Source organism: Nannocystis pusilla, assembly GCF_020073745.1.
GTDB classification, from domain to species: Bacteria; Myxococcota_A; Polyangia; order Nannocystales; family Nannocystaceae; genus Nannocystis; species Nannocystis radixulma.
On the sequence record NZ_JAIRAU010000028.1, the window covers coordinates 401,912 to 459,340 of the forward strand.

Here is a 57,429-nt window from a genome sequence, read left to right on the forward strand (position 1 = left end):
GGAACACGAACGAGGTCACGCCCCCGGCGAGCGAACCCAGACCGAGCGTCAGCAGCGACGCGCCGACCCCGATCTGCCGCCGGTAGGTGCGGGCGATCCGCTCGCGCCTCCGGCCGAGCTCGTCGAGGCGCTGGTCGACGAGCAGCTGCTCGTCGGGCGAGCCGTGCGGGCGAAACGCCTGGTACTCGCTCACCGCCGTGCCGAGCTTGCCCTGCGCCTCCGCCAACACCGCCAGGTTGAAGTGCAGCGGCCGCCAGTTCGGCGCGAAGAAGGCCACCCGGCGGAACTCCTCCTCGGCGTCGACGTAGGCCCCCCTATTAAAATGGTCGACGGCCTTGCTCGCGTGCTTCTGCGCCTGCGAGTTGAGCTCCTCCGACGTCTCGGCGGTCGCCGGCTCCGACCCCTCGCTGGCGCGAACCGCGGCCGGCGTCGCCAGCGAGGCCGCGCACGCCGCTGCGACCGCCGCGCGGCCGAGCCTGAACCCTGTCCCTGAGAACATGTCTTTGGGCACCTGCACCATCACTCGCCGTCCTTCGCCGGGCCGCGCCCTACTGGCCATGCGGGCCATGCCCCATGAAACATGTCCTCTGCGCCATGCCAAATGGTCAGAACCGGAGCGTGGCCCCGGCCCCGCCGTTCCACTGCAGCTTGGTCTTGCCGAGGTTGATGCCGTCGAGCTGCCGCTTCGACTTGATGGCGTTGCGCAGCGGGATGATCGAGTACGCGGTCAGCAACAGGCCGAAGATCGCCAGGTAGACGCCGCCGTAGAGCATGCCGGTGCGGCGCTTCGTCAGCGACGTGGCATCTGCACGGAGCTCGTCTCTTTGCATCACGAGAAGGGGATCGGGGTTCGGCATCCCCTGCAGCATCATGTCGGCCTGATCAGCCAGTTCGGTGTACTCGTCGGCCCGCTTGCTGTTGCGGGCCATGATGGCGAACAGGGCGGCCGCCCCGCCGATGCTGCCGAGCCCGAGGATCATCGCTCCAGAGGTGAGCGCGATCTGCCGCTTGTACGCCCCCGAGATCTTCATCTTCCGCCGCCCGAGCTCGTCGAGTCGCTGATCGACGATCATCTGCTCGTCGGGCGACCCGTGCGGTCGGAACGCCTTGTACTCGCTGACGGCGGTCCCGAGCTTACCCTGCGCCTCCGCCAGCACCGCCAGATTGAAATGGAGCGGACGCCAGTTCGGCGCGAAGAAGGCCATCCGGCGGAACTCCTCCTCGGAGTCGACGTAGGCCCCATTATTAAAATGTTCGATGGCCTTGACCGCGTGCTTCTGCGCCTGCGCGTTGAGCTCCTCCGACGTCTCGGCGGTCGACGGCTCCGGCCCCTCCGGTTCGGTCGCGCCGGCCAGCGTCGGCGTCGCCAGCGACGCCGCGCACGCCACTGCGACCGCCGCGCGGCCGATCTTCAATCCTGTCCTTGCGAACATGTCTTTGGACACCTGCGTCATCACTCGCCATCCTTCGGCACGATCTCGTACGACTGCGTCACCCGGGCCCAGCGGGAGATCGGCACCTGGGACAGCGCCTTCTCGAGCTTCTCGGCGTAGGCCAGCCCCTCGCCGGCGTCCATCGCGGCCGGCTTGAAGCGGTCGAAGTCTTCGCGGTGGGTGAACGCGTAGACCACCAGCGTCTCGCGGGCCGCCGTCTTGGGGTCGCGGAGCTGGGCCTTAATTTTCGTCTCGTCGGGGCTGGGGAGCACGAGCTGGCTCTTGCCCTTGACCGTCGGCAGCGACACCTGGCCGCTCGGGTAAAGCACGCCACCGACGCCCGACTCCTCGAGCACGATCACGATGAGGTACGCCGTCTCGTTGGCCGCGAACTCGAAGCGGATCGGGTCACCGTCGGTGAACTTGTCGGGCAGGACGGCCGAGAAGTCGAACTGCTTCTGCTGGGCCGCGCGGTCGTAGCTGAACGCGTAGGCCTGGGGGTCGCTCCACTCCATGCTGTCGAGCGCCTCGGTGGCCGCCTCTCGGCCGCCCTCGATGCCGAGGCCGGCCTTGCCGGCGCGGCCCTTGGCGGCGCCCTCGGCCGAGCGGACCAGCTTGCGGAAGCCCGAGCCGACGCGGACGGACTTGACGATCACCTCGCCGCACGGGCCCTCGGTGTCGGCGGTCAGCGTCTTGACGTTGACGATCTCGTACTCCGCCTCGACCGAGCGGCCGTAGCGGGCCTCGAGCTTGAGCATGTCCTTGTAGCCGCCGGCGAACGCGGTGAGGTCGCCGAGGCCGACGCGGTACTTCTTCTTGTAGCTCGACGACGACTCCTTGACGCGGACCTCGCAGCCGGGCGCGCGCTCGTCGGCGATCGTCCACGCGCCGGCCGAGGTCACGCGGACCTGGCGGCCGAGCAGGCCCTCGGCGTCGCCGGTCGGCTCGAGCAGGAAGTGGGTGTCGGACGAGAACCCGCCGATCTTCTCGGCGACCTCGCCGTCGGCCTTGGGCGCGGCGAGGAAGCCTTGCTTCGTGCATGACCCGAGGGACATGCCCCAAAGTACAGCCACGGTGACTAGCGCGGCGCGGCTCATCGCGAGTACCCCCACGAGACGATGAACTCGTCGGCCGAGCTGAGCTTCTTGCCGATCGTCAGGTGCGGCGTCTGCTCGCGGTTGGCCTTCTTGGCCTCGCGCTTGACGCGGGGCCCGACCCACTCCGCCAGCTCCTGCAGCGAGATCTGGCCGTCACCGTTGATATCGCCCTGACCGCTCCCGAGCGCCTCGATGACGTACTTCGAGAACAGCCCGCCCGAGCCGTCGGCGGCCGGGCCGGAGATCTCGGCGCCCGACGAGGCCGACAGCATCGCCACGCGCGTCTGCGGCTTCACGTCCTCGACGCGCACCAGCGGGCGTGTCCCCGGGGCCAGGACCGAGCGGCCGCCCGCGCCGGAGAAGCACGAGTCGGCCATCGCCAGCACGTCCTTGGCCTTGGTCTTCTCGAGGTCGCCGAGCACCTCGGTCATCGGGATCGCCGTGTCCTTGAGGTACTGCGGGTCGCCGTCGAACGGCACGATGTAGCTGACCCCGCTGGTCGGCTCCGGCGCGCCGTGGCCGCTGAAGTAGAAGTACACGCGGCCGCCGTTCGGCACGTTGGCCTGCAGCCAGCGCAGCTGCTTGGCGATGTCGGTGCGGCTGGCGCGGTCGTCGAGCAGCACCTTGATGTTGTCCTCCGGCACGCCGAGGGTGACCCGGGCCAGCTCGGCGAACTTCTCCGCGTCCGAGCGGGCGCCGCCGGCCGGCGTCACGTCGCGGTACTTCTCGATGCCGACGATGAGCGCGTAGGCCGTCGGCTGCGGCGACGCCGACACCATCGCCCCGCCCTTGCCGCCGCCGCCGCCGCTGCTGCCGCTGCCGCTGTTTCGCTTGCCCGAGTCGTCGGCGGTCGAGCGCCAGTCGGAGCTCGACGAGCCGCCGTCGTCACGCACGTCGTTGCGGGCCAGCTGCGAGCCGCCGCCGCTCGAGTTCATCGAGCCGGCGTCGACGCGGAGCTCGGCGGGCACGATGAGCGGGGGGAGCTCGTCGACCGGCGTGGCGGTTGCGATCTGAGTCTGTTTGCAGGCCGGCGTCAGGACCAGCGCGGCGAGGGATAAAACGATGCGACGCGACACGGGCAGTATCCATATCCGCGCGCCGCTGCTACAGTCAACGACTCCCCCGATGATCGAAGTCGTCGATCTCACCAAGTCTTTCCCGATCTCGCGCCAGCAACGGCGCGAATTGGCGGCCCAGAGCGCGGCACCCTCCAAAACTGCCGGCCGACCTGGAGCTAGTGCCACCAACCTTCAGGCGGTCGCCGGGGCCACGTTTCGCTGCCGCCCCGGCCGCGTATTCGCGCTCCTGGGGCCCAACGGGGCCGGCAAGACCACCGTCTTGCGCATGATCGCCACCCTGCTGCGCCCCGACGGCGGGCGGATCTCGATCGCCGGCGTCGACGCGCTCGCCGATCCGGTCGCGGCGCGGCGGCGGCTCGGCTTCCTCACCGGCTCGACCAAATTGTACGAGCGCCTGACCGCCGAGGAGAACGTGCGTTACGCCGCCGATCTCCACGGCGTCGCCGCGCCCGATTACAAGCGCCGCCGCGACGCCCTGTTCGGCGCTCTCGGCATCGAGGCCTACGCCGGCCGCCGGGCGGGCCAGCTGTCGACCGGCATGAAGCAGAAGATCGCCATCGCCCGTACGGTCATCCACGACCCCGAGGTCGTGGTATTCGACGAGGCGACTTCGGGCCTCGACGTCATCGCCGCGCGCGCGATCATCCAGCTCATCAAGGACTGCCGCGCCCAGGGCAAGACCGTCCTGTTCTCGACCCACATCATGAGCGAGGTGACGATGCTCGCCGACGACCTGGCGGTGTTCCACCGCGGCCGCGTGCTCGCCGGCGGCGGCCTCGAGGAGGTGCTCGCCCGCGCGGTCGACGAGCACGGCCAGCGGCGCACCCTCGAGGACGAGTTCGTGCGCCTCATCGACGCCGCCGAGGCCGAGCTCGGGGAGGCGCGGCCATGAGTTCGCCGGCTCTCGTCGTATTCCGCAAGGAGCTGCGCGACACCCTCCGCGACCGCCGCACGCTGGTGGCGATGGTGGTGGTCCCGCTGCTGCTGTTCCCGCTGCTGATGGTCGGCATGGCCAAGTTCTCGCAGTCGCGCGCCGCCGAGGCGCGCGACAAGACGCTCGAGGTCGCGGTCGCCGACGCCGAGCTCGGCCCGGACGGCCGCGGCTCCGGTCTCGCCGAGTTCCTGCGGCACGAGCCCGGCTTCGCCGTCACCGAGGTCCAGGACGTCACCGGCCTGCCCGAGCAGGTGCGCAGCGAGGCGCTCGACGCCGCGCTCATCGTCCCGTCGGGCTACGCCGCCGCCCTCGCGGCGCATTACCCGGCGCCGGTGCAGCTGCTCCACAAGTCGAGCGACGACTTCGACATCCCGCGCACCCGCGTCGAGCAGGCGCTCGCGCGCTTCGAGCAGAAGCTGCTCGACGAGCGCCTGCGGTCGTTCGGCGTCGAGCCGCGGGTGCTCGACCCGATCGACGTCCAGCGCACCGACGTCGTCAGCTCGCGCGAGCTGTTCGGCAAGCTGCTCGGCGGCCTGCTGCCGTACATGTTCATCATCTTCTGCTTCACCGGCGGCATGTACCCGGCCATCGACCTCGCCGCCGGCGAGAAGGAGCGCGGCACGCTCGAGACCCTGCTGTCCTCGCCCGCCAGCCGCCTGCAGATCGCCCTCGGTAAATTCGCCGTCGTCACCCTCACCGGCTTCACCTCGGCGCTGCTCGCCACCGTCGGCATGTACGTCAGCGTGCAGCAGGGCATCGAGGGCATCCCCCCGGCCATCCTCAGCGCCATCCAGAGCGTCCTCGCCCCCGGCACGATCGCCCTCGTGCTCGCGCTCATCCTCCCGCTCAGCGTGTTCTTCGCCGCCGCGCTGCTGATGCTGTCGCTCTACGCCCGCTCCTACAAGGAAGCCATGAGCGTCATCAGCCCTTTGATGATCGTCGTCGTCGTGCCCGCCGCGATCGCCCTGGCGCCGGGCGTGCGCCTCGGCCTCGTCACCGCGCTCGTCCCGGTGCTCAACGTGTCGCTCGCGACCCGCGAGATCATCGCCGGCACCGCCGAGCCGCTGCACCTCGCGCTGGTGTTCGCCTCGCTGCTGCTGCTGGCCGCCGGCGGCATGCTGGCGTGCGCCCGGTGGTTCTCCCGCGAAGACATCGTGTTCCGCTCCTGACGCGGCCACCGGGGCGCTCCGACCCCCCTTCCCTCGTCCGCGGCGCCGGCGAGATCCCGGCGTCGCCGTCGACCCGCATACGCGGGCGAATCGTCGTTTTGCGGCCGCGCGAACCGTGGTTCACGACTCGCGGAAGCTCGGGCCTGTATGCACATAGCAGCCTGGGGGCTGCCGTTCCCGCTCACCGTCGAGGCGCGACGCGAAGACCGCGCGCCGCAATCATGGCACATGCGCGAAAATCGGCGGTCATGAAACGTATGTGTATAGACGGCCGAGTCAGAGCCGGACCTCGCTCTACCGACTCGTTGGCGGCCTCGTCGCCCGCTCGCGGCCGCTGCGAATGATGCCTGTGACCCCCTCGCCGATCATACGAGACGCATCATTGCGGTCAAGCGACTGCGGACATATGTCCGCAGATTGAACCCCACCATTGAGGCTGGAGCCATTGCACGTCACACCACGCGAAATGGGGCGTCTATGCATATGTACGATACGACATGGCATGTCGTTCGTGACGGGCCGTGAAGAAATCAGTTCCGCGGGCTCACGGCGGCGTGGTAGGGTCGAACGATGAATGGGAGGGGCGTTATGGCAGGCTCAAATCGTGTCGTTCTGATGGCGGCGATGACGTGCATCGGCGCGTGTTATGAGGGGAGCGACGGTGTCGCCGACGCCGTCGGCGTGCGCGAGACCGAGTACAACGCCCAGGTGCTGAACTCGCCGGTGCTGCAGGGACCGGTGCTCAACGGCTCGGTCCTCCAGGGCGTGATCCTCCACGGCCCCGTCCTCAACGGCCCGGTGCTCAACGGCCCCGTCCTCAACGGCCCCGTCATCCAGGGCCCCGTCCTCAACGGCATCGAGGTCAACGGGCCCGTACTCAACGGCCCGGTGCTCAACGGCCCCGTCCTCAACGGCACCCTGTTCAGCGCCGTGATCGACGACGACGGCGCGCCGGTCCCGGTCAGCGGCACCGACTTCATCGGGTCCGAGTGGGACATCCGCATCGGCCAGGTCATCGACGGTCAGGATCACTACGAGGATTACATCCTGCGCTTCGAGGACATCTACCAGTCGGAGGAGCAGGCCGACGTCTACCTGTACGATATCGTGCATCGCCCGAAAGCCGGCGGCGAATGGAAGTCGCTGTGTTACGACGAGAACAACCAGCCGGTGCCGGCGCTCCCGCTGCGCAACTATTGGAACCTCGAGACCGGCGATCGCGTCGACGACGACAACGTCATCACTTTCGCGTGTACCAACGCGGTGCTCGCCAAGTGCACCCTGTGGGGCTACCGCCCGTGGGCGACCGCGGTCCGCTGCAAGAACTACGAGAAGGGCAAGAACTGCGGGCCGATGCCGCTCACGGACTACCACCAGGCCTGCACCCGCATGGCCCGCGCCGACTACTGCGGCAACGGCGAGCCGTGGACCATCACCGGCAACGCGATCGACCTGTGGGACCACCTCACGCCGCAGATCGAGTCGCCTACCACCGATTGGTTCATCGAGGCCGAGTGGACGCCCGACGGCGCCTACTGCCTCAACGACATCCGCATGCAGTCGCTCAAGGATCAGGGCCTCTACCCGAAGTGCTTCCTCGACAAGAAGGGTAAGCCGAAGAAGCTCGGCGACTGCGGCTCGCTCAAGAACCACCGCGCCCTCATCACCAGCACCTTCAACAAGCACGACAGCGACGACGACGACGACGACGACGACGACGACGACGACGACGATTGCGGCAAGGGCCACGGCAAGGGCCACGGCCACGACCACGACGATTGATCGCCCGCTCCCCCTCCCGCACCCGGCGCGCCGCCCCGACGCGCCGGGTGTCGTCATTGTCGATAGTTGATGATTCACCGGCGGGCCGATCGCCGTGAAATGCACTGTCGGCGCCCGCACCGCAGGCGGGGTCGCCGCGTCGGCGGCGCACGCGTGCGCCCCGCGAACGTGCGCTCCCTCCGGCGCTCTTGCGCGCGAGACGGCCGGGGACGCGCCCGGTGCCGCGGCCGCGAGCCGCGTACGACAGGTCATGCGCCTCGCGGTCGTCGACGGCATTCGCCATCGTCGACGTGTGACCCGTGAGCGACGACCCGCCGGCCCTGGGGAGCAGACGCGAGAGACATGGGGTCCCAAGCGGCCGCAGCCCTACCCTCGCGCAGAAGAAGCGGACAGTGGTGTCCAGTTATGGATCGACGTACAGTCCGGCCGTGGCCGACGACGCCCATCACCCGCCCACGCGCCGCCGCGACGCGCAGGACAACCGCGACCGCCTGATCGCCGCCGCGCGCGAAGTGTTCGCCGAGTCCGGCTTCGACGTCCCGCTCGACGCCATCGCCCGCCGCGCCGGCGTCGGCCGGGCCACGCTCTACCGCAACTTCTCCGACCGCTACGCCCTCGGCTCGGCGATCTTCGCCAGCAACGTGGCCGCGCTCGAGGCGCTCGCGGCCGCCCACGCCGGCCGCGCCGACGCGTTCACCACCCTGCTGTCGGCCATCATCGAGCAGCAGATCGCCAGCCACGCGCTCGTGCCCGCGCTGCTGACCGGGCCGGGCGCCCCCGACCTGCACGCGCTCGCCCGCCGCATGACCCGTCTGCTCGCCGGGCCGCTGCGCCGGGCCCAGGCCGCCGGCGCGATCCGCCGCGACCTCTCCCCCTCCGACGTGCTGTCGGTCATCGCCATGGTCTCGGCCGCCGTCGTCGGCGCTCCCACCCTCGCCGCCCGCCGCCGTCGCGCCACCCGGGCCCTCCAGCTCGTGCTCGACGGCCTGGTCCCGCGCGCGTGACCCCGCAACGACCGCCCCGCGTCCGGGCGGCGGCTCGAGAGGACATGCTCCTCGCGCCATGGCGAAAGAGACATGTGCGATCGGGCGTGTCCTCTCGACCAGCAGCCGGCCGGGCTCTCAGCGCTTCTTCAGCCCGCGGTACTTGAAGCCGATCGTCAGCTCCTCGTCGAGCGCGAGCAGCTTCTCAAAATGCACCTCGCGGCCCTGCAGCGGCAGGCTGACCGGCACCGGCATCGCCCCGTCGCCGAGCGCCCCGCCCGGGGCCGCCTGCGTCTGCGCCCCCTCGACCACCGCGGGGTTGGCCGCCTGCACGTAGTTCATGTCCTCGGCCGGGATCGGGTTCGACAGGTAGCGGACCTTGCGGAGGTTGCCGTCGATCGACAGCCGCTTGACCTTGGCGTCGTCGGGCGCGTAGACCGTCCACGCCACGTAGGTGCACGGGGCGTCGGCGCGCGGCAGCGTCGCGCTGAACTGCCCGCGGCCCGAGTCCGACGGCGGCGCACCGTTCTCGACGTACACGATCTCGACCTCGAACGCCGCCAGCTCGCCGCCGGCCGCCTGCGAGCGGACCAGCGGGATCATCACCCGCTTGTCCGCCGCGAGCGCCGGCTGGACCGCGCGCCCGCCGACCGAGGCGCTCCACAGCTCGCCGCCCTTCGGCAGGGCCAGGCGCAGGAACTGGCGCCGGTTGTTGCGGATCCGGTACTTCACCGAGGTGAGGCGGCGACCCTCGCGGGTCCACATCGTCCGCGCCCGCGCCTCGTCGAGCAGGGTCACCAGCACGTCGGCGTCGACGTGCTGCCACGCGCTCAGCGGGATGCTGACGTCGGTGCCGAGGTACTTGTAGCCGAGCAGCACCGGCTGCCCGGTGATGCCGAGGATCGCCGCCGGCAGCGCGCGCACGTCGACCGGCGTCGCGCCCTTGACGTCGCCGGCGTCGACCTCGAGGTTGCCGCGCGACTCGACGCCGACGAACCCGCGCGCCCGCTCGACGCCGACCGGCACCGGCACCGGCGCGGCGACGTCCTTGATGTCGCCGCGCACCACCTTCTCCATCTCGATGCGCAGCCCGTACGAGCCCTTGGCCGCGTAGTTGAGCTGGACCGCGAGGTTGCCCTCGCCGTCGACCTTCCACTCGCGCACGCCGGCGCCGACCACGTCGAGCACCGTCATGTCCTTGGGCACCCGCAGCGCCAGCTTGTCGACGCCGGTGAACAGGATCGTGTACTGCGCGGTCGTGGTCGCGCGCATGAGGCCCTCGCCGAGGCTCACCAGCGTGTAGACCTCGCTGAGCACCCGGCTCGCCTGCTGCGCCGCCTTCGGCAGCTCGCGCTGCCACTTGACCTCGAGCGCCCCGGTCGACGGCAGCACCGCCTCGACCACCCGCTTGTCGCCGACCACCTTGTCCGACTGCAGCTTCGCGCCCGCGACCGTGAAGTCGAGGTCCTCGCGCGCCGGCACCGACAGCACCGCCGACGTCGCGCCGGCCGGCGACAGCTGGAACGACACCGCCGACGAGCCCTCCGCCGTCGTCACCGCCGCCGCGAACGTCACGTCGAGCGTCAGCGCCCCGCGCTGCTGCGTGACCAGCACGTAGTGCCCGTCCTCGATGACCACCGCCGCCTCGGCGTTGCCGATCTTCGCCGACTCGAGCGCCACCGTGGCCGGCAAGAACGGCACCTTGGCGAAGCCCTTGGCCCGCAGCACCTCGACGCGGAACCTGGCCTTGAAGACAGCCGCGTACGGCTCGCCGTCCTTGAGCTGGACCTCGCCCTCGTAGCGGGCCGACGACAGCGCGTAGTCGAGCGGCGCCGTCACCTCCTCGGCGCGGTTCTTCTCGTACAGCTTGAGGAATTCGTCGAGCTTCATCACCACCCGCTCGGGGTCGTCGGGCGCGGCGGCGGCGGTGACGGGCGACAGGGACAACAGGGTGACGAGGGCGAACGCAGCGCTGCGCATATGGGTCATTCCTTGGCGATGAGCGGCTCCTTGGCCGAGATCTCGACCGCGTACGCGGCCCCGGCGGGGAGCAGGAGTCTCTGGTAACGGACGGCCTCGCCGACCGCCGGCACGACCACCGACAGCGCGGAGGCGTGGACCTCCGGCGTCGGCATGCCGCCGAGGTTCGGGCTGTCCTTCGAGTCAGCCTCGTCGCGCTTCGGCGCCTCGGCCTTGAACTTGGTGTCGAGCGTCTGCTTCCGCTCGGCCCGGCGCGCCCGCCCCGAGGCCACGCGCTCCTTGGCCGACGCCCGGCGCTGGACCACCACGACCTCGGCGTAATCGCGGACGACCCCGGGCGCGGCCGTGAGCGTCCGCTGCGTATCGGCGACCGGATCGATCGGCATCGGTTCGCGCGGGACGCGGGTCTCGGCCACGTCGGGCGGCGGCGCGGGCTGCGGCGGCGTCACGCTCGGCTCCGCGGGCGTCTCGAGATCCTGCTCCGCGCCGACTCGCCCGACCGCGACGTCGCCCGCGCTCGCCTCGTCGCTCTCGCCGTACGCGGGCGCCTCGTCGACGAGCCCGTCGCGGCCGAAGTCCGCCGGCGACTCGAACCCACCCTCGCCGCCGACCGGCACCTTCGCCACCCGCGACGGCTGGCCGGCGGCCGCGGTGCCGCCCGTCGGCGTGGTGAACGAGCCCGCCACCGCGTCGTCGTCGAAGTCGTGGACCGACGAGCCCGCGCTCGTCTGCGCCTTGCCGCCGACCTTCCGCGCCCGCCGTCGCGGCTTGACCGCCGACGATTTGGTCTGCACCGCCCGGAACTCCTCGGCGAGCGCCGCGTTGGTCGTCTTCTGCTCGACCGACTCCGCCTGCTCGAGCTGCGCCAGCTTGTCACCGACCGCGAGCGCCTGCTGATAGCTCGAGGCCGACGCCGCATAATCACCGCGCGCCCGCTCCTCCTCGGCCTGCTTCTTCAACGCGGCCTGCGCCTGCACGTCGGCGTAGGCGCGCGCCTTGGCCTGCTCGCGCACCCTACGCTGAAGGGACATGTCCTGAGAGCCAGATGACTTGCCGGCCACGACGTCGAGGTTGCTCTGCAGGCGGGCGATGTTCTCGTTCTTGGCCCCCATCCCGCGCAGCGCGTCGAGCTTGTCCTGCGCCCCGCTGAAGTCGTTGCGCATCCACGCCTGCACCGCGTCCTGGAACACCGCGTCGGCCTGGGCCGCCCCGACCTCGCCGACCCCGAGCCCGTAGGTGATGCCCTCGCCGCGGGTGAACGCCGCCACCACGTCGCCGTCGCCGGGCTGCTTGCGCGAGCGGTACCCGGGCGGCAGGTGCAGCGTCAGTCGAGACACGGCGATCGGCGCGTCGATCGTCGGCAGCCGCAGCTCCCGGGTCTCGCGCCGGTGCCACTCGCTCGACTCCCCCAGCAGGATCACCTCGACCGGGAACGACAGCAACCCGGTGACCGTCTCGACCGAGCGCAGCAGCGGCACGATCCAGCTGCCGTCCTTGGCCCGGGCCGGCGCCGCCGTCTGGCCGCCGACGCGCACCCCGATCACCTTGTAACCCGGCGGCGGCGTCAGCCGCAGGTGCGCCGCGCGCTCGTTGCGGAGCTCGTAGTGGGCCCGCACCAGCGCCCGGCCCTCGCGGCTGGTGGCGATCGTGTACGCCGCGACGTCGACCACCATCGGCGGCCCCTCGAGCGGCACGAAGCGCAGCAGACTGAGCGAACCACCCGTCGCCTGCGAGCCGCCCTGCACCAGCGCCGCCGTGGCTGTCCCTTCGACCAGGCCCTGGGCCCACGCCGGCAACGTCGCCGCCGCCACGTAGCTCCACCCCGGCGCGTCGGGCACCGCCTCGACCTCGCCGTCGCGCGCCAGCTGCAGCGCGACCTCGCTGTGGAACACCCCCACGGGCGCGAGCGTCGGCAGGCCCGCGCGCGTCTCGGCCGCCCTGCCGATCGGCGCCGACCAGCGCAGCTCGAGCTCGACGCGGTCGCGCACCGGCGCCTGCAGGTCGACGCGCACGCGCTCGCCCTCGCGGACGAACCCGCGGACGTTGGCGCCGATCACCTCGAGGTCGCCGCCGAGCCCCGCGGTCTGCAGCTCGACCGTCGAGATCTCGCCTTGCCGCACCTCCCACACCGCGCGCGCCCGGCCGCGCAGATCGGCGTCGCCGACCGTCAACCCAATCCCGACCTTCGCCACCACCACCGGCGGGCGATCGGCGGCCGGCGCCGGAGGTGTCACAAAGGACAGCTCGAGCGCCTGCGCCCCGCTCCAGTGGCGGTCGCGGATCGCCAGCGAGTCCGCGCCGTCGACCCGCAAGGCCGCCGCCAGACCGGCCGGCGCGGCCGCGGTGATCGACCCGCGCACCGCCGGCAACAGCTGCAACGCCAGCGCCGCGCGGGCCGGGTCGCCGGGCACGAACGCCTCGACCGTCAGCTCCACGCTGCCCTGCACCCGCCCTGCCACCGTCCCGCCCTCGTCGTCGACCTTGAGCGCCGCCGGTGCCGCCCCCCAGCGCGCCGACACCACCCGCAAACCCGGCGTGGCGGCGAACAGCCGGCCGCTGAACCAACCTGTCCCGAAGGACCGGATCGTCCAGCGCCCGCGCAGCTGCACGCCGCCCTCGACTGGCGCGAAGGACAGCTCGCGACGCTCCACCCACGGCGCCGGCGCAGCGGCCTCGGCCGGCGGTCGGGTCAGCTCGCGATGGCGCTCGCCGGCGATCTCCGCCGTCCCCGACGGCGGGGCCAGCAGGGCGAGCACGAACGCGAGCGACACCACGCGGCGACGCTACCCGCCGGCCATCGACCGGGCAACCGCCTCTCCTTCGGACCTCGCGGCTCGCATCAAGGCAGCAACATGTCCCAAAAATCACACTGCTGCGTGCGTACGCCGTTGAATAGATCCGGCGGCTCGTCGAGCAGCGCGCCATTGTCGTCTGCACCAACGTACGCGGGCCAGGTCAGGTCCGCGCCTGCCGGGTCGCCCGTCGCCGCGAAGCGGGCCCACGCCGACTGGAGGCGCTGCGAGATCGCCAGGTCGTCCGCGTTCGGCTCGTACTCCAGCGGATCGGGGAGCACCGCGCCCCAGCCGGCGAAGATGTAGACCAGCTCGAGCCCGTGGAACGCCGCCGCCGTGGTGTTCGGCGCCGTCTCGTACCCGTCGTAGGCGAAGTGGTAGCGGAACACCGGCGCCTCCTGGCCGGCATCGGCCGCCCGTGCGGCCCGGCGCGCCCCGCAGATGAATTTCAGGTCCGACGTCAACGCCACGTACGCCGCCTGCCCGTCGTCGCCGTAGTCGGCCGCCGGGTACTGCGCCAGCACCATCGCCGCCTGCGGACCGAAGGTCACCTGCACCAGCGCCTCGTACTGCGGCACCGTCAACGGCGGCACCGCCTTCGCCGTCTCCTCGGCGTTGGCCCCGATCACCAGCGGCATCGCGTTGTGTGTCCCTTCGGACATGGCCATGAGCGCAGGCTTTGGAATGACCGCGCCGTCGACGTGCGGCCCCCAGCCCTGGCCGAGCGCCGCGACATCGGGGTAGCCGTCGGGCTGCAGCGTCAGGATCTCGCTCACCGACAGCGCGCGCAGACAGGCCGCGTCGGCGCAGCCCGAGGCCGCCACCCACGGCGCCGCGATGTCCGCCTCGTACTTCGCCAGCGCGCGCTCGCTGCAGGACCCGCTCTGCACGATGGCGCGCTGGAACAGCCCCGCCGCGCGCGGCGAGCCGACCAGGCTGCACGTGTTCACCGCCCCGGCCGACTCGCCGAACAGCAGCACGCGCTGCGGGTCGCCGCCGAACCCGGCGATGTTGTCCTGCACCCACTGCAGCGCCAGCACCTGATCGAGGATCCCGTAGTTGCCCGAGACCTGCTCCGGGGACTCGGCGGCCAGCGAGTCGTGCGTCAGGAACCCGAGCGCACCGAGCCGGTAGTTGAGCGTCACCACCACCACGTCCTGCGCGGCCGCCAGCGCCGCCCCGTCGTACAGCGCGTCGTCGCTGCCGCCGGTCGCGTTGCCGCCGCCGTGGATGAACACGAGGACCGGCCGTCCCGCGTCCCCCGTCGCCGGCGTCCACACGTTGAGCGTCAGGCAGTCCTCGTCGCCGAGCATCGTCGCCACCTGGCCCTGCGCGTTCTTCTCGACCTGCGGGCAGCGCGGCCCGAGCTCGAGCGCCGGCGCCAGCTCGGGCACGCACATGCGCGGCTGCGGCGGACGGAAGCGCAGATCGCCGACCGGCGGCTCGGCGTACCGCACCCCGCGGAACGCCACCACGTCGGCCAGCTGCTCGCCCTCGATCGCCCCGCCGGAGGTGTGCACGATCGTCGGCCCCGGCGCGATGTCCCCCCCGCACGCGCTCGGGCCGACGCCCGTCGACGCCTCACCCGTCGTCACCTCGCCCGTCGGCGCCGGCTCGCTGAGCCCGGTCGTCGGTCCGAGCGTCTCCGCCGTCGCGCCGATCGTGTCCTTCGGCGAGGCCTCCGTCGTCGTCGACCCGATCGACAACGAATCGTCCGTCCCCGTGCTCGACGCCGCAGTGCTGCACCCCAGCACCGCGACCGTCATCATCGCCGCCCATCCCTCGCGCTTCACCATGCCGGGCAGGATGTCCGCGCCTGCCCACGCGCACAAGCCTCCCGGTCTCACTTCCCCGCCGCGCCGACCTCGCCTCCAGCTCGCGCCGCGGACCACCTGCCCCCGCCGAAGTGCCGTCTCGCGCGCCGTCGTCTCGCTCCTCCGCGCACCGCCGTCGCACTTCAGCGTCCGCGCGCGTCTCACATCAGCGAGCCGGAGCGCGCCGTACACGACCACGTGCCGAAGAACGTGTACTCGCGCTTGCACTCCGCCAGCCAACTCGCCCCGCCCTTGGTCGTGAACTGGTAGGTCCGGCCGGTCACGCCCGTCGAGTGCCCGTTCGGCTCGGCGTTGCCCGGCAGGTCGCACGCCTCGGGCGTCTGGTTCAGCGCCTTGCACACCGCGTTGCGGGCGTCGCCCTGCGTCTCGCGGAAGTTCTGCGCATTCACGTACCCCTGGTAACCGACGAACAGGGAGACCGCGAAGATGAGGTACCAGAGGAACTGCCGCATGGCGGGCATGGTCGCACATCGCCCGTGCGCGCGACAGCCCCCAGAACCGCGTTCGAGTCGTCCGCTCGTCCTCGCTCGCGGCCGCGGCGCACACGTGCCAGCGCCGAGCGCGATGACACCCGGGCGAAGCCCACGCATCGACCGCCCCTCGCGTCGGCGGGCAGCTCGCGCCCGCATCGTCGCGACCCCCGCGCCTCATCACGAGAAGGCTCGCGCCGCCGGTGCCCCGGCTCGACGCACTCAGAAGCGCACGGTGAGCCGCACCGTCCCGAGCAGATAACCTGGCGCGATGTTCAGGTTGCGCAGCTGCGAGAACGGGATGTTGTAGCGGAACTGGGCGCCGAAGCTCAGGTGGCGCCGCACCAGCAGATCGACGGCGAGCCCGAGATACCCTTCGCCGAGCGTGGTCACCTCGCAGATCCGCGCGCCGTTGCACTTCAGCCCGACGTCGCACGCGCCATTGTCGAGACACGCCTCGCCGCGCTGCCCCTTGACTCCCCCTTGCGGCGTGACGACCCGCAGCCCCGCCACTCCGAGCTCGATCAACGGCAAGAACCGCCCGAGGTCGAGCGCGAAGGCCGGACCGAAGCCGGCTCCCGCCACGTGAATCGTACCGGGCGGCGCGGTGCGCACGACCTCCATGTCGACCTCGGCCCGCTCCTCGGCCACCGGGTGACCCGAATACACCCCGAGCGCGCGGACCCAGATCCAGCGCCACACCTGCACGTCGAACTCGAGGTTGACGCCCGCGCCGTGGATCCGCTGCGGCGTCCTGCCGTCGGCCTGGACCCGCCCCTGAAACGGCAGCCGCAGCGACGCGAACGCCGGCGCCACCGTGAACGCGAACCGCCGTCGCGCCGACCACCCCTGACGAATGTCGGGCCGCGTGCGCGGCGGCGTGGTCGCGATCTGATTGTTGGGCGGTCGCATGAACGGCGCGTCGTTCGGATCGATCGGCACCGCCGGCAATTCCTCCGAGGCCACCCGCGGCCTCCCCTGCCCCGACGATTGCGCCTGCGACTGCCCCGGCGATTGCGACTGCCCCCGCCCCGAAACTTGCTCTGGCGCGGTCGCCTGCGCCTGCCCAGGCGCGTCCCCCCCCGGCACCGACGGCGATCCCGGCGGCTGCACCGATCCCGGCGAGGCCACACTCTGTGCATTCGCCGACGACCCATCGCCCGCTTGCTCCCCTGCCTCCTGCTCCTGCTCTGTCGCCGTCGGCTCCCACGGCGGTAGCTCGGCGGCCTGCACCGGCCCCGTCACCAGCACAACGACCAGCGCGACGAGCCACCCGGAGCATCCCTGTGTTCGCACGCCGGGCAATCCTGCGCCAGGCTACCACGTCGTCACCCCGCGCGTGAGCCGCCCACTCGCACGGAGTGTAGGCCTTCATCCCACCCATGAGGCCAAGCTCGCCGCCTACGGCCGTTCGGCCGTCGACGTCCGCCGCCGTTCCGCTGGCCCCGCCGGCTCGCGCGTGGGCCGGCGCGGACGGACCTGTCCCGAGAGGCAGGTCGTGCGCTCGCCGCGGAAGCCCCCGCCGCGCGACGATCACGACCGCAAAGAACCGGGGCCAGCGATCGCGAGGACGATCGGCCCATTCAGCGCTCCGGCTGCCGGACCTCGAACATGACCTCATGAACATGCTCTTGAGGACATGGATGGTGAATCGCAATGCGACGGCGAGGATCATCGTCTGTCTGCCCGGACAGAGCATGCACCGTCGGCCGGGCCGCGCAACGCACAATCACAGTTGGTGCTCACGAACTCGAGTTGGCGCTGCGACTCACGCCGATGCTCGCGAGAAACCGTTGGACCGCGCGTCCCGGACAGCTACACCTCGGATGCACATGAGTGAATCCTCGCCAATCGCCCCACTGTGGGTACCCCCATTCCGTGCCGCGCCCGCCGAGGCCGTTGACGGTAGCGCGGCGTCAGACCGCCGGCACGCACACCGCCCCGCCGTGCCACGGAGTGCAGGCCCCGCGGGCGCAAGGGTTCTCGGCGTCGCAGGGGGTGAAACAGGCATTACTGGCGAATGCATGCACCTGTCCCTCGGGACACTCTGGCGCGAACAGCGGGTCGTGACGGACGCACGCCAGCACCGCGTCGCACACCTGATCCGGCTCGCCGGGGTAGGCCGCCTCGCAGACCATGTCCAGCGCCGGCTCCCCCCACATCTCGTCGCACGTATCGCAGCGGCACAGGATCCCGGGCGGCCGCGTGAACGTCAGCTCGCGCGCCGGCACCCCTGGCAGCGCCACCACCTCGGCGCGCAGCTGCGGGCCCCCCTCACGTGGCTCCCAGCGGATCCGCAGCTCCCCCGCGCCGTCGATTCGATAGAGGCGCGCTGTCAGCGGCTCGCCGGGCGCCAGCGGCGTCACCAGGGTCATGCCCGTCGCCGTGGTCATCCGCATCGCGGCCGGCGAGCCGCCCGCCGGCAGTTCGATCTCGCGGATCGGCTCGACATCGTCCGCCGCCGCGAATCGCAGCTTGAGCCACCCGCCCAGGTGCTGCGCTGTGCCCGTGGCCCAGGCCGTATCGCCCAGCGGCACCGGCAGGGCGGCGGCCCAGGCCGCGCTCGTCGGCGCATAACGTGTCCCTCGGGGCAGGCCGGGGGCGGGCGCTCGCGGCGGCAGCGGGTGCTCCAGCCGCTGCGCCAGCGCCTCGGCCAGGGCCGCGTGGCCGCGGGCCGTCATGTGGATGTCGTGGTCGAGGAACGCCCCCGGCTGGGCCGCGCGCAGCGCCGCGGTCGCATCGAGGCCGCGGATCCGCAACTCCTCCGCGCTCGCCACCAGGTCGCTCAGCAAGATCTGCGACGGTCGCATGTCCGGGCCGCGCTCGACCCCGTATTTGGCCCACTCGCCGGCGTCGACCTGCACGTCGATCGGCAGCGCCACCACCACCAGCTCGGCCCCGTGCGCGTCGCACAGCGCCTTGAATTCGGCGAGGTAAGCGTCGAACACCGACTGCGGCCGCGGCCGCGGGGCGCTCGCGGCCAGCTCGGCCAGGAGCGTCTCGCGCTCGTCGACCAGCGTCGCTGCAGCCGCCTGCAGCTCGCGGAGTTTGGCGGCGTGGTCCCTGGCGAACTTCCGCTGCTGCTTCTTGTAGGCCTCGCGCCGCTCGACCGCCGCGCGGATGAGCTCCGCCGTGAGGATCACCGACCGACTCTTCTCCGCGTTCGTGTCGTCGACGATGTCGCCCGGCTTGCCCGCCGCGATCCGCTGCGACAGCTCCGAGGGCTCTCCGTACTCCAGCTCGTCCTCGAGGTCCCGCAGCTGCGCGCGCTTGTCGGCGAGCGACTTCCCCAGCCGGTCGACCTGCGCCCGCGAGGTACCGCGGCTCCGCTCGTGCTGCGCCGCCTGCTCCGCCTGCTCCGCCTGGGCCCGCAAGCTCGCGTGCACGAGGTCCTCCCAGCCGCCCTCCGACGGCGTCCCCGGGTCGAGCGGCCGGGCGCCCGCGTCGTCGCTGTCGAGCGCGTACAACCATCGCCGCAGCGCGTACACCGCGTGCGACCGCGAGAACAGCCACGCCCGTCCCGGGAACTGCACCACCTCGGCCGGCGCCGTCTCCCGCCGCACCGCCCAGCCGTCCCACACCGCGTGTCGCTCGCTGTTGGGCCGCTCGAGCTCGAACGGGTCGTTCACGTAATTGAGGACCACCACCACCGTCTCCGGCCGGCGCGTCGCCAGCAACTCGCGCGCCGTCTCGAGGTACTCGCGCGGCCCGTACGTCGGCACGCCGGCGTTGATCACCGGGCGACCTGTCCGTTCAGCCAGGCGGGCCGAGAACGTCTCGTCGTCCTCCACCCCCAGCCCGAACACCTGCGAATCGCCGACCACCACGATCTCCCGCGGCTGCGGCCCCGGCCAGTCGGACCCGCGGTAACCGCTCGCATTGACGTGAATCGTGGTCCGCGGATTGGTGCCCAGGCGAAACCCCATCGTCGCCCCCGGCTGGAGGCGCACCCCGAGCTGCGGATCGGCCACGTAGAAATTTACGTGCGGAAACGCCCCCTCGTCGCGCACGCGAAATGCGTACTCCGTGGCGACGAGCCCGAGCCCGAGCCCGGCCGCGATCTGCCCGGCGATCCAGGCCCGCCGCGACCACGACCTGCGCCGCTTCGGTCTGGGCGGAGCAGGGGCGCCGGGTCTCGCGTCGCGCGTGTCGCTCGGCATGGGGTGCGCTCGCCACAAACGCCGCGGTCCGGCGCGTGGCCTGCAATATATCACCGGTTCGGCGGCGCCACGACCGCTGTCTGCGCGGATCCGTCCGCTCTGTCCTGCCATGATTCCCGTGCGCGACGATTCCCGGTCGTGGACACGATTGGCGTGACCCCGTCGTCGACGCATTGGTCCTCGCAGGTGCAATGCGGAGCCCTGCCTGCGCCGGGGCGCGTGAAATCGCGCGGCACAGCCGAGTTCGCCGTCGCCGTCCCGAAACTCGCCCTCCGCGTCGCCGTCGAGCCCCGTGTTAGGCTCCGCGGCCAACGCGATGCTCGCACCACAGCGATTCTTCATCACCGGATGTGCCAGCGGCATCGGTCGTCACGCCGCCGACGTCCTGATCGCGGCCGGCCACACCGTGTTCGCCACCGACGTCCGCCTGGAGCCGCTGCAGGACTTCGCCGCCGCGCGTCCGTGGCCGACCGACCGGGTCCACTGTCGCGGCCTCGACGTGCGCGACCCGATCGCGTGGGAGGCGGTGTTCGGCGAGGCGACGCGGGTCATGGGCGGCGTCGACGTGCTGCTGAACGTCGCCGGCTACTTGCGGCCCGGGTACACCCTCGAGTGCGATCCGCTCGAGGTCGATCGCCACTTCGACATCAACACCAAGGGTGTCGTGCACGGCACCCGGGTCGCCGCGCGCCACATGGTCGCGCGTGGTCGCGGGCACATCATCAACGTCGCCTCGCTGGCCAGCCTCGCCCCGGTGCCGGGGATCGCCCTCTACAGCGCCTCCAAGTACGCCGTGCGGGCCTTCTCGCTGGCGGCCGCGCAGGAGCTGCGGCCGCGCGGCGTCGCCCTCACCGTCGTCTGTCCCGACGCCGTGCGGACGCCCATGCTCGACCTGCAGCTCAACTACGGCGAGGCCGAGCTGACCTTCTCGGGCTCGCGGCTGTTGACCCCCGACGACGTCGTGCGCGCGATCGTCGACGAGGTCTTGCCGCGCCGGCCGCTCCTGCTCGCGCTGCCGCGCTCCCGCGCTCTGCTGGCGCGGATCGCCGACCTGTTCCCGAGGACATCTCACTGGATCGAGCCGATGCTGCGCAAGATCGGCCGCGCACGTCAGCGACGCATGCGCGGCGAGGCGGCCTGACATCTGTTAGCGTGGCGGGGCGATGCAGCCGCCCTGCCTCCCGCGGCCCGATCACGACCCCGAGGTCCGGGCGCACGCGCTCGCCGACACCCGCGCGCGTCACGTCCACGACCGGGCCGTCTTCCCGCCGCTGCCGCTGGGTCGCCGCCTGCCCGCCGACGCGCGTCTCGACCTCGACGTCCCGACCGACCGCCTCGTCGTCGCTCTGCGCCCTTTCGTCGATCGCTTCGATCACCTGCGCGTGTCCCCGGCCTCGCCGGCGACACCTCCGCGCCGTCGAGCCTGTCCCCTGTCCCGTGAGCCCGCCATGAGCACCGACAATCCCCCGCGCAAGACCCCGATCGTCGCCGCCGAAGCCCCTGCCCGCGCGCGTCCCAGCGTCTACCCGTCCGAGTTCGCCCGACGGGTCGAGGGCCGCCTCAAGCGCCCGCTCGGCGATCTGTTCGGCCTGTCCAACTTCGGCGTGAACCACACCCGCCTGGCTCCGGGGTCCTGCAGCGCCCTGCGTCACGCCCACACCCGCCAGGACGAGTTCGTCTACGTCCTCGAGGGCCGCCCCACCCTCGTGACCGACGCTGGCGAGTTCGAGCTCGAGCCCGGCATGTGCATCGGCTTCCCGGCCGGCGCCGGCGAGGCCCACCACATCCTCAACCTCACCGACAGCGACGTCGCCCTCCTCGAGGTCGGCGACCGCTCCCCCGGCGACGCCGTCAGCTACCCGGCCGACGACCTCGTCGGCATCTTCGAGAACGGCCGCTGGCACTTCACGCGCAAGGACGGCTCGGCCTACTGACCGCGCCGAACCCGGTGGTCCCTTCGGACATGTCCATGAAAACATGGACACGAGGACATGTCGCATGCGACAGCCCTCACGCGCGGCGCTCCCGCCGGCGAGCCCAGGGGGCGGCGCCCGAAAGCTCGAAGACCGTCCGACCCCGGAGCGGGGAGGACGGCCTCGAACGTGGCGGAATGGGAGGGATTCGAACCCTCGGTAGAGTTTCCCCTACACAGGTTTAGCAAACCTGCGCCTTCAGCCTCTCGGCCACCATTCCGTGCGCAGTCGGGTTGTCGGACGCCTTGGCCAGGGGGGCCGCGGGGTCTCGGAACCTAGCCGCATCGCTCGCCGGTTGCAAGCCTCCAGGAGACAGGCAAGGTCACACCCGGACCGACAGCACAGCGCCTGCTTGTACGATCTGGCCCCCGCCGCCACACTGAGCGAGAGTGTCCGCCGCCGTCAGGGACCGCGTCGCCGTCGTCGCCAGCGAGATCGTCACCGCGGTCGGCTGCTTCGCCGCCGGGCTGGTCGTGATCCTGGGGATCCCCGGGGTCGCCGACGGTCTGCGGGCGGCGATCGCCGCGCTGTTCGGCCAGCCGGTGTTGCCGCCGGACAAGGCCAAGGTCGCCCTCTCGCTCGCCCTGACGCCGATCGCCACCCTGTTCGGCGCCCTCCTTTACGACCGCCTCGGCCGGGTGTTCGAGCCCGGCCCGCTGCCGCCCCTGGTCGCCGCCGCCCAGCGTCCCGGCCCGGCCCGCGCCGGGGTGATCTCCCTCGTCTACCTCGGCGCCGCCGTGGTCGGCAGCTACGCGCTCGGCTTCCTCATGCAGCTGCTCGGCGCGCCGATCGCCGAGCAGCCGCTGGTCCTCGAGCTCGTCGCCGCCGGCGGCCCCGCCCTCGCCAGCCTGGTGTTCTCGGCCCTCGCGCTGGCCCCGCTGGGCGAGGAGCTGTTCTTCCGCGGCCTCCTGTTCCGCCGCGTCGCCAGCCGCGCCGGCATGTGGGCGGGGCTCGTCACCTCGGCCCTGCTGTTCGCCGTCTTCCACGGCAACATCCGCGGTTTGGTCGTCTACTTCTGGCTCGGGCTGGTGTTCGCCGGGGTCTACGCGGCCACCGGGCGGCTCTCCTGCGCGATCGCCGTGCACTTCGGCAACAACGCCATCACCCTGCTGATCTTGCTGACTCAGCGGGCGCCCGCCGGCACTCCGTGATGTAGCGCTCGTTTTTATCGCGCCGAACCTCTTGCTCCGGGGTCGCGACCCTGATAGGTTTCGCCGCCCCTGCACTTCCCCTGCAGGGTTTTGCATCCGTAGCTCAGCTGGATAGAGCGTCGGTCTACGGAACCGAAAGTCGGAGGTTCGAATCCTTCCGGATGCGCTGCAAGAGAGGCCCCGCCCACGCGGGGCCTCTCTCGCTTTCTGGGCCCGGCCTCGCCGCGTGACCTGCCTGTGAGGACATGTCCCGCAGGCTGGGCTGCGGCGCCCGCGCTGACGTCGCGGCTCGCGCCGTTTTCCACGTTCCCATATGCCTCTTCGGACATGTCTTTCACGACATGCCCCAAGCGCCACTCGAGTTCGCTCCAGCTCGCCGTCTGCTCGCGCGCTGTCCCGTGCGAGCGGCTCCCCGGGGCGCGCGTGGGGCCATTTGCCCACTGGCGCGCGCCGCCGCCCCGGTGGTAGATTTTCGCGCACAACGCCTATGCTTCGTCCTCGCGCGCTCATCCCCAGTGTCACCGTCGGCCTCGTCCTCGGCGCCGTCGCCTGCAACCTCACCCCCGACGCGACGACCGACTCGAACGGCGACGACACCGCGGCGAGCACCGACACCACGGACACCACCGGCGACGAGCCGACGACCAGCGGCCCGACCACCGACAGCCCGCCGACGACCACGAGCCCGGCGACCACGGACGAGCCCGAGACGAGCACCTCGACGACCAGCCCCGACACCACCGAGGGGCCGACCAGCGAGACCGACACCACCGGCCCCGACGTCGGCGAGGTGTCGATCTACGACATCCAGGGCGGCGAGGTCCCCGAGAACAGCGTCGTCACCGTCAAGGGCGTCGTCATCACCTCGCCGGCCCGCGTCAACAACAAGGGCGAGGGCACGATGTTCGTCCAGGACCCGATGGGCGGCGAGCTGTCGGGCATCGCCGTGTTCCTGACCCCCGAGGTGGCGATGGGCTTCGGCGCCAAGCCGGGCCTGGTCGTCGACATCACCGCCCAGTACACCGAGTTCTTCGGCGAGAGCCAGCTCAAGGTCACCGCCGTCGACGACCTCGTGCAGGTCGGCGAGGGCGAGCCGCCCGCGCCCGTCGTCGTCCCCGCCGCCGACGTCGCCACGGGCGGCGCCAAGGCCGAGGCCTACGAGGGCGTGCTGGTCCAGGTCGAGAACGTCACCGTCACCAACCCCGCCGTCGACATGAGCGACTTCGAGGTCGACGGCGCGCTGCGGATCAACGACTTCTTCCTGTTCCCGCAGATGGAGAAGCCGGTGGTCGTCAACGGCCAGGTGTTCACGAGCATCGCCGGCCCGCTGCGCTTCAGCTTCGAGGACCACAAGATCGCCCCGCGCGCCGCCGCCGACCTCGTCGTCGACGCCGTCCCGCCGGCCGAGGAGTACACGATCTACGAGATCCAGGAGGGCATGGTGGCGGCCCAGACGCCGGTGCTCGTCAAGGGCGCGATCGTCACCTCGCCGCTGACCTTCAAGAAGGACGGCTTCTTCATTCAGGACGCCATGGGCGGCGAGTACTCGGGCATCTACGTGTACGTCGGCGCCAACGCCGTCGCCGTCGAGCCGGGCGACATCGTCGACGTCGAGGGCGTCTACGACGAGTACTACGACAACTCGCAGATCGAGGTCAGCGACGCGATGAAGGTCACCGTCACCGGCATGGGCGCCGCGCCGGCCCCGGAGATCGTCGACGCCGCCGACGTGACCGCCGGCGGTCCGCTGCAGGAGCAGTACGAGGGCGTGCTCGTCACCGTCGAGAACGTCACCGTCGCCGCGGTCAACGCGATGTTCGGCGAGTACGAGCTGACCGACGGCCTGTTCGTCGACGACCTGTTCTTCGCCAAGGCCGACTGGGTCCTGCCGATGCTCGCCGACACGTTCACCTCGCTCACCGGCCCGCTCGCGTTCAGCTTCGAGGAAGCCAAGCTGTCGCCGCGCTCGCCCGCCGACATCGTCGAGTGAACGCCGGCGGGAGATCGCCCTTGGACGCCGCGCAGGACGCGCTCGACCTCCGGTACATGCGCGCCGCGCTGGCGATCGCCGAGGCCGCGGCCGCTGCCGGCGATGTCCCGGTCGGCGCGCTCGTCGTGCTCGACGGCGTCGTCCTCGGCACCGGCGGCAACACCCGCGAGCAAGGCGCCGACCCCACCGGCCACGCCGAGATCGTCGCCCTGCGCGAGGCCTGCGCCGCGCGTCGGCGCTGGCGGGTCGACGGCGCCACGCTCTACGTCACCCTCGAGCCGTGCCCGATGTGCGCCGGGGCGATCGTCAACAGCCGCGTCGCCCGCCTCGTCTACGGCGCCGCCGATCCCAAGGCCGGCGCCGTCCGCTCGCTCTACAACCTCTGCGACGACCCCCGCCTCAACCACCGCCTGGCGATCGTCCCGGGCCTGCTCGCGGGCGAGTCCGCCGCGCTCCTGCAAGCTTTCTTTCGCCGCGCCCGCGCCCGCGATAAAACCGGGCGGGGACCGAAGACGCGTGACTGACCTCGCCGCCGTCCAGCAGCTCCTCGCGCACGGGCGCCTCAGCATCGACCGCTGCGAGCGCGGCCGCACCGCCTTCCTCTCGCACCTCGGCGCCGCCCCCAAGCTCGTCCCCGGCGCCTGGCTCGGCCACCGCGACCTGCTCTACGCCCTCGCGCTCGCCAACCTCAGCCCGAGCCAGCGCAACAGCCTCGCCCGCGCCGTGCTCGTCGATCACGGCCGCGAGTTCGGCGTCGGTCGCCTGTCCCTCATGACATGTCCCTCGGGACTCCCGCTCGGCGGCAGCTCGCTCCAGCTGCGCCCGCGCGGCGGCGGCCCGACCTGCCTCTACACCTGGGCGCTCGGCCCGGGCGCCGGCGCGCTCGCCTGCGACTGGCTGCTGCTGCGAGCCCTGCCGGCCTGGGCCCTCGACGCTCCGCCCGCCCCGCTGGCCCACGCCGGCCTCGCCACCCTCGCGGCGCTCGGCATGCACGTCGAGATCCTCGTCGCCACCGCCACCTGCGCCCGCCAGATCCGCGACCACGCGCTCGGCGACCTGGCCTTCACCGCCCACCCGCGCTTCGCGCCGCACCTCGACGGCGCCGCCCGCCCGGTCGGCGAGGGTCGCCCCGAGCCCGCGGCGATCCGCCTGAGCCCGCACGACGCCTTCGATCCGCGCACGTTCGGACAGGTCGCAAAGAACAGGTCCCAAGAGCCAGCCGGCCCGATGGCCCTGGTCCTCGTCGACGCCCCGCCGGCCGTGCACGCCGCTGTCGACACCTGGCTCGCGGGACAGCCGGCGCGCCGCAAGGTCGAGGTCGTCGCCGCCTCCTGCCCCGGCCGCCTCGGCCGCGACGCCCTCGCCGAGCTGTGGCGCAGCGCCGGCCGCCCCCAGGTGCTCCTGCGCGGCGATCCGGCCTGGACCGCCCGCGCCCTGCCGTGGCTGCAAGGGCTGGGCGCCACCGTCGCCGCCCAGCACGACGACGGCACCCAGCTCGGCCTGTTCGCCTGATCGACCGGCGCCCCCGAGCCGCCGCACCGGCACGCGCCCGAGCGCCGCGCGACCCGGACGGCCACGCGAGCCGCCGGCACCCCCATCTGCGGCGACGGCACCGGCCGCTCCGGAGATCGGTCCGCGCGCGCCGACTCCTAGGGGCCCCTGGACGCGCCTTTGCGCGCTTTCGCGCATACGCCCGTGCTGCCCCGGCCTGGAGGCCTGCCCGGGCTTTCCGTACAATCGCCGCCATCGCGCGAATGGACAACCGACTTCCGCTGCCGTCGTGGGTGCCGCTGGCGCTCGGCCTTATCGCCGTCATCGCCGTCGTGATGGGGGTCGAGCCCGTGATTCCCGGCGTCGTCGCCGTGGTCGCGGGCGCGGCCGGATGGTTGCTCGGCTCGCGGGCCGAGGCGCTGCTGGCCCACGCCGGCGACGAACGGCAGGCGCTGCGCGAGGTCGAGGCCCGCAGCCACCAGAGCGAGCGGGCGCTGCACGACGCCAACGCCCACGCGCAGGGCCTGCAGGCCCAGGTGCAGGAGCTGACGGGGCGGCTGCAGAACTGCCAGGCGCACGGGCAGGAGCTGGCCGCGCGGCTGCAGGCCGAGGCGGGCCAGCTGCGCAACGCGGAGATCGAGCAACGCAGCCTCAACGCGCGCCTGCAGGAGGTCACCGCCCGCGCGCAGGAGCAGGCCGGGCGGGCGCAGGCCGCCGAGACGCGGATCGCCGACCTCGAGGCGCGGCTGCACGACGCCCAGGCCGAGAACCGCGCGCTGCAGCAGAGCGTCCGCGGCGGCGTGCCCGAGCTCGACGTCCTGCGCAACGAGCTCGAGACCGTGCGCCGCGGCGCCAACGAGACCCGCCATCGCCTCACCAGCGAGCTCGAGGCGAGCCGACGCGAGCAAGAGGCCGGCGCCGCCGAGCTCGCGCGGATCCAGGCCCGCCTCGCCGAGGCGCTCAACCAGCGCGACGGCGCCGTGCGCGACGCCGAGGAGCTGCGCCGCATGCTCGACGAGGGCGGCGTCAGCACCCGGGGCATCGACGCCGAGGGCGCCGCGCTGATGCAGGAGCTCGCCGAGGGCCTCGGCACCACCGCCGGCGCGCTCGAAGAGACCTCGCAGGCGCTCAACAACGTCAACGGCGGCCTCAAGGGCATCGCCGACAACGTCGAGCTGCTGGCCAGCAACGCCGAGGAGAGCGCCAGCTCGATCCTCGAGATGGCGGCCGCCAACGACGAGGTCGCCGAGAGCATGTTGAACCTCGCCGCCAGCGTGCAGGAGACCGCCACCTCGATCGAGGAGATGACCTACTCGGTCAAGGAGGTGGCCAAGAACATCGAGGCGCTGAGCTCCACCGCCGAGGAGACCTCGCTGGCGATGACGGCGATGGACACCTCGATCCAGCAGGTCGAGAACAACGCCAACGAGACCGCCGGCCTCTCGGAGGAGGTGGTGTGGGCCGCCGAGGGCGGCGTGGACGCCATCAACCAGACCATCGAGGTCATCAACCTGATCAAGACCTACTCGGCCGACGGCGTGGCCGTCATCAGCCGCCTGGGCGAGCGGATCAGCGAGATCGGCAAGATCCTCAGCGTCATCGACGACGTGTCCGAGCAGACCAACCTGCTCGCGCTCAACGCCGCCATCATCGCCGCCCAGGCCGGCGAGCACGGCAAGGGCTTCGCCGTCGTCGCCGACGAGATCAAGGACCTCGCCGAGCGCTCCGCCAGCAGCACCAAGGAGATCGCCGACATCATCAAGGCCGTCCAGCGCGAGAGCCGGAACGCCGTCGAGGCAGTGCAGCGCTCGAGCAAGTCGGTCGACGACGGCGTGCGCGTCAGCCATCAGGCCGAGGACGCGCTCAAGCGGATCTCCGACGCCGCCCGCCGCTCGACCGGCATGGTCCGCGAGATCGCCCGCGTCGCCGTCCAGCAGACCCAGAACTCCAAGCAGGTCACCGACGCGATCAACGTCGTCGCCACCACCGTGCAGCAGGTCGCCACCGCCACCGGCGAGCAGGCCCGCGGCGCCGAGCAGATCCTGCGCTCGGCCGAGAAGATGAAGACGATCACCCGCCACGTCGAGCGCTCGACCCAGGAGCAGACCCGCGGCTCGCGCCAGATCACCCGCGCGATCGAGACGATCAGCGAGATGGTCAGCCAGCTCAGCAAGGCCCACCGGGCCCAGACGCAGGGCGCCGACCAGATCGTCGAGGGCCTCAAGTCGGTCAAGGAAGGCATGAACTACCAGCGCAGCCTCTACGAGCAGCTCAGCACCAGCGTCGGCCTCGCCCCGCCCCGCCGCCAGTCGCGCGGCAAGCCCGGGCCCGCGCGCGCGTAGCCGGTCGCCTCGTGCCCTGTCTCCGGGGACATGCCCTCATGGGCATGTCCCTTTTCGCATGTCTCGCCGAACATGTTCCTTTAAAAAGGGGGTCCGCTCGCCCGCGTCGGGCGGGCGAGCGGAGAACGCGCGGGTGCCGGAGGACCTTCGCCCGCGGCCGCCCCACGACCTGTCCCGACGGACACGCGGCTCCTCGAGCCGCCGCCGCGCGCGCCTGCGTACCTGTCCCTTCGGACACCCTGCCCGCTCGCCCCGGCCGTGGGGGCCCTCGGTCCGGCGATCGCTCGTCCGTCCGGGCGTCGCCGCGCCGGCGCGTGCGGGACGTCCTGCCTCGTCCCGGTGCGGCCGCCGGGGCCCTCGCTGCGGCCCGCGGACGCTCGCGCGCACAACGCGCCTCCGGCCCGCTCGCCCGCGCGACGGGACACTGCTATGGTCTGCCGGTGTTCGGCATCGGCCTCACCGAGATGATCCTGGTCGGGATCGTCGCCTTGATGCTCTTCTCGCCCAAGGAGCTGCCCAGCCTGATCAAGACGCTGGCCGGCATCTACGGCAGCATCCGCCGCACCGCCGAGCAGTTCCGGGCCCAGGTCATGGAGGCCGACGAGCTGCGCGAGCCAATCGAGGAGATCCGGGCCGCCTACCACGGCACCAAGGCCGAGCTCGACGGGGCCCGCGACGTCGCCCGCCGCGAGCTCCAGCGCGCCCGCATGGAGGTCGTCAAGGCCCAGCAGAAGATCAACGAGATCGCCCGCGAGGAGGCCAAGCGCGCCCCTGCCCTCGGGGACAGGCCCGCCGGGACAGGTCCTTCGGAGCAGGTCCCTTCGGCCAGCTCCGCCCCCGCGGCGGCCCCGGCTCCGGCCGCCGCAGCGGCGACCGTCTCCACCGTCGCCGCCGAGGCGGCCCCGCGGGCCGTGCCGGCCGTCGGGGCCGTGGCGGCGGGCTCGGCCGCCGCCGAGTCTGGCCCGCGCCCCGTCCCCGGCGCCGTGGCGAGCGCTCCGCGGGCTAGCGAGCGTGACGTCGCATGAGCACCGGCAAGACCCCGCCTGCGACCGCGCCCGCGGTCCTGCCCGCCGTCCCGCCGGGACAGCCCGGCAACGGCCTCGACGGCCTCGCCGAGGGCCCCGAGGGCGACACGCCGATGTCGTTCTGGGACCACCTGAGCGAGCTGCGGAGCCGCCTGGTCAAGGCCTTCCTCGGCCTCGTGGTCGCCTGCATCCTCTGCTTCGTCTACGCCACCGAGCTGCGCGAGTTCTTGGCCGCGCCGCTGCACGCCGCCTGGGCCGCCGCCGGCATGGAGGGCAAGCCCGAGCTGCAGGTGTTGGCGATGATGGACGCCTTCATGACCGACATGCGGGTGGCGGTCGCGGCCGGCATCTTCCTCGCCGCGCCGATCGGCTTCTACCAGTTCTGGATGTTCATCGCCCCCGGCCTCTACGCCCGCGAGAAGCGCTACGTCGTGCCGTTCGTGGCCACCTCCGTGCTCATGTTCCTGGCCGGCGCCGCCTTCTGCTACAAGTTCGTGCTGCCGTGGACGATCCAGTGGCTGCTCTCGTACACCCAGAGCACCAGCGGCGCCGCGACCACGGTCGCGTACCACCTCACGCTCAACGACTACATCCGCGACGCCACCAAGATCCTGGTCGCCTTCGGCGCCGTGTTCGAGTTCCCGCTGCTGATCGCCTTCCTCAGCTTCGCCGGCGTGGTCGACCACCGCGCCCTGCTGCGCTTCTGGAAGATCTCGGTGATCGCCATCTTCGTCATCGCCGCCGTGCTCACCCCGCCCGAGCCGGTCTCGCAGCTGATGATGGCGTGCCCGATGGTCGGCCTGTTCTTCCTCAGCGTCGCCGTCTCGTACCTGATCACGCGCAGCCGTGAGAGGGCCGCCGGCCTCGCCGGAGCCGAGCCGGTGCCGCCGGCGCCCGACCTGCCCGAGGAGTAGCGCTTCGGCGGGGCCGCGCAGGCCGCGTTGCTCGTCGGATCTCGGCCCTGCGCGGCTTTCGGCGCCCGGCCGCGACACAGGAGTCGTGACAGGGACCGTTGCTCGGTTCACGAGCCGCGATGCGCCCATCTCGCCCGTGGGCCGGGTCCGATCCTCGTCGGTCTCGCCCGCGCCGGTGTGCCGCAGCGGCACGTCGACGTGCGGCGCTCGCCCGACGTCGCGGTACCGTATCGCAGCGTTGCGAGCTCCGCGACTGCCTCGCCACCTCGATCCCGCCGCGCCCCCCGCCTCGCCCGGGGCGCCGTAGCGAGCCGCGCCGTCGCGGCCCGCGACCGTTTGCCCGGGCGCGGGTCCCGGCTCGGGCAGGCGAGTTTGCGCAATTTTTCGCGTGCCGACGCGCGGGCCAAAACCTTCCCCACGGCGCACAACTCGCCTATTCTTTGCGCCGCATGTTCCAGCTTCGCCTTTCGCGGCTCCTGGCCGTGTTCCTCGCCGTACCTGTGCTCCAGTCCGCCTGCGTGTGCGGCCCCGGGCCCAACGTCGGCGGTTACGACGACCCCTCCGGCAAAGACCCGCCGCGCTCGCTGCAGGGCGTCAAGTTCATCGAGAGCGAGAAGGGCGAGCCCGAGGTCATCGGCTGCGCCGACGGCCAGCGCGAGGGCTTCGCCGACCTCACTCGGCACAAGCGGATCGCCGGCTGTCTCGCCACCTGGGAGGGCACCAAGAGCCTGCGCGACAAGCCGACCGGCAAGGCCTGCGGCGACGACAAGGGCGTCTGCACCTCGCCGGCCGACGTGTGCGCCAAGGGCTGGCACGTGTGCGGCTACCAGGGCAAGCACGACGACCTCAAGCGGCACACCACCGCCAACGCCTGCAACAAGGAGGCGGGCCCCGGCAAGTTCGTCGCGGCCATGAGCCACGGCCAGACCGAGGACCTGTGCCCGCCGCCGCCGACCGCCGAGACCGTGTTCCCGTGCATGGACTCCGGCATCTGCTCCGAGCCGGTCTGCTGCGGTGACGCCTGCGCGTTCGGCAAGTGCCGCGACGCGATCTGGCGCGGTCAGACCAAGATCTCGCTCGGCAAGGCCGAGGGCTGCGGCTCGGTCACCTCCGAGCGCAACGGCGGCATCCTGTGCTGCTACGACGGCGACGGCGACCCGGCCGCGGCGGCCGGCGGCGACGCCAAGACCGAGACTCCGCCTGCGACCACCGACCCGACCGCCACCGCCACGCCGCCCACCGGCGCCGCCACGCCGCCCACCGGCGCCGCCACCGCCCCGACCGGTCCCGTCGACTCGACGCGGACTCCGTCGACCGCCCCGCCGGTCGACAGCGCCGAGGTCCCGACCAGCGGGCCCGAGACCGCCCGGCCCACGACCGCCAAGAAGCCCGGCTCGAAGTAACCCCGTGGCCCACGCGCGGCCGTCCGCTCGCGCGGCCGGCCGCGTCGGCAATTCAGAACATGTCCTCGAGAACATGTCCTGGCAGCCACAGCTCTTCGGACATGCTGTCTGTGACATGTCCCGAGCGCCACCTGGCGACCGCTCCCGTCGAGCCGCCTGCCAGGCGCTCTCGCCCACCGCACGTCGCTCCGCCTTGCGCCCGCCCGACGAACAGCCGTCGCGGGCCTGCCGCGTTCGCGCCCAGACCTGCCCCGAAAGACAGCTCACGCCCGCACGCGCGTCGAGCCACCGCGCCCCGCCCCCGCCTGCCGCGGGCCCGCCGAGCAGCGCCCGCCCTCATCGATCCGGGCCGCCGCGCGCCTCGACCTGCCCTCATGGACAGCTCGCGCCCGCCTGCGCGTCCTGCGGCCCTTCAGGCCGCGATCTCGCCGCTGCGCACGCCGCTGACGTAGTGTTCGAGCGCATGCAGCTCGGGCCGCATCACCTCGGTGACGGGTGACGTCGTCACGTCGGTCGCGTAGCCCCAGAACTGCAAGCGGCGCCCGATCCACTCCGCGTCGGCGCCGATCGGCGGCAGCTGGACCGCGCGCAGACGGAGCGCCGCGTGGCGCCTCAGCCACGCGCCGGTGCTCCGGTCGCGCACGCCCACGCACTCGTCGGCACGCAGGTGATACTCCGTGTGCTTGGTCGCAAACACGCGATGGCGGCGGCGGTTCTTCGAGCTCATGCGCCGGAGCCTGCCAAACCCGCCCGGAGTGCCGCAAAAAACCGGCGTACATCGGCGGGCGCGCCCGACGCACCTGCTACACTCCCAGACCGTGCCGACCTCGCCGTTCTCTGGCCTGCCGCGCTTCCGGCCCGCGAGCTTCTGGCTGCTGGTCGCCGCAGCGGCCGCCAGCGCGTTCGTCTCGGACCTGCCGCTCGCCCGCCACCTTCAGCTCGGCGCCTCGTTCCTCACCGACCCCGCCCCGTGGCAGCCGCTCACCGCGCCGTTCCTGTTCCCCGAGGGTCAGCTCGCCGGCCTGATCGGCACCGGCCTGTTGCAGTGGTTCGTCGGCAGTCCGGTCGAGGGCCGGCTCGGGACCGCGCGCTACCTCGGCCTCGTCCTCGGCGCCGCGGTCGTCGGCTACCTCGTCCTCGGCCTCGTGGGTCTGGCCGTCCCCGCGGCCCTGATGCTGCCCCACGGCGGCACCACCCCGATCGACCTCGCCGCCCTCGCCGCGTTCGGCGTGCTGTTCGCGCGCGAGCCGGTGTCGATCTTCGGCGTCCTCCCGGTCACCGCGCGCAGCTTCGCCGGCGTCGCCGTGGCGCTGCTGCTGCTCGGACCGCTGCTCCGCGGCGGCTGGCCAGACATCGTCCCCGGCGTGGTCGCGGCGGGCCTCGCCCTCGTCGTGGCCCGGCGCTGGCAAAAGCGACCCGCCTCCGGCAAAGTCGGCCCGCGCAAGGGCGGCGGGGGCAAGCGCCCGCGCCACCTGCGGATCGTCGACGGCCGCGAGCAATACCTGAACTGAAGGACATGTCCCCTTCGCCACCTCCGCTCCGCGCGCCCTCGCTCCTCCCTCCCGGCTCCGCCTCCCCCCGCCCCGCTCCTCGCCGGCGGCTCCGCGTCTCGCACGCGCCCTGGCCAGGCCAAGCCCGGGCGCCTTCGCCCCGCTCCGCTCAGCGCCCGCTTCGCGCCGCCTCGCCGAACCTGTCCTGGCGAACCTGTCCCGGCGAACCTGTCCCGCGCGACCTGTCCCATTCTCCCGCGACGAACCGCCCCCCTGCTTGCTTGATTAAAGGCCAACCGTGACCTTCCGAAGCGACGAGCCGCGCGAGGCGGCGATGACGACCAGCGTCGCCCGGGCGGCGCCCTCGCGGCCGCTGCGCCGGGTGATGCTGCGCGTCACCGACGGCCCCGACCGCGACGCCCAGGTCCAGACCGCGCGGCCGCGGCTGACGATCGGGCGCAGCGCGGTCAACGACCTCGTGCTCACCGACAGCTCGATCAGCGGCCTGCACGCCGAGCTGCAGCTCGCGGCCGGCGGCCCGCACGGCGCGGTGCTGCTGCGCGACCTCGGCAGCACCAACGGCACCCACGTCGGCGGGGTGCGGATCCGCGAGGCGTGGATCGAGCCGGGCGCGACGATCCAGCTCGGCAAGACCGCGATCGCCTTCCTCGCCGAGGACGAGGTCCAGGTCCCGATCTCGCGCCAGACCCACTTCGGCGCGCTGCTCGGCCAGAGCCCCGGCATGCGCGAGCTGTTCGCCGTGCTCGAGCGGATCGCCGACACCGACATGAGCGTGCTCGTCGGCGGCGAGACCGGCTCGGGCAAGGAGCTGGTCGCGCGCGCGCTGCACGACGAGTCGCCGCGGCACAAGGGCCCGTTCGTGGTGCTCGACTGCAGCGCCCTCCCGCGCGAGCTGGCCGAGGCCGCGATCCTCGGCCACCGCAAGGGGGCCTTCACCAGCGCGCTCGAGAGCCGCGCCGGCGCGTTCGAAGAGGCCCACGGCGGCACCCTGTTCCTCGACGAGATCGGCGAGCTCCCGCTCGAGCTGCAGCCCAAGCTGCTGCGCGTGCTCGACCGCCGCGAGGTCCAGCGGATCGGCGAGACCCAGGTCCGCAAGGTCGACGTCCGCGTGGTCGCGGCCACCCACCGCGACCTCAAGACGATGGTCGGCCAGGCCCAGTTCCGCGAGGACCTCTACTTCCGCCTGTCGGTCATGAACGTCGAGCTGCCGCCGCTGCGCGAGCGCGGCGACGACATCCTCCTGCTCGCCGAGAAGTTCGTCAGCGACTTCACCCGCCCGCGCGGCGGCGCCGTGGTCCTCAGCCCGGCCGCGCGCCGGGCCCTCACCGCCCACCCCTGGCCCGGCAACGTCCGCGAGCTCAAGAACACCATCGAGCGCGCCGTCCACTTCGCCAGCGCCGGCGTCATCGAACCCGCCGACCTGTTCCTCGGCCGCCCCAGCCGCCCCGTGCCCGCCCCCACGCCCGCCGGCGAGCCCGCCGTCGCGGGCGACGACGCCCTGTTCGCCCAGCCGTTCAAGGAGGCCAAGCAGGCCATGGTCGACGCCTTCGAGCGCCGCTACTTCGCCCGCCTGCTCGAACAACACGACGGCAACCTCAGCCGCGCCGCCGCCGCCGCCGGGATCACCCGCTATTATCTGCGCGAGCTGCTCAAGCGCCTCGGCCTCCACCGCGTGAAGGACGACGAGCCATGATCAACGCCACCTGTACCCGAGGACATACGCCCGCCGCCGCGGAGGAGACCTGTCCCGAGGGCCAGGTCATCGCTACCTGCCCCGAAGGACATGTCACTCCGCGCCCGCGCGGCCTCCACCCGGTCTTGCGCACCGCGGCGCTGATCTGCTGGGCCGCCCTGAGCGGCGCCTGCGGCGACCGCGGCAGCGACCCGGTGAAGACCGCCCAGGCGTTCACGGCCGCGGTCCAGCGCGGCGACATGGACGCGGTCTACCGCCAGCTCGAGCGGGCCGCGACCGAGCGCCTCACCGCGGCCGCGGCCCAGGCGTCGGACCAGGTCGGCGGGCGCCGCCGCATCGAGCCGGCCGAGATGCTGCAGATCGTCGACGTCGACCCGAACTTCGAGCTCGCCGGCGCCGAGCTGCTCGGCGACGGCGAACCCCCCGGCGCAGAAGACGGCGCCGTCGCCCAGGTCCGCCTGCTCGGCAGTCAGCAGGAGAGCCACACGCTCACGCTCGTGCGCGAAGACGGCGCCTGGCGCGTGCGGATCCCCTTGCCCCCTCTTACCCCTACGACTCCACCATGAACTCGCTTGAACCTCGCCCCACCGGGCGCCCGGCCCTCGTCGGCTGGCTCCTGCCCTTCCTCTGCGTCAGCGCGGCGCTGATCGCCCACTGGGTGCTCAGCGTCCCGCCCGGCCCGTTGCCGCCGCCGGTGGTCAAGGAGCCGCCGCCCAAGCCGAACCCGCTGCCCGCCGGCGACGAGGACGACGACAAGGACAAGGACCCCTTCGAGCCGTTCACCGCCCCGCGCGCCGACGGCCTGCTCGCCCAGCTGCACGAGGCCTACGACGGCGTCGCCTTCAAGGCCGAGCCCACCTTCGAGGCGTGGAGCGTCGCCCACCGCCCGCTCATCACCCAGGTCATCACCGCCACCCGCCTGCAGACCTTCAAGGGCGTGGTGCCGTCGCCCTCGGTGTCGACCTCCAACGTCGAGTGCCACACGATCCGCTGCCGCTTCACCCTGTCGAGCAGCAAGCAGGAGGACCTGCAGAGCCTCCTCGACGCCGTCGCCGCGCTGCAGATCGACGGCGCGCCGCTGTGGCACACGTGGAAGCCCGACGACATCGCCGAGGAGCCGGCCAAGCGCACCAACGCCAAGCCGCGCATGCGCACGCAGGTGCTGGTGTCGTTCTCCCGCGACCTGCCCAAGATCGATCAGATCAAGCTGCAGTCGGGCGCGCCGCTCAAGCCGGCCACGATCACCCCGGTCAAGGTCCCGAACCCCAACCCAGGCGCCGCGCCGACCGGCAAGCCGCCGACCGGCCCGCTCGGCCCCGGCGGGGCGACCACCGGCCCGCGCCCGACCCCCGCGCCCCCGACCGGCGCCACGAGCAGCACCGCGTCCCCGAGCACCGCGCCGCCGGGCAGCACCGCGCCGGCGAGCAGCACCGCGCAGCCGAGCAGCACCGCCAGGGGCCCCGGCCACACGCCCTGAGCGGGCCGCTGAGCCCGCTGCCGCGCGTGCGCGCCGGAATCGACCCGCGCCCGGAGGCCCGGCGGCCGCCGCTCGCGGCTGGTACCCTGCCGGCGTGCGACGTCTCCTGGCCGGCTTCCTCCTCTGCTGTCTCCCCGCGTGCGGGACGAGCGACGACCTCGGCGGCGAGCTGTCGGTCGACAGCGACGAATATGGCGCATGGACCATGTCCCCGACGACATGTGTCTCGGGCGAGCACCGCCAGTTCTTCGGCGTCGACCTGACCGAGCGCGGCGACAACGGCACCGGCGTGCGGATCGTCGACGACCCGGTCGGCGGTTACTCGCTGGCGATGAACATCCCCGGCGAAGACCTTTCGATCGTGCTCACCCCGGAGACCGAGTGCGAGGTGTTCGACGTGCTGGTCGAGCGGGGCAACGTCCGCGTCAACGACATCTGGGCGATCCAGGGCCACGCCACCGTCGAGTGCCGGGCGCCCGGGCTCGAGATCGTCGCCGACCTGCGCTTCTCCGGCTGCACCTGATCGTCCGCGGGGACATGTCGCATCGAGCATGACTGCTCAGGCATGTCCTGCAGGGCATGTCCTTCGCGTCAGAACGCGAGCTGCAGCCCGAGCCCGAGCCCGCGCGGCAGCGGCAGCGGCGCGAGCGCAGGCCGGCGCGCGGCGAGGCCTGCCTCCCGGAGGTCGCGCAGCGGCGCGGCGAAGCGGCGCCACACCACCGCGCCGGTGACGATCGCGCTCACGGCGACCGCGGCGGTGGCGGTCCCCGCGAAGGCCAGCAGGCCCTGGCCCTGGTACAGCTCCGTGCGGGACGCCTCGACCCAGAAGTACGTCGCCGGCGCGAGCGCGGCGATCCCCCAGCACGTCACGCCGATGCCGATGTTGCGGCGGACCCGGAAGCGCCGGCGCGCGAACGCGGTGAACGACTCGGTGAGGCCGTCTTCGCGGACATCGTCCTCGTACGACTCCCACGCGCCCTCGAGGTCGAGCCCGGTGATCGCCTCGATGTGCCTGTACTCGCGGAGCTGCAAGCCCATGCCGGTCGGCTCGGGCACCTCGGTGTCGAGCGGCTCCGCCGGCGCCGCGACGGCCGCGGCGGGCTCCGGGCTCGCAGCGACCGGCTCTGCCGGCGCGCTCGCCTCCGCAGCCGCCTCGCCGCTCGCGGGCGCAGCAGCACCGGCCGCGACCTCGCCGGTCGGTGGCGCGAACGAACCGGCGAGCAGCAGGACGAGCAGCGGAGGGTTCGCCATGCTCCCATGGTAGTGCGCCGCGCCGACCCGCGACGCGGGCCCCCGCGCGCGGCGCCGCGAAGCCCGATCGGCGACCTCGGCGTCGCGCCGCCGGTGACCCGCGGTCGAACACCGTCGCGACGCGGCCGGAGGCGACGCGTGGTCGCGCTCCGGCCGGCGGGCGCGCGCGAGAGCGCGGAGGCTAGCCGCTGAGCTTCTTCTTCAGCTCCTCGAGCTGGGCGTCGATCTCGGCGGCCTTGAGGTCGTCGGCGCTGATTTCCTCGGGGGGCGGGGCCTTGGCGTCGGCGCGGCCGGAGCCGAGCTGGCGCGGGTCCTCGGTCTTGCCGGCGGTGAGGGCCATCTTGCGCTTGAGGGCCTCGAGCTGGTCGTCGACGTTGCCGGCCTCGAGCGCCTTGAACTGCGACTCGAGGCTGCCTTCCTCGAGCACGCCGCCGATCTCCGACGTCGCCTCGGCCTCGGCCTCTAGCTGGGTGACGCGCTCGGACATGCGGCCGAAGGTGTCGAAGGCCGACGTCGAGTTGATGCTCGACAGCGTCTCGTTGATGGTGCGCTGGGCCTCGGCCCGCTTCTGGCGCGAGACCAGCAGGTTGCGCTTGCGCTTGGCCTCCTCGATCTTGCTGTCGAGGCCGCGGAGGGCGACCTTGAGCTGCTCGACCGAGTTCTTCTGGGCCTCCCACTGGTCCTTGAGCTGGGCGGCGACCTCGTCGTGGTCGCCCTTGCGCTGGAGCGCGGCGCGGGCGAGGTTCTCGTCGCCGGCCTTGAGGGCCAGCATCGCCTTCTTCTCCCACTCGGCGGCCTTGGCGGCCTCCTGCTCCCACTGCTTCTTGATCCGCTTCTCATCGGCGATGGCGATGGCCACCTGCTTCTTGGCCTCGATGAGCTGCTGCTTCATGTCGACCAACACCTGATTGAGCATCTTCTCCGGGTCTTCGGCCCGGTTGATGAGCTCGTTGATGTTGGAGCGGATGAGGGTGCCGAGGCGTGAAAAAAGTCCCATCTCAGTTGCCCTCCTGGATCTCGCTGGAGGCCGGCGCCGGGCGCCACGGTTTGAGCTGTTCGAGGTGTCCGTCGATCGCCATCGCCATGTCTTCGATCATCGCCTGAAATTCGCCGAAATCGAGGTCGGCCAGCTGGTGCGCGCCCGAGAGCAGGATCTGGTCGCCGTCGAGGGCGTAGGCGCAGTGCAGCGTGGTGTCGTTGAACTCGAGCAGGCGCCGGAACAGGCCGAGGTGATTCGGCGTGGCCTCGGTGACGGCGAAGATCGGCGACGAGTAGAGCACGATCGGCTCGTCGATGCGGACGACGATGCGGATGCCCGAGAGGCTCTCCGGCCCGACCACCCATGTGTCGTCGGAGACCTTCTCGTGGTGCAGCTCCATCCGGAGCATGTACGATTCCAGCGTTTCTGCGTGACTCATGGAGGTGTCGGGGGCGCGGGAGTCGGGGGGCGGCGGCGGCGGCGGAAACAGCCTCAGCGAGGCCGTGAGGCAAGTCTGAGGCAGGCCTGCGGCGCCTGGGGCCGGCAGCACGCCCGAGGTCAGCCACTATACGCGACGGTCCGCGGGGGCGGCAACCCAAACTCCGTCAGGCGCGCCGCTTTGGCCGCTTTGCCTCCTTTGCAGTCGCGTGAGCCCCGTGGTATCCGGGGGCGGCCCGCACGAACCGACGAACCCCTGTCGGGGCCGCGCCTGTTTTACGGTCGCAAGGGCCTGAAACGGCCGCGAGGGCCGGGCCCCACGGAGCGCCTCCTAGCCATGACATACCCTGCTCGGCCTCCTTACCGGCCTCGCTCTTTCGCCCACCACTGTCGCCGAGGGCCCGGTCGATGACCGCGCGCGGAGCCGGCGCGGGCGACAGCCGTCTGCCGCGGCACGTCGGCATCATCATGGACGGCAACGGCCGCTGGGCGCAGCAGAAGGGCCTGCCGCGCGAGGTCGGCCACGAGCACGGCGCCGACGCCGTCCGCCGGGTCGTCCGCGCCGCCCGCGAGCTCGGCGTCGAGGCGCTGACGCTGTTCGCGTTCTCGTCGCAGAACTGGGACCGGCCGCCGCAGGAGGTCTTCCACCTCATGCAGCTGCTCAACCGCTACCTGCTCGAGGAGCGCGCCGAGATCCTCGACAACCAGATCCGGCTCACCACGGTCGGCGACACCGAACGGCTGCCGAGCTACGTGCGCGACCCGATGCGCGAGCTCATCGCCGCCTCGGCCCACAACGAGAAGATGACGCTGTGCCTGGCGCTCAGCTACGGCGGCCGCGAGATGATCACCGACGCCGCCCGGCGCATCGCCCGCGCGGTCCAGGCCGGCAGCCTGCGCCCCGACGAGATCGACCCCAAGACCTTCGCCTCGTACCTCGACTCGAGCCGCCATCTGCCGCCGCTCGACCTCCTGATCCGCACCAGCGGCGAACACAGGATCTCCAACTTCTTCCTGTGGGAGGTCGCCTACGCCGAGCTGTTCTTCACCGAGGTGCTGTGGCCCGACTTCGCGCGCGAGCACCTGCTGGAGGCGCTCGCCGACTTCGCTCGCCGGGAGCGCCGCTTCGGCCTGCTCCCCGGCGAGCCCGACGCCGACGCGCTCGACGAGTCGCAGAGCGTCGGGATCTTCCCCGCACAACGAGGCAAGGGCTAGCGTGGCCGACCTGATCAAGCGCCTGTGGACGGCGATCGTCCTCGTCCCGATCCTCGTGGTCGCGCTGTTCGTCGACCGCTCGCCGTGGAGCATCCTGGCGCTGTCGGTCCTGTTCGGCGGCCTCGCCCTCGACGAGTACCTCCGCATGGCGTTGGTTTCACGGCCCTCCGGGCCTGGGGGACCCCCGAAGACGCCCGAGCCGCAGGTCGTCTCGCCGCCGGGGCCCGAGAGCGTCGTCCCGCCCGAGCTCGGCCTGCGCGCCGTGATCGGGCTGATCGGCGCCGCCGTGGTCGCGCTGCCGATGGTGTACGGCGCCGGGCGCGTGCTGCCGCCGCTGCTCATGGGCTCGGTGCTCGCCGTCGCGCTGGTGCTGCTGTCGCGCAAGCACGCGCTCGAGCAGGCGGGCCGGCACATGTCGGTGTGCCTGGCGGCGCTCCTGTACGTGCCGCTGATGGCCTCGGTGTGGCCGCAGATCAAGCACCACTTCGGGCCCGGCTGGCTGTTCGTCACCCTGGCGATCGCGTTCCTCTCGGACACCGGCGCGTACGCGTTCGGCCGGCTGTGGGGCAAGCACAAGCTCTACCCCGCGGTCAGCCCCGGCAAGACCTGGGAGGGCTCGCTCGGCGGGATCGTCGGCGCCAACGTGGCCACCCTCGGCTTCGGCTCGGCGTTCCTGCTGCCCGAGCTGGCCGTCGGCCACGCGATCGTCCTCGGCGTGGTCGGCTCGCTCGCCGGCCAGGTCGGCGACCTGTTCGAGTCGATGCTCAAGCGCAGCCACGGCGTCAAGGACTCGGGCAACCTCCTGCCCGGCCACGGCGGCATGCTCGACCGCGTCGACGCCCTGCTGTTCGTCGGCCCGGTCGTCTACTACTTCGCGGCCAACGTGGTGTTCGCCGGCCGCTGCTGAGGCCGCGCGAAGGGCATGCCCGCGAGGACATGCCCTTCCGAACAGGAAATAAGGGCCATGTCCGTGCGGACATGGCCCTTCGTGCTACTGGCAGCGCTGCGCGGTGAAGCTGCCCTCGAGGTTGACGTTGTTGTCGAAGAACGGCCCGTCGACGTGGCACAGGCGCCCGACCACTTCCTGAGCGTCGACCGAGATCAGCTCGAAGCTGGCGCTGAAGGTGCCGCCACCGAACGAGCACAGGTCGGGCTCCTCCTCCGCGCCGGTCTCCATCGCGGTGCCGGTCACGTCGGTCCCGGCGAGGTGGTAGAGGCCGGGGGTCTGGAAGGCGGTGGGGATCCGGATCGTGACCTCCCAGTTGTTGCCGCACTCGATGCCGACGTTCGGGTCGGCGCAGGTGGCCACCTGGTTCGACAGGCGCACGTACAGCGTGTCGGGGTCGACCGGCTCGCCCCCGGTCCCGCCGCTCGAGCTCTCGCCGGTCGGATCGGGCTCGGGCGGGATCTGGCCCTGCGTGTAGGCCAGCGTGGCGACGTCGAGCACGACCGCCTCGCCCTCGCACGGGTTCGGCTCGGGCGGCGGCGGGTCGTCGGTCTCGCTGCCGTGCGAGGTCATGGTCGGGTCGTAGCCGCTGGTGCCGGTGGAGGTGGCGGTCGGGTCCCAGCCGCTGGTGCTGGTCGCGGTGTCGGGCTCGGTGGTGCTGGGGCTGGTCGCCGTGCCGGGCCAGGCGGTCGTGGTCGCCGGCTCGTCGCCCGAGCCGCCGCCGGTCGAGCTCACGCCGTCGGTGCCGCCCTCGTCGGTGGTGCTGCTGTCGATGTTGCTGGTGTCGGAGCCGGAGCCGGAGCCGTCGCCCTTGGAGTCGCAGGCGAGGGCGACGGCGAACACGAGGCCGAGACAAGAGAAGCTGTAAGAACGCATGCGAGGGAGTTAGCACGGGCGTCAGGGCGGCGCATCAGGAGGTCCACACCTCGTCGATGTGCGTGCAGCCCATGACAGCGGCGTCGCAGACGATCACGGGCGCGCGTGTCAGTGTCACATTCGCCGTACGAGCGGCGATACGGCCATTTCGGCGCCAGAGCGCGCTCGTGGTCGAGGCGCGACAGGGCGGCGATGTCAGGGTGAGAGGTCGATCCGCAGCGTGCCGCCCTGCGCGATGTCGCCGTGCTTCAGGCGCGGCTGCGCCAGCGGCTCGCCCTCCCAGCTCGCTGCGGCCGTGCCCCCGACGGCGTCGTCGCCGGTGACGGGCGCGACGATCCGCAGGTCGCCGCCGGCGAGGTGCAGGATCGCCTCGCTGAAGATCGGGCTGCCGAGCAAGTAGTCCTCGGTGCCGGCGATCGGGAACAAGCCCCACGCCGCGAACGCCAGCCACCCGCTCATCGTGCCGCCGTCGTCGTTGCCGGGCAGACCGCCGGGGTGATCGCCGTAGCGGTTGCGCAGGACCCACCGCGACCAGCGGGCGCTGCCGGCGTGGTCACCCAGGGCGCTGAACATGAACGGCGCGTGGATGTCCGGCTCGTTGCCCTGCCAGTAGTACTGCTGCGGCATCAGGCTGATGACCTCCTGCTCGGAGTCGGCGAAGAACTGCTGCAGCCGCGCGAGCGTGGCCTCCCGCCCGCCCATCGCCTCGGTCAGGCCGTCGAGGTCGTGCGGGGCGTACCACGCGTACTGCAGCGCGTTGCCCTCGGCGTAGAAGTCCTGCCAGGTCAGCGGGTCGTCGACCGGGACGAACGCGCCGGTCTCGGAGCGCGCGACCAAAAACTGCTGCTCGGGGTCCCACACGTTCCTCCAGGAGCCGGCCCGCTCGGCGAACATGTCGGCGTCGGCCTGCTCGCCCAGGACCTCGGCGAGCTTCGCCAGCGCGAAGTCGTTGTAGGCCGACTCGAGCGTCCACGACGACGAGCTGCCGCCGGCCTCGACCGGGACGTAGCCGAGCTCGATGTACTTGTCGACCGCCATGCGCCCGCCGTACGGCGAGCCCGGCGGCACCGGCTCCGTCGCCGTCTTGCGCATCGCCGCGTACGCCGAGGCCAAACCGACGTCGTCGGGGTCGAAGCCCTTGAGGATGCTGTCGGCGAACACGATCGTCGCGCTCTCGCCGTCCATGCCGTTGGTGTAGCCGGTGCCGAGCGGCCAGCGCGGCATCCAGCCGCCGTCCTCGGCCATCCTCGTCAGCGAGCGCAGCATGTCGGCCTGGTACTCGGGGTACAGCAGCGTCAACAGCGGGTGCAGCGTGCGGAAGGTGTCCCACAGCGAGAAGTCGGTGTAGTACGGCCGGTCGGTGGTGTGCACCGCGTCGTCGAGCCCGCGGTAGCTGCCGTCGACGTCGCTGGCGAGCGTCGGCATCAGCAGCGCGTGGTAGATCGCCGTGTAGAGCAGCTTGAAGTCGCGCGGGCTCTCGCCGCGCACCTCCACGCGCGCCAGCTCCTGCTCCCACGCGGCCTCGGCGGCCGTCCGCGCGGCCTCGAAGTCGAGGTCGGGCGCCTCGGCGTCGAGGTTCATGGCGGCGTGCTCGGCGTCGACGAAGGAGAGGCCGACGCCGATGACGACGGGCTCGCCCGGATCGAACCGCACATACGCCCCGACCGCGGGGCCCTCCTGCGCAGCCGCGCCGTCGACCGGGGTGCCGTCGTCCCAGCTGCCGAACGCCGCGAACGGCCGCGAGGCCCGCAGCGCGTAGTAGACCCTGACGCCGCCGAAGCGACCGGAGTAGCCGCCGGAGACCTGGTGGTGGCCGCGGATCTCCCCGGCCTCGGCGTCGACCTCGACCTGCCCGCCGACGACCTCGACGTCGGGCAGGCCGTGCGCGAGGTCGAGGATGACCACTGGGTCCTGTCCTTCGGGGAAGGTGAAGCGCTGCAGCCCGACCCGCGCGGTGGCCGTCAGCTCGGCCGCGATCCCGTCGGCCAGAGTGACGGCGTAGTAGCCGGGGCTGGCCTGCTCGCTGTCCTTGTCGTAGGCCACGCGGTAGCCGCCGACCTCCGTCTTGTCGGGGCTCATGCCGAGGGTCGGCATGACGCGCACGTTCCCGTAGTCGACGATGCCGGTGCCGTGCATGCGCACCTGCGAGAAGCCCTGGATCTCGGTGTCGTCGTAGTGGTACCCGGCGCAGTGGGAGAACGCGAGCGCGAACCCGCCGGTCAGGGTGGTGTCGGGCCCCGGCCGGGCCAGCCCGAAGGGGACCTGCGGGCCCGGGTAGCTGCTGCCGACGCCGTAGCCGGACCCGCCGGTACCGATGAACGGATCGACGTGCTGGATCAGCGGCGCCGGTGCGAACACGCCTGGAAGTTCAGGTTCTTCCGAGCCTGTCGTCGGGGACATGCTCGTGCCGTCGCTGCCGTCGCTGCCCGTGGTCGGCGCGGTGGTGCCGCCGGTCGTCGTGCCGGCGCTGCCGCTGTCGCTGTCGGTCGCGTCGGCGGGCGGCGGGTCGGTGCAGGCTGCTAGCAGGAACGCGGCCGGGAGCAGGCGCAGACGCGGGAGCATGGCCCACGATAGCGCGACGGGTGGAGCCGGACGCGGCAGTGCAGATGAGTTATGCGGCGCCCGTCGCCGACCATGCGGGCCGCGCTCCCCGGCGACCGCGGGTCGGTATGTGCGGGTGCGGCTCGAACACCGCGTGCTCGCACTCGCGAGGACGAGCTTCGACAACGCCGAGGGCCCCGATCCGCTGCCCGGGGAACGCCGCGGCACGGAGCGCGAATTCGCGCGACTCAACTTCGTCAGAGCTTGGCGTCGTAGTTGTGCGGATCGTGATTGAAGGTCGACCGGCAGCGGGCGATCTGGGTCACCGGCAAGCGCTCGCGGTCGGGGAACAGCACGTAGTCCTCGCCCGCCTCGGTGACGACGTCGAGCACCTGCGCCTCGAAGCGCTCGCCGTTGCGCAGCTCGACCTGCACGGGTCGCTTGAAGTGGGCCGATTCCTCGAGGACGTCGAGGAAGTCGCATCGTCCGGTCGGTTCTGTCTGTTCCATGGCGTACTCCGCGGTGCTCCAAGCCTGAGCGCCGCACGCGGCCCAGGCAAGCTGAGCCGCTGCGGTGCATGCGAGCCACGAGGCGTCGCGCGCTCCGGGAGGGTCCGTCGTCGCGACGCACAGGGCGCCGCGGCAGCGAGCCCGACCGCGCTCGTCGGCCCTCGCGTGAGGCACGATCGCCGGATCGCTACAAATATGACTCTTCAGACATGCCCTTTGAGACATAGCGGCGAGCACATCCCGGCGACGGCGCTACGGCGCCAGCTCGACGTCGGCCTCGACCGCGAACGCCCGGCCCCAGTCGCACCGCGCCTGCAGGGTCGCTCGCTGCGACCGGGCCGACCTGGCGGCGAGGGTGAGCGCCCGGTGAACATGTCTATGAGGCCATGTCCTCGTAGACATATCAACCCTCGTGCGAGCCGTGAGCGAGCGCGCGGCGATCGCAAGATCGTCCAAGTTGTCGGCCCGCCACGGTGCCACCCTCGGGCCGCGGAGAACAGAACCATGGCGACAATTTTTAGAGAGATCCTGGTCGACGCCGACGTCGACGCGACCTGGGCGGCGCTGTGCGACGTCGGCGCGATCCACCAGCGGCTGGCGCGCGGCTTCGTCGTCGACACCACCCTCGACGGCGACCACCGCACCGTCACCTTCGCCGGCGGGGTCGTCGTACGCGAGCGGCTGATCGGCCGCGACGACGCCCGGCGGCGCCTCGCTTACGCGGTGGTCGACGACCCTGCGGTGCGCCACCACGCCTCGTTCCAGGTGTTCCCGGGCGACCTCGGCGGCAGCCGGATCGTGTGGATCACCGACGTCGCGCCCGACCCCGCGGCACCGATGTTCGCGGGGATGATCGACACCGGCGCGGCCGCCATCCGCCGCACCCTCGCCGCCTCACGCTGAGCCGGCCCCGGGCTGCATGGAGACGGCCGGCCGTGCGCGGGCCTGCGTCTGCTTCAGGGTTCTTCAGGACATGCCCATACGAACATGTCCCTGAACACATGCCTTTTAAAACATGCCCGTTCGCGCTCACGCGCGGCGGGGCTGGGCGCGGCGGGAGGTGAGGCGCCAGCGCAGGATCGACTCGGCGAGCAGGAGCAGCGCCACGAGCAGCACGAGCGGGCGCCAGCGCGGGTAGCGGGCGGCGGCCAGGACCTCGCCGCCCTCGATGCGCGGGCCGGCGACCGCGTGCGACGTAGTGTCGCTCTCGGCCGGGTCGACCTGCACGGCGAAGCGGAGCGGCGGCTCGTCGTCGCCGCGCTCGACCGTGTAGTGGCCGGGGGTCCACGTGTCCTTGAAGACAGCCTGGCCCTGGCCGTCGGGCACCGCGGCCAGGCGCTCGCCCCCGGGGGTGACGACGGTCGCCGGGCGGTCGCCGGGCAGGATCCGCGGCTCCCCGACCCGCAACACCGCGCCCGCGGCTCCTTGCTGGCTGGCGTCGAGGTAGGCGACCAGGCGCTCGACGAGCGGGACGAAGCCTGGCCGAAGGGGCAGGTCGGACCAGTCGCGGTCGACCGAGGTGGTGAGCAGGGCCACGCGGCCGCGGCCGTGGGCGCGGGTGATCAGCGCCGGCGCGCCGCTGGTGAAGCTGAGGGCGACGTCGACCGCGCGCGCGGCGTCGGGCTCGAGCAGGAACAGCCGGCGCGTGCGGGCGCCGAGCAGGCCGAGGTCGTCGCCGAGGCCGCGCAGGGCCGGGTGGGCCAGGTTGGCCGGGGCGAGCCCCTCCGTGCGGTTCTCGGTGCGGCCCGGCGCGGTGCCGACGATCAGGGCCTCGCGCAGGCGCAGCGGCAGCAGCTCGCCGAGGCGCTCGTTGTAGGCGCCGGCCTCGACGCGCTCGCCGACGGTGACGAACAGGCCGAGGCCCTCCTCGACCCGGCGCGTCAACGCGGCGGCGGCGTCGGGCGCGGGCGCGCGGACGTTGGCGAGGACCACCACGTCGACGCCGGCGAGCGGCCGGGGCTCGCGCAGGCGGGCCTCGAGCTGGTCGGGCGCGAGGCCGTGGACGCGCAGGCGTCGGCCCGGCGCGGCGGCCAGCGCTGTGGCGAGGAAGAACACCTCGTCGTGGGCCCGCATCTCGCTCGGGTCGCCGTTGACGAGCACGATGTCGAGCTCGTCCTCGCCGGCGAGCCAGAAGTGACGCACCTCGTCGCCGGGCAGCGGGTCGTCGTCGAGCTCGACCAGCGCCAGCGCGGCCGGGCTCGGCCCGTCGCCGATCAGCGTGTGCGTGAACTCGACCCGCGCCTCGCCGCCGCGCGGGACCATGACGTCGGCGCGCGCGACCTCCTCGCCGCCGAGCTGCATGGCGACGGCGACGCGGCGCAGGTTGTCGGCCTCGACCGGCCCCGGCGCGTGCCGCCGCACCACGCCCCAGACCCGCACGGCCCGCGGATCGAGGTCGCGCGCGGGCTCCCAGCCGACTGTATCGAGGGACATGTGCTCGGGGACATCCGGCAGCGCGTCGAGGCTGCCGAGCGCGGGCACCGGCAGGATCGGCGTCTCGGGTCCCGCGGTCTCCGGCAGGCTGCCGAGGCCGCGCGCGGTCGGATCGCCGATGGCGTAGACGGCCCGCCGCCGCCCGCCGTCGCCGCGCAGCAGGGCGGCCGCGACCGGCAGGCCGCTGTCGAGCGGCCACGCCCCGGACCGGGGAGCGCCGCCGGAGATCCACTCGCCGATCGCCTCGCGCACGCGCCCGAGGTCGGCCGACAGCTCGAGCCGCGGGCCGGACGGATCGCTGGTCACGAGCCCCACGCGGCTGCCGGGCGGCAAGGCGTCGACCACCGCGGCGGCGGCGTCGGCGGCCCCGTCGAGGGCACGCACGCCACCTGTCTTCAAGGACATGCTCATCGAGCCATCCACCAGCAAGATGGCGTCGTGCGGCTCGCCGAGCACCGCCACGCGCGCCCGCCCGGAGCTGACCGGCCGCGCCAGCGCCAGCGCCAGCAGGGCCAGCGCGGCCAGCCGCAGGGCCAGGAGCAGGCGGTCGCGCAGGTGGCGGCGCATGGTGACGACCTCGTCGCCCGGCTTGACGAAGCGCAGCGCGGCGAAGGCGATCCGCCGCGGCTCCTCGCGCCCGCGCAGGTGAGCGACCAGCGGGGCCGCCAGGCCGAGCAGGCCGAGCAGGAGCAGCGGCGCCAGCAGACTCACGGCCGCACCTCCACGCCGCCCTCCGCCGCCGCCTCGCCCTGCAGCGCGCGCAGCAGCCCGAGGAAGGCGGCCGTCACCGGCGTGTCGGTGACGACGCGATGACACACGAGCCCGCGCCCGAGGCAGCCGTCGGCGAACGCGCCGAGGTAGGCGCGCAGGCGCTGGAGGTAGGCCGCGCGCAGGCTGGCGCCGAGGCCCTCGACCTCGGGGCGGACGCCGCGGACGTCCTCGAGCCGCAGCAGCTCGCGCCCGGACCACGGGAACTCGAGCTCGTCGCGGTGCAGCACCTGCAGCAGCACGACCGCGTGCCCGCGCCCGGCGAGCGCCGCCAGCTCGTCGAGCAGCCCGGCCTCGGCCGCGGGCAAGGCTGCGCCTTCGGACATGTCTCGAGAGGCATGTTCATCTGCGCAGGGATCGAGGAAGTCGGACACCAGCACGACCAGGCTGCGCCGCGGTAGCTGCGGCCCGACCGCGGCGACCAGGCGCGGCCACGGGCAGATCCCGGCGGGGGCCTTCCCCAGCGCCTCGGCCAGCGCGAGCAGCCGCCGCGACCCGCCCTGCGGCCGCAGCTGCTGCAGGTCGACGCCGCCGCCGCCGCCGCTGGCGAGCCCGAGCCGGTCGCCCTGCCGGGCCGCCAGGCTGGCCAGCCCGGCCACCAGCGCGCCCGCGTAGGTCGCCTTGCGCTCGATGCCTGTCCCGTAGGACATGCCCCCGGAGCCATCCATCAAGAAGACCGCGGACAGCACGTCCTCGGCGTCGTGCTGGCGCAGCACGTAGCGGTCGTCGCGGGCCGCGGCGCGCCAGTCGAGCCGGCGCAGGTCGTCCCCGGGGACGTAGGGCCGGTGGCCGCGGAACACGTCGCCGGCGCCGGCCCGGGCGGCCAGGTGCCGGCCGGGGCGCCCGCCCCACACCGCCTGCCCGACCCGCAGCACCCGCCCGCGCAGCAGCTCGCGCAGCTCCGCCGGCAGCGCGGCGGCGAGGGCGGTATCCGGATCTGGTCCTGAGGACATGGTGAAATGGTCAGGCCCGCACGGCCGCGAGCACCTGGGCGACGAGCTCGTCCGCGCCAACGCCGCGGCTCTCGGCGACGAAGCTGCGGACCAACCGGTGCGCCAGCACCGGCGCCGCCAGAGCCCGCACGTCGTCCGAGGTGACCGCGGGGCGACCGTCGAGGGCGGCCCGCGCCTGCGCGGCGGCCACCAGCTGCTGGCCCGCGCGCGGACCGGCCCCCCACTGGATCAGCTCGCGCAGCCCCCTGGGGCAGCTGGCCTCGCTCGGCCGGGTCGCGCGCAGCAGGGCGACCGCGTGAGCGACGACCGAGGCCGGCACGGGGATCCGGCGCACCAACGCCTGATGCGCGGTGAGCTCGGCCGGGGTCAACAGCGGCCGCAGCTCGGGCGCCTGCTCGGCCCCGAGCGCGACGATCTGCCGCTCGTCCTCCTCGCTCGGATAGCCGACCACGATCTGCAACATGAAGCGGTCGAGCTGCGCCTCGGGCAGCGGATACGTGCCCTCCTGCTCGATCGGGTTCTGCGTGGCGAACACGTGGAACGGCAGCGGCAACGGGTGCGTGCGCCCGCCGGCGCTGACCCGCGCCTCCTGCATCGCCTGCAGCAGCGCCGCCTGGGTCTTCGGCGGGGTGCGGTTGATCTCGTCGGCCAGCAGCAGGTTGCAGAACACCGGCCCGGGCACGAACCGGAAGTTGCGCCGACCGCTGACCGGATCTTCCTCGAGCACGTCCGATCCGGTGATGTCGGCCGGCATCAGATCCGGGGTGAACTGCACGCGCGAGAACTGCAGCTCGAGCGCCTGCGCCAGGCTGCTGACGAGCAGGGTCTTGGCCAGCCCGGGCACGCCGACGAACAGGCCGTGACCGCCGGCGAACAGGCACACGAGCAGGTGATCGATCACCCCCTGCTGGCCGACGATCCGCCGGTGCAGCTGCTCGACCAGGCGCTCCCGGCTGCGGGCGAGCGTCTGCAACGCTTCGCGGTCGTCAGGAACGGCGGTCGATGAGGCGGCGGCGGGCACGGGGCGCGGAGTATAGCGCGTCAACGCGGCGCGACCCGACGCCTCGACACCCGCTTCGCTGCGAACAACTCGCCCGCGCTGCTCACGGTGGCCGCGCGCTCGATCCACCGCAACAGCTGGGGCCGGTTCTGATTCTCCGCGATCGTGCGCCGCTGCTCCTTCGTCAGGCGGATCCGTCGCGTGCGGAGGACGGCGAACAGCGCCTCGTGAAGCGCCTCGGCCTTGCCCTCACGCCGGCCCTCGCCCTTCGCGCGGTGGAGCGGCGCCATGAGCTGCCCGAAGTACATCAGGCGGATCCGGTGGGCGAAGTCGGTCTTGAGCAGCTCTTCGTCGCTGAAGTTCTCCCACATGGCTTCCTCGAGGGCGGCACGCGCGGCGGCGCCGAGAAACGTCCAGACGAAGTCAGTGTAGAGCGGGCGACGCGCGTTGTCGAGCATGCGCACGCTGGCGAGCGCGGCGCGGCCCACGGCGACCGCGTGTGGCCCTTGGCCGTGGGCGAGGACCGACAGCACCGCGAGCTCCGGCTCGCGCCGCGCCGCGGGGGACGCGGGTGATCACGGGGATCTGGTCGGGTCCGAGGACGTCGGGCACGAGCACCCAGCGACCGTCGCCCATGTCGATCGGCCGGCGGCACCAGCGGGCGATCGCCGGCTGCGTCGTCAGCACCAGCAGGCGCACCGGGCACTGCAGCCTCCTCCTCAACGACGCGAGGTACACCGGCCACACCCAGCGCTTGGCCGGGTCGCGGCGCAGCTGCACCTCGACCACGATCGCCAGCGCCGGCACGCCCGCGCCGTCGTTCAGCGTCAGCACCAGGTCGGCGTGGACCTCGGCCGGCTCGACCTCGACGAACTCGCCCTCGATGACCTGCGCCGCGGCAAATCGCGGCAACGGCGCCGCACAACCCTCACGCAACAGCGTTGCGACGACAGGCGGCGCGCGGCGCAGCAGCTCGAGCAGGACCGAGTGTGGGAGCGAGGCCATCGTCGACCCTTCCAGGTCGCTCGCCGCGACGTCGGCTTTGCACGCGGACGCGGTGAGTCAGCGCACTGGCATCGCACCTGCACCGGCGGACATGGCACAAAAGACAGCTCGCCGCCTGTCGGCTGGCGGCGATCTTCGGCTACAACCCACGGACGGGGCGACCGTGAACTTCCCGCCCCGCGACGGAGATTGGCGATGGCGAGCTTCAACGAGATCTTGAGCCAGGTGAAGCGCCAGGTCCGCGAGGTGTCGGTCGAGGACACCCGGGCCCGGGTGCACGGGGCGGGCGGCGAGCCGCCGCCGGTGCTCGTCGACATCCGCGAGCGCGACGAGTACGAGCAGGGCTTCATCGGCAAGGCCGAGTGGATCCCGCGCGGCTTCCTCGAGCTGAAGATCGAGGACCTGGTGCCCGAGCGCAACCGCGAGGTCATCCTCTATTGCGCCGGCGGCACGCGCTCGGCGCTGGCGGCCCGCTCGCTGCACGAGCTCGGCTACGCGCGCGTCTCGTCGATGGCCGGGGGCTTCCGCGCGTGGAAGCAGGCCGGCTACGCGTTCGAGCGCCCGCGCAACCTCTCGGCCGAGCAGATCAAGCGCTACAGCCGACACATCATGCTGCCCGAGGTGGGCGAGCTCGGCCAGGGCAAGCTGCTCGACGCCAGGGTGTTGTGCCTCGGCGCCGGCGGGCTCGGCTCGCCGTCCAGCCTCTACCTCGCGGCCGCCGGCGTCGGCACGATCGGCATGGTCGACGACGACCTCGTCGACGAGAGCAACCTGCAGCGCCAGATCCTCCACAACATGGAGCGCCTCGGGATGGCCAAGGTCGAGAGCGCCCGCAAGACGCTGCAGGCGCTCAACCCCGACGTCAAGGTCATCGCCCACCAGACCCGCCTGACCTCGGAGAACGTGCTCGACATCATCGGCGGCTACGACGTCATCGTCGACGGCGCCGACAACTTCCCCACCCGCTACCTCCTCAACGACGCCGCGCTCAAGCTCGGCAAGCCGGTGATCCACGCCTCGATCTTCCGCTTCGAGGGCCAGATGACCACCTTCCTGCCGCACGAGGGGCCGTGCTACCGCTGCCTCTACCCCGACCCGCCCCCGCCCGGCATGGCCCCGTCGTGCCAGGAGGCCGGCGTGCTCGGCGTGCTGCCCGGCATCGTCGGCACGCTGCAGGCCAACGAGGCGCTCAAGGTCATCCTCGGCGTCGGCTCGACCCTGTCGGGCCGCCTGCTGGTGTTCGACGCCCTCGGCACCAAGTGGCGCACGCTCAAGCTGCGCAAGGACCCGGAGTGCCGCGTCTGCTCGAAGAAGCCCGAGGAGATCGAGCTGATCGACTACGAGGCGTTCTGCTCGATCGCCGGCTGAGTATTCCTCGGGGAGAGGCGCGCGGCGGCGATCCGAGCGGTCGCCGCCGCCGTCAATTTCGCGGACCGGAGCGCCCCGACGGACATGCTCGATCGAACATGTTGTTCATGACATCCACCTTCGGCCGACCGAGGGTGAGCGACGCTCAGGATGTCCCGAGGGACATGTCCTTCGTGGCCGCGCAGGAGACGAATGATATGTCTCAAAGAACATGTCTTCCGCGCGCCCTCGACAAAAATGTCCCGAGAGACATCTGACTCGCGCGCGAGCGCCCGCGGCACCTGCCGCGCCTAGCGCTCCTCCTTGATCCGCCGCGCCAGCTCCTCGTGCTCCGGGTACGGCGGACCGACCTGCTCCGGCTCCGGCGCGCGCAGGGCCTCGGGCGCGGCGAACAGGTCGGCGACCAGGCCCGGCGGTTGTTTCGGCGGCCGCGGGCCGAGCACGCGGTCGCGGTGGCGGGGCGCGTACTGCTGCTTGAGGGCGACGACGCGGCGCAGCGGGGCCTCGACCAGGGCGTCGGGCAGGCGCTCGAGCAGGCGCAGGCACTCGTCGCGGAGGTCGGCCTTGCTGCACACGAGCAGCGCGTCGAGGCCGGCCTCGAGGCTCCCGCGCACCCGCTGTTCCGGCGTGAAGTGATCGGCGACGGCCTTCATCTCGAGGTCGTCGGTGAAGACCACCCCGTCGTACTCGAGCTCGCCGCGGAGGAGGTGCATCACCGGCGGCGACAGGGTGGCGGGGCGCTTGCGGTCGAGCGCCTCGAACAGCACGTGCGCCGACATGATGCTGGCGACCCCGGCCCGCGCCGCCGCCGCGAACGGCACCAGCTCGACCTCGCGGAGGCGGTCGAGGTCGTGCGGCAGGCGCGGCAGCTCGAAGTGGCTGTCGGAGCGCGTGTCGCCGTGGCCGGGGAAGTGCTTGGCGCAGGCGGCGACGCCGGCGGCCTGCATCGCCGCGATGAAGGCCGTCGCGTGCCGGGCCACCCGCTGCGGCTCGGCCGCGAAGCTGCGATCGCCGATCACCGGGTTGGCCGGGTTGGTGTCGACGTCGACCGAGGGCGCGAAGTCGAGGCCGATCCCGAGGTCGGACAGCTCACGCGCCAGGGCCTCGGCCACCGCCGCCGTGGTCGCCGGCTCGTCGCGCCGCCCGAGCGCCCGCATCGGCGGCCACAGCGTCCAGGGCGCCTTGAGGCGCTGAACGCGCCCTCCCTCCTGATCGATCGCCAGCAGCAGCGGAACGTCCGGAGGCGCCGCCTCGTGGAGCGCACGCACCAGTCCACGCAGCTGCGCCGGACCTTCGATGTTGCGAGCGAAGAGGATCACACCGCCGATCCGGCCTTGACCGAGCAGGCGGGCGAGATCCAGAGGAAGCGTCGTCCCCTCGAAGCCGACGAACAAGAGCTGACCGGGCTGCCACCACGTCGCCATCGCCGCGAGGGTACGAGGACGGGGCGCGCGCCGCAATTTCAGGGCCGAAGGCCCGTGGGGACAATTTCAGGGCCGAAGGCCCGTGGGGACAATTTCAGGGCCGAAGGCCCGTGGGGACAATTTCAGGACTGAAGGCCCGTGCGGGGCAACTCCGGCCCGAACGGCCGTGCGGGCCATTCAGGCCCGAACGGCCGCGAGGCGTGAATCGGCCGCCGGTCCCGAAGGGCCCGCGCGACGATCGGACCGAACTCCAGCGGCGACGGACTTGTTCCCGAGTTTTCGTGCGACCTGCCTCGGCGGCCTGGTTGACGCACCACCCGGTGGTTGTTAGCGTCCGGCGCCTCGCCGATGCCGACCTCTCCGCCCCAGCGGCCACACCGCCTCTTCTGGCTGATCCCGGCCTTCGGCCTCGTCAACCTGTTTGCGACCTCTTCCACTGCCCACGCGCAGGCGCCCATGGGCGGCGGCATGGGCATGGGCGGCATGGGCCCGATGGGCGGCGGCGGCATGCCGGGCCAGGGCGGCCAGGGCGACAAGAAGAAGGAAGGCCCGGCCGAGGCGGCGCCGAAGGACAAGAAGGCGCTGCAGCCCATCGAGCCGGTGCCGGCGCAGCCGCGCGGCCTGCGGCAGCTGCAGCTGTTCGAGCTGCACGGCTACATGCGCATGCGCGGCGACTACTTCCACCGCCTCGACCTCGGCAGCGGCAAGAGCAACCAGTCGACGATCGGCACCAACTACGGCGACAACTCGCAGCTGCAGAACCCGTACTTCGTCCCGCCCTCGGTCGCGGCCGAGACCGTCGGCGGCCTCGACGAGGGCTCGGGCGCCAGCGACGTCAACTGCGTCGGCACGCTGACCGCGACCGGCATCAACGCCAGCAAGGCCAGCCGCCGCTGCGGCCGGCGCAACGGCTTCGCCAGCGCCAACATGCGCCTGCGCCTCGAGCCGACGCTGCACATCACCGACACGGTCAAGGTCCACGCCCAGCTCGACGCGCTCGACAACCTCGTCCTCGGCAGCACGCCGGACTCGCTGCTCGGCGACAACCCCAACGCGCCGATCGACCTGTTCATGCGCACCCAGCTGCCGCCGTCCGACGGGCGCAACAGCGCCCGCGACAGCATCGTCGTCAAGCGCGCCTACGGCCACATCCGCTTCGGCTGGGGCCTCGACATCAAGTTCGGCCGCATGCCGCACCACTGGGGCATGGGCATCGTCGCCAACGACGGCAACGGCTACTACCGCGGCGAGGCGGCCGACATCGTCCGCATGGTCGACATGGACTACGGCGACTCGGTCGACTCGCTGCGCCTCGGCTTCGACTTCGGCAAGGACCGCCGCAGCACCCACACGCTCGAGTTCTCGTGGGACTGGGCGTCCAGCGGCCCGACCACCTCGCAGATCTTCGGGCCCTACTACGGCCCGTACCAGCAGGACCACACCACCGGGCAGCCCTTCAGCGTCGAGAAGTTCGACAACGTCTATCAGTGGCGCATCTCGATCCTGCGGCGCGACGACCCGGCCATGCTGCAGCGCAAGCTGTCGCTCGGCCGCCCGGTCATCAACTACGGCGCGATCGTGTGGGCCCGCTACCAGGCGATCGACCGCGTCACCAACACCACCGGCCTCGGCTACAACGACGGCGGCGAGACCATCATCAGCTACTACGACCAGCTGCAGGACTACGCCAACCGCCTGATCCGCCGGCGCGCCCTGGTGTTCACGCCCGACATCTGGCTGCGCGTCAACTGGAAGACCCTGCGCGTCGAGCTCGAAGGCGCCGCCGTGCTCGGCCGCTTCCAGGAGATCAACGACCAGACCGCCTGGGACGCGACCCGCGGCAACGACCGCGAGGACATCTACGGCATCAACGACCAGGACATGGGCCGCCGCTGGCTGACCCAGTTCGGCTACGCGCTCGAGTTCAAGTACGGCCTGTTCAAGGACAAGTTCCACCTCGGCCTCGACCACGGCTTCGCCTCCGGCGACAACGACCCGCGGTTCCGCTACAACACCCCGTGGAACTCGAACCTCGACGACCGCCAGTGGTCGAAGTTCCGCTTCAACCCGGCCTACTTCTCCGACCTGCTGCTGTTCCGCGAGCTGCTCGGCACCGCCTCCAACGCGGCCTACTTCAAGCCCTGGCTGGCGTTCTACTTCTTCGACAACAACTTCTCCGGCCGCCTCGACATCGAGTACGCCGTCGCCCCGCAGCGGATCAACACGTGGGGCAACAAGGCCAACTACGGCCTCGAGATCGACGCCGCGTTCCGCTACCACGACCGCCAGGAGCCGATCTTCTTCCAGCTCCAGTACGGCGTGATGTTCCCGTTCGGCGCCTTCAACCGCGGCGTCGAGTACAGCCCCGACGGCACCCTCGCCGGCCTGCCCAACAACGGCGACCCCAAGGCCGCCCAGACCGTCCAGGCCCAGCTCGGCATCCGCTTCTGAGCCCCGGCCGCGCCGTCCAGGGCGCGGCCGTCCGCAGCAGCACGTCACCCGCCGACAGGCGTCCGACTCGCCGCGCGCGCCTCCCCGTCGCACGCCCGAGGTCCCGGTCGCCCTTGCCGCGCCTGCCCGCGCGGCGTAGACCTCGGGCTCGCGCCTGGCGCGGCGCGTCCGGCGTCGCCCGTCGCGCCTCACCTGCCCCTCGCGTCATGTCCGTTTCACCCTGCCCGTTCGTACAGGTCCCATGAGCAAGGTCAAGAAGCCCCAGCAGCGGTGGGTGTGTCAGGCGTGCGGCGCGGTCACCACCGGTTGGTTCGGCAAGTGCCCGACGTGCGAGGCGTGGAACTCGATCGAGGAGGAGATCTCGGCCCCGCCCCCGGGCGAGCGGCCGGCCGGGCCGGGCAAGGTGGTCGCGTCGACCGAGGCGCAGACGATCGTCGACCGCCAGCCGCGCCGCCCGTGCGGCCTCGGCGAGGTCGACCGGGTGCTCGGCGGCGGGCTCGTGCCCGGCAGCGTGGTCCTCTTGGGCGGCCCGCCGGGGATCGGCAAGTCGACGCTGCTGCTGCAGGCCTCGGTCGGCCTGGCGCGGCG

General features: G+C 72.3%; 48 protein-coding genes and 2 tRNA genes (2 of these 50 only partly in view). 26 read left to right on the top strand and 24 right to left on the bottom strand.

The window, feature by feature from the left end; translation table 11 throughout:
• The 4 genes from K7C98_RS23150 to K7C98_RS23165 form a co-directional block, all read right to left on the bottom strand.
• On the bottom strand, window positions 1-499 hold the 5' portion of the coding sequence (locus K7C98_RS23150) for a hypothetical protein (RefSeq protein ID WP_224193913.1). It extends 260 nt beyond the left edge of the window; the window shows 499 of its 759 coding nt (coding positions 1-499); the start codon lies at window positions 497-499; the stop codon falls past the left edge of the window.
• 106 nt (window positions 500-605) lie between these two features.
• Entirely contained in the window at window positions 606-1,454 is an 849-nt protein-coding gene (locus tag K7C98_RS23155) for a hypothetical protein (protein WP_224193914.1), read from the bottom strand.
• Window positions 1,454-2,488 carry a DUF4384 domain-containing protein gene (locus K7C98_RS23160; protein WP_224193915.1) on the bottom strand — a complete coding sequence of 345 codons (1,035 nt, stop codon included), beginning with the start codon at window positions 2,486-2,488 and terminating at the stop codon, window positions 1,454-1,456. Before K7C98_RS23160 ends, K7C98_RS23155 begins: the two co-directional genes overlap by 1 nt.
• A 38-nt stretch (window positions 2,489-2,526) precedes the next feature.
• Complete coding sequence (locus K7C98_RS23165) at window positions 2,527-3,606, bottom strand: caspase family protein (protein WP_224193916.1); 1,080 nt, start codon at window positions 3,604-3,606, stop codon at window positions 2,527-2,529.
• Between the two features lie 49 nt (window positions 3,607-3,655).
• Here K7C98_RS23165 and K7C98_RS23170 point away from each other — a divergent pair, with 49 nt between their 5' ends.
• The 4 genes from K7C98_RS23170 (at window position 3,656) to K7C98_RS23185 (ending at window position 8,498) form a co-directional block, all read left to right on the top strand.
• Window positions 3,656-4,501, top strand: coding sequence for an ABC transporter ATP-binding protein (locus K7C98_RS23170; RefSeq protein ID WP_224193917.1), 846 nt, complete (start codon window positions 3,656-3,658; stop codon window positions 4,499-4,501).
• Entirely contained in the window at window positions 4,498-5,712 is a 1,215-nt protein-coding gene (locus K7C98_RS23175; RefSeq protein ID WP_224193918.1) for an ABC transporter permease, read from the top strand. Before K7C98_RS23170 ends, K7C98_RS23175 begins: the two co-directional genes overlap by 4 nt.
• Before the next feature lie 615 nt (window positions 5,713-6,327).
• On the top strand, window positions 6,328-7,494 hold the full coding sequence (locus K7C98_RS23180; protein WP_224193919.1) for an ADYC domain-containing protein: 1,167 nt from the start codon (window positions 6,328-6,330) through the stop codon (window positions 7,492-7,494).
• A gap of 428 nt (window positions 7,495-7,922) precedes the next feature.
• Window positions 7,923-8,498 (top strand): TetR/AcrR family transcriptional regulator, encoded by a 576-nt coding sequence (locus K7C98_RS23185; RefSeq protein WP_224193920.1) that lies wholly within the window; start codon window positions 7,923-7,925, stop codon window positions 8,496-8,498.
• Between the two features lie 117 nt (window positions 8,499-8,615).
• Here K7C98_RS23185 and K7C98_RS23190 read toward each other — a convergent pair whose 3' ends face one another.
• The 6 genes from K7C98_RS23190 to K7C98_RS23215 form a co-directional block, all read right to left on the bottom strand.
• Window positions 8,616-10,457: a hypothetical protein gene (locus tag K7C98_RS23190; RefSeq protein ID WP_224193921.1), complete on the bottom strand. Its 1,842-nt coding sequence runs from the start codon at window positions 10,455-10,457 to the stop codon at window positions 8,616-8,618.
• A gap of 5 nt (window positions 10,458-10,462) precedes the next feature.
• Entirely contained in the window at window positions 10,463-13,231 is a 2,769-nt protein-coding gene (locus tag K7C98_RS44470) for a hypothetical protein (RefSeq protein WP_276572688.1), read from the bottom strand.
• Between the two features lie 65 nt (window positions 13,232-13,296).
• Window positions 13,297-15,045, bottom strand: a complete 1,749-nt coding sequence (locus K7C98_RS23200; RefSeq protein WP_224193922.1) for a carboxylesterase/lipase family protein — start codon at window positions 15,043-15,045, stop codon at window positions 13,297-13,299.
• 179 nt (window positions 15,046-15,224) lie between these two features.
• Window positions 15,225-15,536 (bottom strand): hypothetical protein, encoded by a 312-nt coding sequence (locus K7C98_RS23205; protein WP_224193923.1) that lies wholly within the window; start codon window positions 15,534-15,536, stop codon window positions 15,225-15,227.
• Between the two features lie 240 nt (window positions 15,537-15,776).
• Window positions 15,777-16,496: a hypothetical protein gene (locus K7C98_RS23210; RefSeq protein ID WP_224193924.1), complete on the bottom strand. Its 720-nt coding sequence runs from the start codon at window positions 16,494-16,496 to the stop codon at window positions 15,777-15,779.
• 974 nt (window positions 16,497-17,470) lie between these two features.
• On the bottom strand, window positions 17,471-19,714 hold the full coding sequence (locus tag K7C98_RS23215; protein WP_224193925.1) for an alginate O-acetyltransferase AlgX-related protein: 2,244 nt from the start codon (window positions 19,712-19,714) through the stop codon (window positions 17,471-17,473).
• A 316-nt stretch (window positions 19,715-20,030) separates the two neighbouring features.
• Here K7C98_RS23215 and K7C98_RS23220 point away from each other — a divergent pair, with 316 nt between their 5' ends.
• Window positions 20,031-20,855 (top strand): SDR family oxidoreductase, encoded by an 825-nt coding sequence (locus tag K7C98_RS23220; RefSeq protein ID WP_224193926.1) that lies wholly within the window; start codon window positions 20,031-20,033, stop codon window positions 20,853-20,855.
• 22 nt (window positions 20,856-20,877) lie between these two features.
• On the top strand, window positions 20,878-21,648 hold the full coding sequence (locus tag K7C98_RS23225; RefSeq protein ID WP_224193927.1) for a cupin domain-containing protein: 771 nt from the start codon (window positions 20,878-20,880) through the stop codon (window positions 21,646-21,648).
• Window positions 21,649-21,817: 169 nt separating this feature from the next.
• Here K7C98_RS23225 and K7C98_RS23230 read toward each other — a convergent pair.
• Window positions 21,818-21,907: transfer RNA gene (locus K7C98_RS23230), tRNA-Ser, on the bottom strand.
• 169 nt (window positions 21,908-22,076) lie between these two features.
• Between K7C98_RS23230 and K7C98_RS44965 the strand changes: the two genes are divergently transcribed.
• The 9 genes from K7C98_RS44965 (at window position 22,077) to K7C98_RS23275 (ending at window position 32,003) form a co-directional block, all read left to right on the top strand.
• Window positions 22,077-22,838, top strand: coding sequence for a CPBP family intramembrane glutamic endopeptidase (locus K7C98_RS44965; RefSeq protein WP_224193928.1), 762 nt, complete (start codon window positions 22,077-22,079; stop codon window positions 22,836-22,838).
• A gap of 92 nt (window positions 22,839-22,930) precedes the next feature.
• A tRNA-Arg gene (locus tag K7C98_RS23240) sits at window positions 22,931-23,004 on the top strand.
• A 321-nt stretch (window positions 23,005-23,325) separates the two neighbouring features.
• Window positions 23,326-24,828, top strand: a complete 1,503-nt coding sequence (locus K7C98_RS23245; protein WP_224193929.1) for a hypothetical protein — start codon at window positions 23,326-23,328, stop codon at window positions 24,826-24,828.
• A gap of 20 nt (window positions 24,829-24,848) precedes the next feature.
• Complete coding sequence (tadA, locus tag K7C98_RS23250; protein WP_276572689.1) at window positions 24,849-25,352, top strand: tRNA adenosine(34) deaminase TadA; 504 nt, start codon at window positions 24,849-24,851, stop codon at window positions 25,350-25,352.
• The gene (locus K7C98_RS23255) at window positions 25,345-26,340 is read left to right on the top strand and encodes a hypothetical protein (protein WP_224193930.1); all 996 of its coding nucleotides are present in this window, start codon (window positions 25,345-25,347) and stop codon (window positions 26,338-26,340) included. The genes tadA and K7C98_RS23255 overlap by 8 nt, the downstream gene beginning before the upstream one ends.
• Window positions 26,341-26,582: 242 nt before the next feature.
• The gene (locus K7C98_RS23260; RefSeq protein WP_224193931.1) at window positions 26,583-28,661 is read left to right on the top strand and encodes a methyl-accepting chemotaxis protein; all 2,079 of its coding nucleotides are present in this window, start codon (window positions 26,583-26,585) and stop codon (window positions 28,659-28,661) included.
• Between the two features lie 440 nt (window positions 28,662-29,101).
• Window positions 29,102-29,686 carry a Sec-independent protein translocase subunit TatA/TatB gene (locus tag K7C98_RS23265; protein ID WP_224193932.1) on the top strand — a complete coding sequence of 195 codons (585 nt, stop codon included), beginning with the start codon at window positions 29,102-29,104 and terminating at the stop codon, window positions 29,684-29,686.
• Window positions 29,683-30,600 carry a twin-arginine translocase subunit TatC gene (gene tatC / locus K7C98_RS23270; protein WP_224193933.1) on the top strand — a complete coding sequence of 306 codons (918 nt, stop codon included), beginning with the start codon at window positions 29,683-29,685 and terminating at the stop codon, window positions 30,598-30,600. The genes K7C98_RS23265 and tatC overlap by 4 nt, the downstream gene beginning before the upstream one ends.
• Before the next feature lie 449 nt (window positions 30,601-31,049).
• On the top strand, window positions 31,050-32,003 hold the full coding sequence (locus tag K7C98_RS23275; protein ID WP_224193934.1) for a hypothetical protein: 954 nt from the start codon (window positions 31,050-31,052) through the stop codon (window positions 32,001-32,003).
• 412 nt (window positions 32,004-32,415) lie between these two features.
• Here K7C98_RS23275 and K7C98_RS23280 read toward each other — a convergent pair whose 3' ends face one another.
• Window positions 32,416-32,730, bottom strand: coding sequence for a hypothetical protein (locus K7C98_RS23280; protein ID WP_224193935.1), 315 nt, complete (start codon window positions 32,728-32,730; stop codon window positions 32,416-32,418).
• Window positions 32,731-32,821: 91 nt separating this feature from the next.
• Between K7C98_RS23280 and K7C98_RS23285 the strand changes: the two genes are divergently transcribed.
• The 5 genes from K7C98_RS23285 to K7C98_RS23305 all read left to right on the top strand — a co-directional run bounded on the left by K7C98_RS23285 (window position 32,822) and on the right by K7C98_RS23305 (window position 37,207).
• The gene (locus tag K7C98_RS23285; RefSeq protein WP_224193936.1) at window positions 32,822-33,514 is read left to right on the top strand and encodes a rhomboid family intramembrane serine protease; all 693 of its coding nucleotides are present in this window, start codon (window positions 32,822-32,824) and stop codon (window positions 33,512-33,514) included.
• Window positions 33,515-33,791: 277 nt separating this feature from the next.
• Window positions 33,792-35,207: a sigma 54-interacting transcriptional regulator gene (locus tag K7C98_RS23290; RefSeq protein ID WP_224193937.1), complete on the top strand. Its 1,416-nt coding sequence runs from the start codon at window positions 33,792-33,794 to the stop codon at window positions 35,205-35,207.
• The gene (locus K7C98_RS23295) at window positions 35,204-35,773 is read left to right on the top strand and encodes a hypothetical protein (RefSeq protein WP_224193938.1); all 570 of its coding nucleotides are present in this window, start codon (window positions 35,204-35,206) and stop codon (window positions 35,771-35,773) included. Before K7C98_RS23290 ends, K7C98_RS23295 begins: the two co-directional genes overlap by 4 nt.
• Complete coding sequence (locus tag K7C98_RS23300) at window positions 35,770-36,684, top strand: hypothetical protein (RefSeq protein WP_224193996.1); 915 nt, start codon at window positions 35,770-35,772, stop codon at window positions 36,682-36,684. The genes K7C98_RS23295 and K7C98_RS23300 overlap by 4 nt, the downstream gene beginning before the upstream one ends.
• Window positions 36,685-36,778: 94 nt before the next feature.
• Complete coding sequence (locus K7C98_RS23305; protein ID WP_224193939.1) at window positions 36,779-37,207, top strand: hypothetical protein; 429 nt, start codon at window positions 36,779-36,781, stop codon at window positions 37,205-37,207.
• Between the two features lie 68 nt (window positions 37,208-37,275).
• Here K7C98_RS23305 and K7C98_RS23310 read toward each other — a convergent pair whose 3' ends face one another.
• The 3 genes from K7C98_RS23310 to K7C98_RS23320 all read right to left on the bottom strand — a co-directional run bounded on the left by K7C98_RS23310 (window position 37,276) and on the right by K7C98_RS23320 (window position 39,353).
• On the bottom strand, window positions 37,276-37,935 hold the full coding sequence (locus tag K7C98_RS23310) for a hypothetical protein (RefSeq protein WP_224193940.1): 660 nt from the start codon (window positions 37,933-37,935) through the stop codon (window positions 37,276-37,278).
• A gap of 181 nt (window positions 37,936-38,116) precedes the next feature.
• The gene (locus tag K7C98_RS23315; protein WP_224193941.1) at window positions 38,117-38,932 is read right to left on the bottom strand and encodes a PspA/IM30 family protein; all 816 of its coding nucleotides are present in this window, start codon (window positions 38,930-38,932) and stop codon (window positions 38,117-38,119) included.
• Between the two features lies 1 nt (window position 38,933).
• The gene (locus K7C98_RS23320) at window positions 38,934-39,353 is read right to left on the bottom strand and encodes a YbjN domain-containing protein (protein WP_224193942.1); all 420 of its coding nucleotides are present in this window, start codon (window positions 39,351-39,353) and stop codon (window positions 38,934-38,936) included.
• Between the two features lie 407 nt (window positions 39,354-39,760).
• Here K7C98_RS23320 and uppS point away from each other — a divergent pair, with 407 nt between their 5' ends.
• Together uppS and K7C98_RS23330 are read left to right on the top strand one after the other, a co-directional pair.
• Window positions 39,761-40,567, top strand: coding sequence for a polyprenyl diphosphate synthase (uppS, locus tag K7C98_RS23325; protein ID WP_224193943.1), 807 nt, complete (start codon window positions 39,761-39,763; stop codon window positions 40,565-40,567).
• Between the two features lies 1 nt (window position 40,568).
• Window positions 40,569-41,474: a phosphatidate cytidylyltransferase gene (locus K7C98_RS23330; protein WP_224193944.1), complete on the top strand. Its 906-nt coding sequence runs from the start codon at window positions 40,569-40,571 to the stop codon at window positions 41,472-41,474.
• A gap of 84 nt (window positions 41,475-41,558) precedes the next feature.
• On the opposite strand, the gene K7C98_RS23335 is transcribed toward K7C98_RS23330, so the two are convergent.
• The 3 genes from K7C98_RS23335 to K7C98_RS23345 all read right to left on the bottom strand — a co-directional run bounded on the left by K7C98_RS23335 (window position 41,559) and on the right by K7C98_RS23345 (window position 45,439).
• On the bottom strand, window positions 41,559-42,389 hold the full coding sequence (locus K7C98_RS23335) for a hypothetical protein (protein WP_224193945.1): 831 nt from the start codon (window positions 42,387-42,389) through the stop codon (window positions 41,559-41,561).
• Window positions 42,390-42,584: 195 nt separating this feature from the next.
• On the bottom strand, window positions 42,585-44,951 hold the full coding sequence (locus tag K7C98_RS23340; RefSeq protein ID WP_224193946.1) for a GH92 family glycosyl hydrolase: 2,367 nt from the start codon (window positions 44,949-44,951) through the stop codon (window positions 42,585-42,587).
• Window positions 44,952-45,187: 236 nt separating this feature from the next.
• On the bottom strand, window positions 45,188-45,439 hold the full coding sequence (locus K7C98_RS23345) for a Rho-binding antiterminator (protein WP_224193947.1): 252 nt from the start codon (window positions 45,437-45,439) through the stop codon (window positions 45,188-45,190).
• A 504-nt stretch (window positions 45,440-45,943) separates the two neighbouring features.
• On the opposite strand from K7C98_RS23345, the gene K7C98_RS23350 reads away from it, so the two are divergent.
• On the top strand, window positions 45,944-46,342 hold the full coding sequence (locus tag K7C98_RS23350) for an SRPBCC family protein (RefSeq protein WP_224193948.1): 399 nt from the start codon (window positions 45,944-45,946) through the stop codon (window positions 46,340-46,342).
• A gap of 126 nt (window positions 46,343-46,468) precedes the next feature.
• Here the strand turns inward: K7C98_RS23350 and K7C98_RS23355 are convergent, their stop codons facing one another.
• The 5 genes from K7C98_RS23355 to K7C98_RS23375 are packed head-to-tail and all read right to left on the bottom strand — an operon-like array spanning window position 46,469 to window position 51,598.
• The gene (locus tag K7C98_RS23355; RefSeq protein WP_224193949.1) at window positions 46,469-48,583 is read right to left on the bottom strand and encodes a BatA domain-containing protein; all 2,115 of its coding nucleotides are present in this window, start codon (window positions 48,581-48,583) and stop codon (window positions 46,469-46,471) included.
• The gene (locus tag K7C98_RS23360; protein ID WP_224193950.1) at window positions 48,580-49,593 is read right to left on the bottom strand and encodes a DUF58 domain-containing protein; all 1,014 of its coding nucleotides are present in this window, start codon (window positions 49,591-49,593) and stop codon (window positions 48,580-48,582) included. Before K7C98_RS23360 ends, K7C98_RS23355 begins: the two co-directional genes overlap by 4 nt.
• Window positions 49,594-49,603: 10 nt before the next feature.
• Entirely contained in the window at window positions 49,604-50,638 is a 1,035-nt protein-coding gene (locus tag K7C98_RS23365; RefSeq protein ID WP_263429719.1) for an AAA family ATPase, read from the bottom strand.
• The gene (locus K7C98_RS23370; RefSeq protein WP_224193952.1) at window positions 50,635-51,051 is read right to left on the bottom strand and encodes a hypothetical protein; all 417 of its coding nucleotides are present in this window, start codon (window positions 51,049-51,051) and stop codon (window positions 50,635-50,637) included. The genes K7C98_RS23365 and K7C98_RS23370 overlap by 4 nt, the downstream gene beginning before the upstream one ends.
• Complete coding sequence (locus tag K7C98_RS23375; RefSeq protein WP_224193953.1) at window positions 51,017-51,598, bottom strand: hypothetical protein; 582 nt, start codon at window positions 51,596-51,598, stop codon at window positions 51,017-51,019. The genes K7C98_RS23370 and K7C98_RS23375 overlap by 35 nt, the downstream gene beginning before the upstream one ends.
• A 195-nt stretch (window positions 51,599-51,793) precedes the next feature.
• Between K7C98_RS23375 and moeB the strand changes: the two genes are divergently transcribed.
• Window positions 51,794-52,966 carry a molybdopterin-synthase adenylyltransferase MoeB gene (gene moeB / locus K7C98_RS23380; RefSeq protein ID WP_224193954.1) on the top strand — a complete coding sequence of 391 codons (1,173 nt, stop codon included), beginning with the start codon at window positions 51,794-51,796 and terminating at the stop codon, window positions 52,964-52,966.
• Window positions 52,967-53,256: 290 nt separating this feature from the next.
• Here the strand turns inward: moeB and nagZ are convergent, their stop codons facing one another.
• Window positions 53,257-54,390, bottom strand: a complete 1,134-nt coding sequence (gene nagZ, locus K7C98_RS23385) for a beta-N-acetylhexosaminidase (RefSeq protein ID WP_224193955.1) — start codon at window positions 54,388-54,390, stop codon at window positions 53,257-53,259.
• Between the two features lie 348 nt (window positions 54,391-54,738).
• On the opposite strand from nagZ, the gene K7C98_RS23390 reads away from it, so the two are divergent.
• Both K7C98_RS23390 and radA read left to right on the top strand, forming a co-directional pair.
• Window positions 54,739-56,841: a TIGR04551 family protein gene (locus K7C98_RS23390; RefSeq protein ID WP_224193956.1), complete on the top strand. Its 2,103-nt coding sequence runs from the start codon at window positions 54,739-54,741 to the stop codon at window positions 56,839-56,841.
• 241 nt (window positions 56,842-57,082) lie between these two features.
• Window positions 57,083-57,429, top strand: partial view of a DNA repair protein RadA gene (gene radA, locus K7C98_RS23395; protein ID WP_224193957.1) — the start only. Its footprint extends 1,042 nt past the window's final position; only the first 347 of its 1,389 coding nucleotides appear in the window; its start codon is at window positions 57,083-57,085; its stop codon lies beyond the right edge, outside the window.

Coding starts and splice junctions, on each gene's coding strand:
- K7C98_RS23155 (WP_224193914.1), bottom strand. CDS start 1,454: ATGACGCAGGTGTCCAAAGACATGTTCGCAAGGACAGGATTGAAGATC.
- K7C98_RS23160 (WP_224193915.1), bottom strand. CDS start 2,488: ATGTCCCTCGGGTCATGCACGAAGCAAGGCTTCCTCGCCGCGCCCAAG.
- K7C98_RS23170 (WP_224193917.1), top strand. CDS start 3,656: ATGATCGAAGTCGTCGATCTCACCAAGTCTTTCCCGATCTCGCGCCAG.
- K7C98_RS23175 (WP_224193918.1), top strand. CDS start 4,498: ATGAGTTCGCCGGCTCTCGTCGTATTCCGCAAGGAGCTGCGCGACACC.
- K7C98_RS23180 (WP_224193919.1), top strand. CDS start 6,328: ATGGCGGCGATGACGTGCATCGGCGCGTGTTATGAGGGGAGCGACGGT.
- K7C98_RS23190 (WP_224193921.1), bottom strand. CDS start 10,457: ATGCGCAGCGCTGCGTTCGCCCTCGTCACCCTGTTGTCCCTGTCGCCC.
- K7C98_RS23200 (WP_224193922.1), bottom strand. CDS start 15,045: ATGGTGAAGCGCGAGGGATGGGCGGCGATGATGACGGTCGCGGTGCTG.
- K7C98_RS23205 (WP_224193923.1), bottom strand. CDS start 15,536: ATGCGGCAGTTCCTCTGGTACCTCATCTTCGCGGTCTCCCTGTTCGTC.
- K7C98_RS23215 (WP_224193925.1), bottom strand. CDS start 19,714: ATGCCGAGCGACACGCGCGACGCGAGACCCGGCGCCCCTGCTCCGCCC.
- K7C98_RS23220 (WP_224193926.1), top strand. CDS start 20,031: ATGCTCGCACCACAGCGATTCTTCATCACCGGATGTGCCAGCGGCATC.
- K7C98_RS23225 (WP_224193927.1), top strand. CDS start 20,878: ATGCAGCCGCCCTGCCTCCCGCGGCCCGATCACGACCCCGAGGTCCGG.
- K7C98_RS23245 (WP_224193929.1), top strand. CDS start 23,326: ATGCTTCGTCCTCGCGCGCTCATCCCCAGTGTCACCGTCGGCCTCGTC.
- K7C98_RS23260 (WP_224193931.1), top strand. CDS start 26,583: ATGGACAACCGACTTCCGCTGCCGTCGTGGGTGCCGCTGGCGCTCGGC.
- tatC (WP_224193933.1), top strand. CDS start 29,683: ATGAGCACCGGCAAGACCCCGCCTGCGACCGCGCCCGCGGTCCTGCCC.
- K7C98_RS23275 (WP_224193934.1), top strand. CDS start 31,050: ATGTTCCAGCTTCGCCTTTCGCGGCTCCTGGCCGTGTTCCTCGCCGTA.
- K7C98_RS23280 (WP_224193935.1), bottom strand. CDS start 32,730: ATGAGCTCGAAGAACCGCCGCCGCCATCGCGTGTTTGCGACCAAGCAC.
- K7C98_RS23295 (WP_224193938.1), top strand. CDS start 35,204: ATGATCAACGCCACCTGTACCCGAGGACATACGCCCGCCGCCGCGGAG.
- K7C98_RS23300 (WP_224193996.1), top strand. CDS start 35,770: ATGAACTCGCTTGAACCTCGCCCCACCGGGCGCCCGGCCCTCGTCGGC.
- K7C98_RS23310 (WP_224193940.1), bottom strand. CDS start 37,935: ATGGCGAACCCTCCGCTGCTCGTCCTGCTGCTCGCCGGTTCGTTCGCG.
- K7C98_RS23315 (WP_224193941.1), bottom strand. CDS start 38,932: ATGGGACTTTTTTCACGCCTCGGCACCCTCATCCGCTCCAACATCAAC.
- K7C98_RS23320 (WP_224193942.1), bottom strand. CDS start 39,353: ATGAGTCACGCAGAAACGCTGGAATCGTACATGCTCCGGATGGAGCTG.
- uppS (WP_224193943.1), top strand. CDS start 39,761: ATGACCGCGCGCGGAGCCGGCGCGGGCGACAGCCGTCTGCCGCGGCAC.
- K7C98_RS23335 (WP_224193945.1), bottom strand. CDS start 42,389: ATGCGTTCTTACAGCTTCTCTTGTCTCGGCCTCGTGTTCGCCGTCGCC.
- K7C98_RS23340 (WP_224193946.1), bottom strand. CDS start 44,951: ATGCTCCCGCGTCTGCGCCTGCTCCCGGCCGCGTTCCTGCTAGCAGCC.
- K7C98_RS23345 (WP_224193947.1), bottom strand. CDS start 45,439: ATGGAACAGACAGAACCGACCGGACGATGCGACTTCCTCGACGTCCTC.
- K7C98_RS23350 (WP_224193948.1), top strand. CDS start 45,944: ATGGCGACAATTTTTAGAGAGATCCTGGTCGACGCCGACGTCGACGCG.
- K7C98_RS23360 (WP_224193950.1), bottom strand. CDS start 49,593: ATGTCCTCAGGACCAGATCCGGATACCGCCCTCGCCGCCGCGCTGCCG.
- K7C98_RS23370 (WP_224193952.1), bottom strand. CDS start 51,051: ATGCTCGACAACGCGCGTCGCCCGCTCTACACTGACTTCGTCTGGACG.
- K7C98_RS23375 (WP_224193953.1), bottom strand. CDS start 51,598: ATGGCCTCGCTCCCACACTCGGTCCTGCTCGAGCTGCTGCGCCGCGCG.
- moeB (WP_224193954.1), top strand. CDS start 51,794: ATGGCGAGCTTCAACGAGATCTTGAGCCAGGTGAAGCGCCAGGTCCGC.
- nagZ (WP_224193955.1), bottom strand. CDS start 54,390: ATGGCGACGTGGTGGCAGCCCGGTCAGCTCTTGTTCGTCGGCTTCGAG.
- K7C98_RS23390 (WP_224193956.1), top strand. CDS start 54,739: ATGCCGACCTCTCCGCCCCAGCGGCCACACCGCCTCTTCTGGCTGATC.